At 40.3% G+C, this 57671-nt stretch carries 33 protein-coding genes and 1 tRNA gene (2 of these 34 running past the window's edge); 6 read left to right on the top strand and 28 right to left on the bottom strand.

Features of this window, described 5'->3' with window-relative positions:
* The 22 genes from AC6H0V_RS03590 to AC6H0V_RS03485 form a co-directional block, all read right to left on the bottom strand.
* Positions 1 to 477 carry the 5' end (the start) of a TonB-dependent receptor gene (locus tag AC6H0V_RS03590; protein WP_497562339.1) on the bottom strand. Its footprint begins 2820 nt before the window's first position, so the window shows 477 of its 3297 coding nt (coding positions 1-477); it begins with the start codon at positions 475 to 477; its stop codon lies off the left edge, out of view.
* Positions 478 to 767: 290 nt separating this feature from the next.
* Positions 768 to 1865 (bottom strand): FecR family protein, encoded by a 1098-nt coding sequence (locus tag AC6H0V_RS03585; protein ID WP_497562338.1) that lies wholly within the window; start codon positions 1863 to 1865, stop codon positions 768 to 770.
* A 78-nt stretch (positions 1866 to 1943) separates the two neighbouring features.
* A complete protein-coding gene (locus tag AC6H0V_RS03580; protein WP_497562337.1) occupies positions 1944 to 2534 on the bottom strand; it encodes an RNA polymerase sigma factor in 591 nt (196 codons plus the stop codon).
* 606 nt (positions 2535 to 3140) lie between these two features.
* Positions 3141 to 3214 (bottom strand) — tRNA-Arg (locus AC6H0V_RS03575).
* 197 nt (positions 3215 to 3411) lie between these two features.
* A complete protein-coding gene (uxuA, locus tag AC6H0V_RS03570) occupies positions 3412 to 4575 on the bottom strand; it encodes a mannonate dehydratase (protein ID WP_497562336.1) in 1164 nt (387 codons plus the stop codon).
* 333 nt (positions 4576 to 4908) lie between these two features.
* Positions 4909 to 7134 (bottom strand): beta-glucosidase BglX, encoded by a 2226-nt coding sequence (bglX, locus tag AC6H0V_RS03565; protein WP_497562335.1) that lies wholly within the window; start codon positions 7132 to 7134, stop codon positions 4909 to 4911.
* Between the two features lie 170 nt (positions 7135 to 7304).
* A complete protein-coding gene (locus AC6H0V_RS03560; protein ID WP_497562334.1) occupies positions 7305 to 8768 on the bottom strand; it encodes a hypothetical protein in 1464 nt (487 codons plus the stop codon).
* A 5-nt stretch (positions 8769 to 8773) separates the two neighbouring features.
* Positions 8774 to 9934, bottom strand: coding sequence for a glycoside hydrolase family 88 protein (locus AC6H0V_RS03555; RefSeq protein WP_497562333.1), 1161 nt, complete (start codon positions 9932 to 9934; stop codon positions 8774 to 8776).
* Between the two features lie 393 nt (positions 9935 to 10327).
* Positions 10328 to 11515 carry an alginate lyase family protein gene (locus AC6H0V_RS03550; RefSeq protein WP_497562332.1) on the bottom strand — a complete coding sequence of 396 codons (1188 nt, stop codon included), beginning with the start codon at positions 11513 to 11515 and terminating at the stop codon, positions 10328 to 10330.
* 2 nt (positions 11516 to 11517) lie between these two features.
* Complete coding sequence (locus tag AC6H0V_RS03545; RefSeq protein WP_497563360.1) at positions 11518 to 13995, bottom strand: glycoside hydrolase family 2 TIM barrel-domain containing protein; 2478 nt, start codon at positions 13993 to 13995, stop codon at positions 11518 to 11520.
* 71 nt (positions 13996 to 14066) lie between these two features.
* Complete coding sequence (locus AC6H0V_RS03540) at positions 14067 to 15203, bottom strand: glycoside hydrolase family 18 protein (RefSeq protein WP_497562331.1); 1137 nt, start codon at positions 15201 to 15203, stop codon at positions 14067 to 14069.
* Between the two features lie 382 nt (positions 15204 to 15585).
* The gene (locus AC6H0V_RS03535; RefSeq protein ID WP_497562330.1) at positions 15586 to 16761 is read right to left on the bottom strand and encodes a heparan-alpha-glucosaminide N-acetyltransferase domain-containing protein; all 1176 of its coding nucleotides are present in this window, start codon (positions 16759 to 16761) and stop codon (positions 15586 to 15588) included.
* Between the two features lie 174 nt (positions 16762 to 16935).
* Positions 16936 to 19626: a glycoside hydrolase family 2 TIM barrel-domain containing protein gene (locus AC6H0V_RS03530; protein ID WP_497562329.1), complete on the bottom strand. Its 2691-nt coding sequence runs from the start codon at positions 19624 to 19626 to the stop codon at positions 16936 to 16938.
* Positions 19627 to 19695: 69 nt separating this feature from the next.
* A complete protein-coding gene (locus AC6H0V_RS03525; protein ID WP_497562328.1) occupies positions 19696 to 21525 on the bottom strand; it encodes a glycoside hydrolase family 2 protein in 1830 nt (609 codons plus the stop codon).
* A 78-nt stretch (positions 21526 to 21603) separates the two neighbouring features.
* The gene (locus AC6H0V_RS03520; RefSeq protein WP_497562327.1) at positions 21604 to 23349 is read right to left on the bottom strand and encodes a RagB/SusD family nutrient uptake outer membrane protein; all 1746 of its coding nucleotides are present in this window, start codon (positions 23347 to 23349) and stop codon (positions 21604 to 21606) included.
* A gap of 11 nt (positions 23350 to 23360) precedes the next feature.
* On the bottom strand, positions 23361 to 26429 hold the full coding sequence (locus AC6H0V_RS03515; protein WP_497562326.1) for a SusC/RagA family TonB-linked outer membrane protein: 3069 nt from the start codon (positions 26427 to 26429) through the stop codon (positions 23361 to 23363).
* A 35-nt stretch (positions 26430 to 26464) separates the two neighbouring features.
* A complete protein-coding gene (locus AC6H0V_RS03510; RefSeq protein ID WP_497562325.1) occupies positions 26465 to 28219 on the bottom strand; it encodes a RagB/SusD family nutrient uptake outer membrane protein in 1755 nt (584 codons plus the stop codon).
* Positions 28220 to 28223: 4 nt separating this feature from the next.
* The gene (locus AC6H0V_RS03505) at positions 28224 to 31430 is read right to left on the bottom strand and encodes a SusC/RagA family TonB-linked outer membrane protein (RefSeq protein ID WP_497562324.1); all 3207 of its coding nucleotides are present in this window, start codon (positions 31428 to 31430) and stop codon (positions 28224 to 28226) included.
* A 907-nt stretch (positions 31431 to 32337) separates the two neighbouring features.
* Positions 32338 to 32853, bottom strand: a complete 516-nt coding sequence (locus tag AC6H0V_RS03500) for a hypothetical protein (protein ID WP_497562323.1) — start codon at positions 32851 to 32853, stop codon at positions 32338 to 32340.
* 27 nt (positions 32854 to 32880) lie between these two features.
* Positions 32881 to 34563 carry a RagB/SusD family nutrient uptake outer membrane protein gene (locus AC6H0V_RS03495; RefSeq protein WP_497562322.1) on the bottom strand — a complete coding sequence of 561 codons (1683 nt, stop codon included), beginning with the start codon at positions 34561 to 34563 and terminating at the stop codon, positions 32881 to 32883.
* An 11-nt stretch (positions 34564 to 34574) separates the two neighbouring features.
* Positions 34575 to 37736, bottom strand: coding sequence for a SusC/RagA family TonB-linked outer membrane protein (locus tag AC6H0V_RS03490; RefSeq protein ID WP_497562321.1), 3162 nt, complete (start codon positions 37734 to 37736; stop codon positions 34575 to 34577).
* Positions 37737 to 38177: 441 nt separating this feature from the next.
* Entirely contained in the window at positions 38178 to 40148 is a 1971-nt protein-coding gene (locus AC6H0V_RS03485; protein WP_497562320.1) for a 7TM diverse intracellular signaling domain-containing protein, read from the bottom strand.
* Positions 40149 to 40246: 98 nt separating this feature from the next.
* Here AC6H0V_RS03485 and AC6H0V_RS03480 point away from each other — a divergent pair, with 98 nt between their 5' ends.
* Entirely contained in the window at positions 40247 to 41419 is a 1173-nt protein-coding gene (locus AC6H0V_RS03480; RefSeq protein ID WP_497562319.1) for a chondroitinase-B domain-containing protein, read from the top strand.
* Positions 41420 to 41608: 189 nt separating this feature from the next.
* Here AC6H0V_RS03480 and AC6H0V_RS03475 read toward each other — a convergent pair whose 3' ends face one another.
* The 5 genes from AC6H0V_RS03475 to AC6H0V_RS03455 form a co-directional block, all read right to left on the bottom strand.
* The gene (locus AC6H0V_RS03475) at positions 41609 to 42070 is read right to left on the bottom strand and encodes a MaoC family dehydratase (protein WP_497562318.1); all 462 of its coding nucleotides are present in this window, start codon (positions 42068 to 42070) and stop codon (positions 41609 to 41611) included.
* A 144-nt stretch (positions 42071 to 42214) separates the two neighbouring features.
* Positions 42215 to 42688, bottom strand: coding sequence for a pyrophosphohydrolase domain-containing protein (locus AC6H0V_RS03470; RefSeq protein ID WP_497562317.1), 474 nt, complete (start codon positions 42686 to 42688; stop codon positions 42215 to 42217).
* Between the two features lie 113 nt (positions 42689 to 42801).
* On the bottom strand, positions 42802 to 43194 hold the full coding sequence (locus AC6H0V_RS03465) for an energy transducer TonB (protein WP_497562316.1): 393 nt from the start codon (positions 43192 to 43194) through the stop codon (positions 42802 to 42804).
* Positions 43195 to 43200: 6 nt separating this feature from the next.
* Complete coding sequence (locus tag AC6H0V_RS03460) at positions 43201 to 44100, bottom strand: glycerophosphodiester phosphodiesterase family protein (protein WP_497562315.1); 900 nt, start codon at positions 44098 to 44100, stop codon at positions 43201 to 43203.
* Position 44101: 1 nt separating this feature from the next.
* On the bottom strand, positions 44102 to 45379 hold the full coding sequence (locus tag AC6H0V_RS03455) for an MFS transporter (RefSeq protein ID WP_497562314.1): 1278 nt from the start codon (positions 45377 to 45379) through the stop codon (positions 44102 to 44104).
* Positions 45380 to 46106: 727 nt separating this feature from the next.
* Here AC6H0V_RS03455 and AC6H0V_RS03450 point away from each other — a divergent pair.
* From AC6H0V_RS03450 to AC6H0V_RS03440, 3 genes are read left to right on the top strand one after another with little or no spacing between them, the layout of a single operon-like run.
* Positions 46107 to 49205, top strand: a complete 3099-nt coding sequence (locus tag AC6H0V_RS03450) for a SusC/RagA family TonB-linked outer membrane protein (RefSeq protein ID WP_497562313.1) — start codon at positions 46107 to 46109, stop codon at positions 49203 to 49205.
* 23 nt (positions 49206 to 49228) lie between these two features.
* Positions 49229 to 51037 (top strand): RagB/SusD family nutrient uptake outer membrane protein, encoded by a 1809-nt coding sequence (locus AC6H0V_RS03445; RefSeq protein ID WP_497562312.1) that lies wholly within the window; start codon positions 49229 to 49231, stop codon positions 51035 to 51037.
* Between the two features lie 10 nt (positions 51038 to 51047).
* Positions 51048 to 52736: an endo-1,4-beta-xylanase gene (locus tag AC6H0V_RS03440; protein WP_497562311.1), complete on the top strand. Its 1689-nt coding sequence runs from the start codon at positions 51048 to 51050 to the stop codon at positions 52734 to 52736.
* Between the two features lie 750 nt (positions 52737 to 53486).
* Here the strand turns inward: AC6H0V_RS03440 and AC6H0V_RS03435 are convergent.
* Positions 53487 to 55424: a sialate O-acetylesterase gene (locus AC6H0V_RS03435; protein ID WP_497562310.1), complete on the bottom strand. Its 1938-nt coding sequence runs from the start codon at positions 55422 to 55424 to the stop codon at positions 53487 to 53489.
* Between the two features lie 86 nt (positions 55425 to 55510).
* Between AC6H0V_RS03435 and AC6H0V_RS03430 the strand changes: the two genes are divergently transcribed.
* Together AC6H0V_RS03430 and AC6H0V_RS03425 are read left to right on the top strand one after the other, a co-directional pair.
* Positions 55511 to 56863, top strand: a complete 1353-nt coding sequence (locus AC6H0V_RS03430; protein WP_497562309.1) for a glucuronyl esterase domain-containing protein — start codon at positions 55511 to 55513, stop codon at positions 56861 to 56863.
* Positions 56864 to 56865: 2 nt separating this feature from the next.
* On the top strand, positions 56866 to 57671 hold the beginning of the coding sequence (locus AC6H0V_RS03425) for a glycoside hydrolase family 43 protein (protein WP_497562308.1). The gene runs 856 nt beyond the window's last position; 806 of the gene's 1662 nt are visible here — the first part of the coding sequence; its start codon is at positions 56866 to 56868; its stop codon lies off the right edge, out of view.

Genomic DNA, 57671 nt, shown 5'->3' with positions numbered 1-57671 from the left:
GGTAAAAACCAACGTTTGCCCTTTATTAACGTTAATGGAAAAATCTCCATTACTACTACTAATAACTCCTGTGTTTGTGCCTTTAACTCTAATGGACACACCTGGCAGCCCCCGTTCTTCATCATCTACCACTTTTCCTTTTATTTCTATCCGCTGGATCACTTCGTTCACTATTGGTTTAGCATCCTTTGGTCTGACAATAATGGTTCGATCTTCTATGGCGTATGTAAGCTCTGTATTTAAAAGAATCTGCTTCATTACTTCATCAATCGGGGCACCCTTAAAATTAGCATCGATTAATACATTACTTTTTACATTTGCTGCATACAAAAGCACATCATAACCTGTTTGCTTGCGAATTTCTTTGAACATCCGCCCCAGTTTAATCCCTTTTTCCTGGAAGGTTATTTTTTGCGCAAATGTGGAAGCACTAACCTGTAATAGTGTGGTAATGAGTATAATAGTTGTTAATTTCATAATTAATAACATTTTGCGTATCCGATTCGGAATGGCGCATAAAATTCTAGTATAATTTATATACATTTGATCATCTGTTTAACCGAATGGCGCTTTGTCACAATCGCTATTCGAAGTAAGTCACTAATAATTGATTGTTCCTGTTTAACAGGAAATGGCAGAACAGTAGTTAAGGAGTGTTCCCGCACTCCTTTTCTTATCTGCGCTAGTTCGGGGGGCTCAAATTTCTTTTGTTTTCATCTGTCATACTTGTAATTATTTGGTTCAATTTATTTGGTTGTTCAGTGTAGTTATTTGCGCTTTTTAAGGATACTGATCTGATTTCCTTCAGTTTTAAATTCTAGGTTGGTAGCACTTTCTAATTTTTTCAAAACTTTATCGATGCTTGTATATCGGCTCATGGTTCCATAGAACACCCCATTTTCCAAGGCTGGATCTTCATAGACAACCTCAATATTGTACCAGCGAGCAAGTCTTCTCATTACATCTCCAAGTTTTTCATTGTCGAACATAAAATATCCTTCTTTCCAAGCTACCGCCAAGTCGGCGTCAACACTTTCGATACTTATTTCTGGGCTGTTTACCACATAAGAAGCCTGTTGTCCTGGTTTTAAAAGGATAGGCTTTTTTGTTTCCGAAGTTGATAAACCAATACTACCTTCTAATAAGGTGGTCTTAATTCGGGCCTCGTTGGTGTAAGAATTGATGTTAAAATGAGTTCCATAAACTTCTACCAATTGGTTTCGTGCAATAACCCTAAAAGGAAGGCTCTTGTTATGGGCTACCTCAAAATAACCCTCACCAGAAAGTTCTACCTTACGTTCTTTTAACGAACTAAAGCTTACAGGAAATTTTAAAGACGATGCTGCATTAAGCCACACATTGGTACCGTCGGGCAAATTTATCCGATATTGTCCACCACGTGGCGTTTCGATAGTATTATAGGCAATGGCTGCTCTACTATCATTATTTTGCTGATCAAGTATGGTATAAACCAGTTGTCCGTTGGCAATTTTAGTTACCTTTACTCCAGCTTGTACGGGGAGCTGTGTGTTGGTAGAATCCGTTAGTGCTATTTTTGTACCATCCGCAAGGGTCAGATATGCTTTATTTGTTCCGGGTATAATAGTTGCAACCCGACCTCTTTGCAAAATGGCTTGTGTTTTATCGCGCTGTATATACTGACCTAGCCAAACGAAAACTAAAATAGCTGCCGCAGCACTTAACCATGGCCATATTTGTTTTGTTTTAGCCTTTGTTTTAAGCTGAAACTTAGATTCTTCTTTATTTATTTGGTTGTACCATGATTCTACAATGGCTTTTTCTTCTGTAGTACAGTTACCTTCTAGATATTTATCTAAAAGTGCTTTCGCTTTTTTATTGCTCATAACAGTTCATTTGGTGACGCATTACATTTAAGACGCAGAGCTCCAAACGAAGTGGTACATGAAATGAAAAAAAATATTTTACTTAAGCAGTTCGTAAAAAAAGGATAGGCCCAGCACCAGAAAGATGTCTAATTTTAGCCTTAGTATTTTTAAAGCACGGTAAACCTGCTTCTTTACGGTTTCGTTTGAAATATCAAGTTTACTGGCAATCTGATTATGGGATAGACCTTCATTCCGGCTCAGTTGAAAAATTTCCCGCATCTTTTCTGGAAGGGTGTTTACGGCGCTTTCTATTTGGAGCGATAATTCCTTATACCTCACCTGTTCATCGGTAACCAATTCGCCCTTATCCATGAATTCGGTTAATGAATCCAAATATTTTTCGTGAACCTTGTTATGCCTGAAACTACTGATGATCTTGTTACGAACAGTTGCATAGAAGTATAATTTTACCGAACCGTTTATTGTAAGCACAGCACTTTTAGACCATAGCATAGAAAATACTTCTTGCAAAATATCATGGGCCTCTTCTTCATCACCAAGAATTTTCTTAGCATACGGATATAGTATTACCCAATAACGATTATAGAGTTCAGTAAATGCATCATGATTACCCAACTTGATTGAGTTTACCAGTTCAGAATCAGACAAAAATTTATGCTCCCTCATACTTGTTAACGGTAAGTTAAGAACCTTTTAGCCGGTTACACTTAGCTTCGCCACAAAAAATCAAATTACTACGATAAAGCCAGTGCATAATCCTCATTTCGATAACTCATATATATAGCTAAAGCTATACAATGGAGCATTTGTAATGAAGTATATTTACATTTGGTTAATAAAGTTAGTGATTATAAAGTTAGTAACTATCCTTAACTGTCATGTTAACCATGCATTAGAAAATGTTAAAATGTTTAATGCTATTCGATGGAACTCTTGAAGTTACACCGCCTTATATGCTTTGCCCAATCTTGTACAGGTTGAAACATTAGCCAGGATGATCTCTACCCATATTACATCATCTTAATTTAGAAAATTTGGGCTTAACTTATATAATTGCTTAAAGGAGAGCCCATGCGAGGCTTTGGAAAACAAGGCTTGAGGTTTGTAACTATAGAAGGGATCAAGCTCGAGCCGTCTAATGGGTGATTTTAGCCTAAACGGAATCTAGCAACAAGTTTTACTAGCAGAAAAGTACATGGAGGAAACCCAAAAAAAGGCTATAAGCATTAAAACTAAAAAAACTTCCCGTATGGGAAGTTTTTTTCTGGTTTGTACACCCAATAGGATTCGAACCTATGACCTACGGTTTAGAAAACCGGTGCTCTATCCAGCTGAGCTATGGATGCATGTAAAGCAAAAATGACCATAAATGATCATTTGGGCTAACGCCAGCAAAGATATGATTTCTGAAGGAGAAAATTTAATAATTTTTTTAAAAAAATAAGAGTATCACCCTAGGCGTAGGGCATAGAGCATGGGGTTAGATTAAGCAATAATCCCGCTAAAAACGCCATGCTCCATGCTCAACGCTCCATGCTCGTTGCTAATAATTTCCCGTTATTCCCATCTCCAAACCTCTCAGTTCTGCAAGTCCACGCAATCGCCCTATGGCAGAGTAACCCGGGTTGGTAACCTTGTGCAAATCATCAAGCATTTGGCGCCCGTGATCTGGACGAAAAGGGATTGGGTTTTGGCGTTTAGCATTTTCGGCCGTAACTACCTTCATTACTTCGTACATATTTACATCGCCACCTAAATGATCTGCTTCGTAAAAATTGCCTTCTTCATCTTTGGTTACATTGCGTAGATGTAAAAAGTAAACACGTTCTTTAACTGCTTCGAAAATATCAACTAGATTGTTTTCCATTCCTGCACCTAAAGATCCGGTACAATAACAGATGCCGTTAAAAGGTTGATCTACACTTTTTAGAATGTCTACCAGGTCTTCTTTATTGCTGGCAATTCGCGGGAGGCCTAGAATCGGATAAGGAGGATCATCAGGGTGAATGGTCATGTTGATGCCTGTTGAGGTGCAGGTTTCGGCTATGCCGGATAAGAACCAGGTGAGGTTGGCTTTCAGCCCTGCGGTACCAATTACCTTATATTCGTTGATACTTGCTCTTAATGTCTCGATTTCGATCTCTTTTTCGTTCGGGATGCCCATCAATACATTTATCCGCAGTTCATCCAATTCTGAAGGCGACATACCTTCGAACCTTACCTTTGCTTTTTGGATAATGTTAGCCGGATAATCTGCGGCTGCACCTTCTCTTTTGAAGATATACAAATCAAAAACTGCCAGATCAGTCCAATTAAAGTACAAGGCTTTAGAACCATCGCTCATCGTAAGGTCTAACTTGGTACGGGTCCAATCGAGTACTGGCATAAAATTATAGCACACCGTTTTAATTCCACATTCGGCGAGGTTTCTTAGCGAGGTATTGTAGTTTTCCAGATATCGCTCTGCATCTGCCCTACGGGTTTTAATGGCCTCATGCACAGGTACGCTTTCTACAACCGCCCAATGTAGGCCTGTTGCTTCGATTATTTCTTTTCTTTCTTTGATATCGGCAATTGGCCATACTTCCCCATGGGGGATGTGATGTAAAGCCGTTACGATGCCGGTTGCCCCAGCTTGTTTAACATCTTGAAGGCTTACAGGGTCTGATGGACCGTACCAGCGCCAGGTTTGGAGGAGTTTTTTCATTTTAGTATTGAGTAGTGCGTATTGAGTATTGAGATTGGATGCAGAACCTTTCAAATCCAACCTTTCAATGTTTTATTATCTCGTATTGCGTTTGGCGAAAGGCGTTTGGCGTTTTGAGCAACTATACCTAACGCTTCGCGGATGATTTCACCGATTATTTATGATTTCACAGATTATGTATTTATTACTTCATTATCGGACTATCCGACTCTCCAAACTTGCCGATTCCGACGAAGTTACTTTAAAAATAAAATGGATTGACGGCTATAGGTTAAAAAATTTACGGAAACGTTAGCGTAAGCTAGACTTACGAAGTCTTAAGACTTCGTAAGTCTACTGCTTAAGTTCAAAACTCCCTTCTAGCTTTATCCCATCCGAAGATCCCCCTATCATCACTTTAAAATCGCCGGGTTCAGTTATCCATCCCACTTTCTCTTTGTAAAAAGAGAGTTTTGCAGGTGTGAGCTCAAAGGTGATAACTTTGCTTTCTCCGGGCTTCAGTTTTACCTTTATAAAATCCTTTAGTTCTTTCACCGGTCTAACCACCGACGCAAACCTATCCTGCAGGTATAATTGTGAGACTTCTTCGCCCTCTACCTTACCGCTATTGGAGATAGTGAAACTCACTTTAACAGTTTCGTCTTTTTTCAACGTAGTACGGTCTAATTTAAGATCACTATAAGCAAAAGTAGTATAGCTTAAGCCAAAACCAAAGGCGTAGCGAGGGTCATTAGGCGAATCGATATAGGCAGATTTATAGGTAATATCGGTAGGTTTTGTAACCGGCCTTCCTGTATTATAGTGGTTATAAAAAATAGGCACTTGACCCACATTTCGAGGAAAACTCATGGGTAGTTTCCCAGACGGATTGTAATCGCCCACTAAAACGTCGGCAATGGCGTTACCACCCTGATCGCCTAAAAACCAAGCATACACAATCGCATCCGCTTGGGCAGCTATTTGATTAAAAATTAAAGGCCTACCCGCCATGATTACCACAACAACCGGCTTACCCGTAGCTTTAACGGCTTTAAATAATTCTTCTTGTTTTCCGGGTAAATTAATGTTGGTACGTGATTTTGATTCGCCACTCATATCCCATGTCTCACCTAGCACCATCACCACCATATCCGCGTTATTGGCATTCGTTACCGCAGCATTAAAACCCACCGTACTGCTATCTTTTACCGAGGCGCCTTCTGCAAAGGTGAATTTAGTATCGTTACCATATTTAGCCTTTAGCCCTTCGTAAACACTGGTAATGTTAGCCGTATCCGCGTACACCACCCAACTTCCCGCCTGGTCTCTCTTAGCATGTACCAGCGGACCAATCAACGCTATGTTTTTAATGCTTTTGTGCAATGGTAAAGTATTGTTGCTGTTTTTTAGCAGAACTATAGATTTTTGAGCTGCAGACCTGGCAATTTGCTGATGCTTAGGATCGTTCATCACCCTCGCTTCCCTAGCCGCATCAGAAAAACGGTAAGGATCATCAAAAAGACCGAGTTCAAATTTTTTATATAAAATCCGCCTAACGGCATCGTTTAAATACTTGATATCAACTTTTTTATCTTTTATTAATTTTTCAAGCTCGCGTTTATAGGCTTCGCTTTCCATATCCATATCGCTTCCGGCAGTTATGGCCAATTGTGCCGCTTCGTTGATGTTTTTAGCGAATCCCCAAGGCAACAATTCTCTGATCGAACCCCAATCGCTCACCACAAAACCTTTATAGCCCCATTTTCCTTTTAGGATATCGCGTTGCAAATAGCTATTGGCCGTTGCAGGGATGCCATTTAAGGTGTTAAAAGAGTTCATAAAAGTGGCCACTTTAGCATCAGCAGCTGCTTTAAAAGGGGGCAAATAAATTTCGTGAAGCTGTTGCTCGCTCATATCTACAGGGTTATAATCCCTTCCCGCAATTGCGGCACCATAAGCAGCAAAATGCTTGGCGCAGGCCATAATGGCATCCAAACCTCCTAATTTTTCTCCCTGAAAGCCCAGCACACGTGCGGTAGCAATAGCTGATCCTAAATACGTATCCTCTCCTGCTCCTTCCATTACCCTGCCCCAACGTGGATCGCGGGCAATATCTACCATAGGCGCAAATGTCCAATGTATGCCCGATGCCGCAGCTTCCTCAGCGGCCACATGTGCAGTTTGCCTAATGGCGGCTAAGTCCCACGAAGCAGATTCCGCCAGAGGGATGGGAAATACCGTTTTATACCCATGGATTACATCCAAACTAAAAAGCAATGGTATCTTTAAACGTGATTGTAAAGCAACTGCCTGAATCTCGCGGGTATCCTTTACGCCTTTTACATTGAGCATAGACCCCACCATGCCGGTTTTTATATCATTTAACAGGTAATTTTTACGATCGCTCGTTGGCCCTGTAACTTCTCTTCCCGAGTACTGGTTAAGCTGTCCAACCTTTTCGGTTATGGTCATTAAAGCCATTAACGAATCAACACGCTGGTCTATGGATTTTTTCTGGGCATTAACGCTGGGGGCGAGGCCGATGATGATGGAGAAAACTAGGCAATAAATTTTATTCATGATATAATTGTTCTTTTTTTGTGCTGCAATTTAATGGTATAATTAGGTTTAGTTTGTCGTTGTAGCCCCATCAAAACCACAACATAGCCAACATTTATTGGTTGCACCTGGCTTTAGACCTTGTTTACCTCTACCCTTGCCGGCCAGGCAAGGCATTGAACCAAGGATGGTTATTTTTTACTGTCAAAATAGTCGGCAAGCTTATACATCTGAAAATTCAGCTCTTTCATTTTTTCGACCAATGGCTGATAGTATTGGTAATTATTATCTATGATCCCCTTATTTGCGTTGGTGTTTGAGGGTTCGGCACCTTTTTGTAAGGGATCATTATCCATGTATTTAAACCAGTGCCATCCTACGCAGTTCTTTGATTCGATCAAGCCCAAGGTAAAGTTTTGGTAAAATAAGCCCCTATCCAATTGTGTTTTAACCACCCATCCCGCTCCTGCGGTGTTTTCCATTCCAGAATCGTCTGCTTTTACATACCATTCGGTGATGAGAAAAGGTTTGTTAGACCAGCTGGCCCATTTTGCCATAAGTGCCTGATCTGGCGTCCAGGCATTGTAATAGTTCATGGAGATGGCATCAACATATTGTCCTGCAGATTGCCATAATGGTTCTAGGCTTCCCTGATTGCCATGAAACCTGCATCCTAAGTACATGTGGTTAGGATCATACTTTTTGATTGCTTTGCTAACGATGGAAAAATAACGATCGGCAACAACCCTTAAAAAATCTAACCTATCCTTATCGGTAAGTTGAGCGAGGGTTAATTTCCTATCGTCGATCCACTTTTTGGCAACGAGATATCCAGGGTCATCCTGACTTTTTAGGGTAAGATAGCCATCCAGGTTTTTGATCCCAAGGGGCATTTCATTATCCGAAAAATATCCGAATAGATTGGGATCATTTTTGGTGGCGATTAATTTCTTGGCCTGTTCATCACAAAAAGTTTCAAAAGCGGGGTCGAACACAAAAATGACGTTGTTTGGGTAACCTTTATGACCGGGAACAATGTATGTTCCCCCTCGTTTATCGCCATAGGCACTCATAAAATCAAGATTGATGGTGTATGCCAACGGTTTCTTAGCTTGCAAAGGCGAGTTGGAAATCAATTTAGTGGTAGACCACGCTCCAGTTCCATTAAAGCCATTGGCTACCATAAACTCTTGGGTTGCCGTAATCCATGCGTTGTCACTTCCATATTTAGTTGTAAATGCAGCTTTGTTACGATCAGAAGAGCCCATGCTAACCGCATTCAGTGCATTATGAATAAATAAATAACCGTTAGGATCTATGGCCCACCATCTGTTGCCAATCTTTTTGGTATAGTAAAATCCAGTTGCCTTTTCTTTTTTGTCCATTCTACCCCCATACTTATCGGTGCGAATTGCCTTAATTTTAAAGTTAGACAAGCTTGATAATGTTCTGGTTAAATAGGGTTTATACGCCGTAAATGATGCATTATCTTTCGAATTATTGAGCACTTTTCTCGCTTCGACCAGTTGTTTATAATCGAGACTATCCTGGGCTGAAAGCTGAAGGCTAAAAGCAAAGGGCAGGGCGCAGAGGGCATAGCGCAAAGGAAGGAGAAGGCGAACAGGGGTTATAAGCATAATCGATCTGACTTTCATTTAAATTAGGGTTTACTTCTAAGCAAAGCCTCTATATAATAATAATCGGCATAGTTAATTGGCACATCAATTTCGGAGTTGGCTGGCAAGTGGCCTGTACTATGCTTTAAAATGAAGCCATAATTTGCGCCGTATGGATTGGTATAAAGTGTACTCAAAGACGATAAGATTTTATCAGCGGCCATTTTGTAGGATTTTGATTTAGTGCTATACGTTGCTAATTCGTATAAGGCCGAAGCCGTAATTGCTGCCGCGGATGCATCTCTTGGTGCATTTGGGATCTTAGGATCATTATAGTCCCAGAAAGGAACACCATCTGAAGGGGTAACTTTACTGCTTAATATAAAGTTTGCAATGGCATCGGCCTGAGCTAAATAGGCTTTATTTTTAGTATAACGATAGCAAAGTGTGTATCCATACAATCCCCAGGCCTGGCCTCTTGCCCATGCTGATTCGTTTGCATATCCCTGCGCCGTTAATTTCTGGCGTACATTTCCGGAGAGGGTATCGTAATCTATCACATGATATGAACTAAAATCACTCCTAAAATGATTTTTCATGGTGGTATTGGCATGGGTTACCGCAATTTTATAGAATGATGAATCGCGAGTAAACCTAGTTGCTTCGAACAATAATTCCAGATTCATCATATTGTCGATAATCACTGGATATTTCCATTTATCACCATTGTGGTCCCATGACTTAATTACGCCAGCCGTGGTATTGAAACGGGTGGATAAAGATTTAGCGGCCTGGATAATCACCGACCGGTAGGCAGTGTCTTTTGTAACTTTATACCCATTACCGAAAGGGCAATAGATGATGAAACCCAAATCATGGGTACTCTTGTTAAATTGTTCCTTTTTGATGTCTTCTGTATATTTTTTTGCTAAGGTTAACCATTTTTTATCTTTAGTATATTGATAGATGTACCACAGTTCTGCGGGAAAAAACCCACTGGTCCAATCCTTAGAAATGACCATTTTAAACTGGCCTTTCTCTACTGTTCTGGGAGAAACGAAGGTAGGCTTAACCAACCTAGCCGAATCAACGTTCTTAACCAGCACTTCGGTTTGTTTGGTTACTGATTTCATGGCCCTTTTTACATCTACTTTTTGTGCTAATGCTACTGTGCTGATACATACCAGCGCACACGAGATCTTCATTTTGTTTAACATTACTATATAATTTAGTTATTACTTCTATTTTTTCGCGTTGCGGATGATTACACCGATTATTATCTCATCCAGCCTTTACGCTTCGCGGTTGATTACACCGATTATTGGATTACACTGATTTCCTTGTCTTCCTTACGCTTCGCGGATGATTACACCGATTAAGATGATTACACCCATTTTTGTTAATCTTCCTTCCGTCTTCCATCTTCCATCTTCCATTTTTCAATCTTCCAACCTTTCGCTTCGCGGATGATTTCACCGATTACTTATCCCTCATAGTATTCCAACCCTTCCAACCTCTCAAATTATGGACTTTTTGGACTTTTGGACTTATGGGCTCTTGGACCCCAATCTTCGGACTCCGGACTCCCGGACTCCTCATCACAACCATATCAACGGGTGCCTAACTGGTAAATTCCTAATTACTTCTTCAACGGTAGGTTGATGGTCTAATTGCTTCCAGGTAGCAAACCAAGCCTGATTTTGGTAGGCATTGGCGCCAAAGATCAAAAAGGGTTGGGCCACGGGCCAATTGTTCCAATACATGATATCGGGTTTTAATGTCCACTTATTTTTATCGGCAACAAAGGGATATAAATAGGCAATGCCTTTATAAATTGATTTTCCGTCTGAGGTTTCAAATTTCCATAGGTTATCTTTTGGGGTAGATAGGATTTGGCAGATCATGGTGGCTGCGTCTATGTTAAAAATAGAATAGCCGTAGGGTTTTGTACGGGCCAATTCAAGTGGAAAACTGCCATCAACTGCCATTTGGTTGGGGATGGATACATTTTTAAATCTCCAACGTAACGAATCGAGCATAACTTCATCTTTACACAACTTCGCGAAGGAGGCTACCTGCATTACCCAACACATGCTGTGGTTATTTTTAGCCAACTTTTCGGCAACCCCATTTTTACTGGTATTTAACCAAAGGATATAATCTGCGAACCACTTTTTGATGGTTGCCAATGTTTGTTTGTCTAATGATTTTGATTTTTCGAAAACGATGGTTCCCTGGGCTACTTCCATAAAATGGATGGTATCAATAATGCCCCAGCTTCTTCCGGTGGTTACCCCTTTAACAGCTTGAGCAAAGGCTAAATTCGGGTTCATCAGGGTTTCTCGATTTACGAACCAGGCCTTTAAGTGCACAACTGCCTGTATAACGTATTTTTCATCGCCGGTGAGCTGATAAGCGGAAGCAAGTGCACCAATGATGGTGCTAAACCTGATCATCGCCTTGCGGTGTGCCACAAAATTGTTTGGATTTGACTCTCCGTCGCGGTTAATGTATGGTCCATCCGGATTGGCAGGATTTGGCCAAAAATAATCGGCTTCCGAAAAGAAATCATGTTTGCCGCCTGCGCTTCTTGGTGAAGTTTCGGCAGTAATGGTAATGGGTTGCTGCTTCATCGCCCATGCCGCATCATCTAACACCTGTTTCTTTAGGGTTAAAATTGCTTTTTGCTTGATTGTACCTTGAGCAAAGCAGGAACAAGTAATTAATATGCATAGGGCGGAGAGCATGGAGCGTAGCCCGTTAATTATCTGGTTTTTTAGTTTCATAATTATAGGTTTAAAAATGCAGTTGGAATGTCTTTGGTCTGAACGCTAACCACACTCTTAGCATGATTTGTTTTTACTTTAATGATTGCTCTACCGTTGTATAACTGTACTTTCGCAGAGCCTGTAGAAGTTCCCTGATCTCTAATCAGTTGGCCCTCACCTACTAAACTAAAGGCCACAAGGTTGATGGCATCTAGGCACAATACATTTTTAGAATCGAATAGTTTAACTTCTATTGTTGCTATGCCATTGTTTTCATCAATCTTTTCTAAGGTCATTTTTGCGGGCTTGTCCCATTTATCCTTCTGATAACTTTGTGTAATTTCATCGGTAACTATCTCTTTTCCTTTTTTGGCTACCACCTTAAAAATATACGTTCCTTTAGTTAACGGCACTTGCCAACGCAATCCGGCAGCCGGAAAATCTTGGCTATCCCTTTTTCTAGAACCATAGCTTTTGCCATTCACAAACAGTTCTGCTTCATCACAATTAGAATAGACCTTTACCATTTTTTCTTCGCCCTCGGCACCCCATCTAATGGGCCATGTATGTCCATAAATATGAACCATGGGCTGGGTAGTCCAGTACGATTGAAAAATATAGAAGGCTTCTTTTTTGGTAAAATCCCTTTCGATTACCCCTTTTTGGTTTACATAAGGAACAGGATTTTCTGGTCTAATTGGCGTCGAAAAATCTTTGAAAGGCCAATACGCTGTTCCACTAAGCCATGGCATTGTTTCCTGCTCTTTCAAATGCCAATCGATCAGATTTGCGATATAGCTTTCGCTCCAATCTCCATCTTTACTAACCCTTGCGGCACCGCCATATAAAGAAGCATCGCCTGCCCGTTCGTCTGCACCAGTACCTTTTTTGATTTTACTTAGGGCATTATCCGGGTTTTCCGAATGTCGGCGGGCATGGCTATCCCCTCCCCATTCTACGTGCAAAAACCGATCAGATTTATTAAATTCTGCCAAGGATACGTCCTTATATTCAGTATAATCACCTCTGTACCAACCCGCCCAGATAGAAGGTGAGTACACATCAACAATGTCTCTGCAAAAATCACATCGCCTTATGGCAGTACTTCTTGAAGGATCTAATTGATGTGATAGGGTATTGAGTTCTGTCATAAAAGCGCGGATCTTTTCCTGATCAAATTCGTTAAAATCGCCAGGCCAATCATTTTCATTTCCCAAACCCCATATCATAATTGATGGATGGTTATAATGCTGCTCTATCATATTGGTTAACATCCGTCTGGCTTGTGCCTGATAGGTTGCTCCACCTAAACCCCCTCTGCACCAAGGAATTTCTTCCCACACTAAAATGCCTAGGCTGTCACATAAATTGAGAACGATCCTAGATTGTTGGTAGTGACCCAAACGGATAAAGTTTACACCCATTTCTTTCATCATCAGCATCTCTGTCCTGATCATTTCCTCAGTCATCGCTGCGCCAACACCTGCATGATCTTCGTGGCGATGGGTCCCTCTTAACAAAAGGCGTTTCCCATTGAGCATGAAGGGGCCTTTTTTAAGAAATTCAGTAGTTCTAAAACCGATTTTTTCTGTCGCCACCGAAGTTTCTCCATTAGCGGTAAGTTCAACTTTTACGGTATACAGTTGAGGGATAGCTGTAGACCATAGTTTGGGCGCCCTCAACTCGTAGTCCAATAAAGAAGAGTCACCGTTCTGTACGTGGATATTTTTAGTAAAACCAGCTATTGATAGGCCATTAGGATCAAATATCGAGATTTTAACCGTTGCATCTTTTATGGTATGTGGATTGTTAAATCGTGCTTTTATAGAAATTTTACCACTTTTGATCGTCGTTACACTCGCTTTTACAAACAACTGGCTAATTGAAAGCGGTGGTTGATAAACTAGATTGAGATAGCGGTAAATCCCTCCATACACATTAAAATCCGACAAACTTGAAGGGATCATTTCTAGGTCGCGCGAATTATCGCAGCGAATTATGATAGGAACTTTTCCCTTAAACTGGGTCTTAAAAATTGGGTTTTTCTTAAATTCGGCAACGGCTGATGTAATATCTGCAGTCCACTCATCGTATCCTCCAACGTGCTCGGCTACCTTGTTAGTGTACACGTAAACGCTCGTTTTTTGTCCGGCGCCCTCAAAATGTAAAATCGTTCTCCCGTGGGTATAAGGATTTGCTATTTCGAGATTGGTGCGGTACCACCCCGGACCTTGGTAATAGTTTACATCAGGATCTACGGCATCAGTTGCATTGAAGCAGTGTGGCAAGCTTACTTTTTGCCAAAATGGAAGCTCTTCGGGGTTCCCAGCTTTTACGGGCCTAACCGCTTCCCAAACACCACCTAGATCGGTTTTTACAAACTCCCAATTCGCGTTTAAGCGTACTGATTTTTGAGCGTAGGTGAAGCTTGCAATGAGTACTAAGACTAAACTAACGCCTAAGCGGAGCGCGTGGCGCGTAGAGCGTTCTGGATGCATACCCACCATACGCCAAACGCTTAGCGCCAAACTTCTTCCATCTTCCAACTTCCATTTTACCTCTTCCATATCTATCTAAAGCTCTTCGTTATCTGGTTCAGCAAATACCCCTTATTATCCGAATTGTATTCCCAAAACATTACGCCAGCAAGTTTATTGTTAATTACATATTCGCATTTATTGGCTACAGACCATTCATTATCGTAAGAAATGTATTGTTTTGTATCGGTATTGAATAGGTATGGAGCCTTTGCGTCTTCATCCCTAAATTCTACAAATCCTTTTTTATTGATTAAGCTATCTTTCAAGAAGGAATAACCTTTTCCATAGCTGTTTGCGTTTGAAGCAATCGTATCTCCCAATCCTTTTTGTGAACTTGCACTTAATTTTAGGTTTCTGCCATAAAAGGCGATGCCCATCACAATTTTTGAAGGGGGCACACCAGCATTGATATAGGCTTTAATGGCTTTATCTGCTGAGTTTCCAGTGGGATAAAGCTTAGAATCATACAGGTTGGTGTGGTGACCAGCTAGCTTCCATGAAAAATAATCGTAGGTCATTAGGTTGATGTAGTCTAAATACTGGGATGCCTTACCCATTTCAGTTTTATCTAAGAACGAGGCAAATCCGCCAGTAGCCGTGGTTAACAATTTGGCTTTCCCGGTTTCTTTAGCAAACACATCCAGTTCTTTTCTAAGGGCTTCAAACATTAAGGTAAAGTTCTCTTTATCTTCTGGGCGATACACATTTCCTTCTTCTCCCTGCATCCCTGGATATTCCCAATCGATATCCACACCATCCAGTTTATGCTTTCTGATGATATCTACTGCACTTTTTGCGAAGACTTTTCTTAGCGAATCAGTTAAAACGGCGTTCGAAAAATTTTCGCTCCACGACCAGCCCCCGATAGAAATCAGGATCTGCAAGTTTGGATTTTTGAGTTTAAGCGAATTTAAGCGCACAAAATTTATAGAGTCTGTTTTGTAGTTCTGTAAGTACGCCTGGTTATTTTTTACATTTACAAAAGCGTAGTTGATGTGCGTTAATTGCTCTGCTGCAATCTGATCTTGTTTAATTAAACCGCTATATCCAGTTACATAACCAATTACAACGGGCTTTTTATCTGCTGCTTTCATTGAAGATAAAAACGCAACGAACAGAAGTAAAAAGAATGTTTTATTAATATTATTGTTAATTATTGTTACCATATTGCTTTGTTATTTAGTTATTTAATGTTGTCACCCTGAGCGTAGTCGAAGGGCCCAACAGGTCTTCTATTACGCTCAGACTGACATCTAAAGGTTAAACCCATTAGGTTGTCGCCCTGAGGGTAGTCGAATGGCTCAATATGTCTTCGACTACGCTCAGACTGACATCTTAAGGTTAAACCCATTAGGTTGTCGCCCTGAGGGTAGTCGAATGGCTCAATATGTCTTCGACTACGCTCAGACTGACATCTTAAGGTTAAACCCATTAGTTTGTCACCCTGAGCGTAGTCGAAGGGCCCGATATGTCTTCGACTACGCTCAGACTGACATCTAATGGTCTTTCTCAGCACATTTTCCCTATTACATTTTACATTTTCCATCCCTATATTCTCAATCGTATCCTTCTCATTTCCATAAGCGCTACTATTCTAATAATTAAAAAAGCTATAAAAAACGATCTTAAGATCCCTCCAATGCCATAATTTAAGTAATGGGGATAATCAAAACCGACTAAACTATAAAGTGAATATAAGATATAAGGCAAAAGGTAGCAGGTTAATGTACTTGTTCCCGCAGGTGCGATAATAGTAAACCACTGCTTTTTTCCTTTATAATCAACCGTATAAATTAGGAGTTCGAGCACTAGAATGGTGATCCCCATGCAAATGAACACCCATGCCGGAGTAGAGTAGATTTTTGAAATCCCGCCACTATAAGGCCTGATCACAAATCCAAATACTAAGGCCAACAATCCCGCTTCTGCTAAAATAATCCACAATTGCTGTGTTTTTCCATTTTTGATCAGCAAGGTATACGCGGTCGAAATTACTGCGCCACCTAGGATCAACGTAATTGAAGAAGCATCCCCTATCATCCATAAATCTAGGTTCAATAAATTAGCGTGGCTAGCAACATTAATCGCTGCGAAAATTACAAACGAAAGCAACAGTAGTTTTAATTTCCCTCTGGTTAATAAAAAGGTAATTGCCGAAAACAAATACGCCCAGCCGATAATTCCTAAAATACCCCACCATTGAGGCGATAATCCCTCTGGATGAGCAGCATTACCCCCTTTGTACATCAATGCCAATACCCCAAGAAGTGACACTCCCATTGTTATGCATGCATATCTTATACCTTTGGTTAATTTTTCAGGATAATCCAACCAGATCAAAAAGAAAGCTAGGGTTAAGAGAAGTGTAAACACGGGATAGCTTAAAAGTGCCTGCTCGTGGTTATAATTTTCTAGGTTTACATGAAAGAAACCCATCACAATTAATGCTAAGGCACGTAATGCGATATAAGTACTTATAGCAAGAATAGACTCTTTCTTTTTTATCCTTGCATTGATCGCAAATGGCAAAGATAAACCCACTATGAACAAAAAAGCAGGAAAAATGAGGTCAGAAAAACCCATTCCATCGTAATCCGCAGCCGTATGTTCAATCCATTTTGGGATGTGATCAACACCCGAAACATCATTAACAAAGATCATCAAGAACATGGTAATTGCCCTTAAGACATCTATCGATAGGATCCTTTTTGGTAACTGGTTCATTAAATATTGATTACACCCCTGCCTGCCGGCAGGCAGGGATTATGTTGATTTCACCGATTGTTATTTATTGGTTTGTTTCGAGGTTAATTATCCCAAAGCAATCTCCCATCTTCCATCTTCCATTTTACATCTTCCATCTCCCATCTTCCATCTTCCATCTTCCACTTTACATCTCTACTCAATTCTCTTCACCTGCAAGGCATTTAAAACCGCTTTGCCTTGGCTGCTCTTAAATACTAGTCTTATACCTCTGTCATCAGCTATTAGGCAATCAAACTTCTTTTTCACACCATTTGCTATACCATAAGTTGCGGCCAGGTTTAAATTCTTGATAATCAATTTATCATTTAAGTAAACATCGAAAACACGTTGAGGTGGCACTTCTTTGCTTACCGCGATTAAACTATCCAAGTTATAGGGCAAAATAGACTGGATTCCATTTCCCATAAGCTCAGCAAAGTATAAGCTTACTTCATATTTTCCTTTTGGCACGTCCAATTGGTAGCCTTCTAGACCGATCAGTTGGGTTTGATAAATAGGATCGTTTGCCGTTCCCCTTATGTTTTTATCGGTTCCGTAGCTTTGTCGGCCACTATTTTTTATCTTAAACGCCTCTCCGCCTACACTTCCCCATCCCCCTGGTATATAAGTTTGACTGGGCAGCCAAATTTCTTGGAGCTGATCATCTACAAACTGCCGCTTACTACCTAGGGTTACATTAATTGCTTTAAAGGGTGATTTAGTATTAGCTAAATTTAGGGGTTGGAGAGTAAAACTAAGCGAACAGCTATCTTCCAAGAGCAATCCATTAACCTTTGACACTGCGTTTAATCTATTTTTTCCATTGACAAACGGGACATCCCAATTAGCCACCCGCTCTACAACCTTCTTTTTCCCGAGGCTTTTACCATTTAAAAAAAGTTCAACACTATCCGTGTTACTTAGTACCTGTAAATTTTGGGTTAATAAATTTTCGTTCGAATTGGCTACCCCTCCCCTTAAATGCCAGCTTCCATTTCCTATTTTTAAGAAGGGCCGGTTTAAAAAATTTGCCTGGTACAGGTAGTAGGTGTTTTTAGGTTGTCTGTCTAAAGTTAACAAGCCTTTATTGTTAATGTGGGGCATGGTTTCATCGCGGGTTTCTGAATTAAAATCGGCCAAATTCCAAACCGCAGCACCCGCTATAAAGGGTCTTTTTAAGATCTCTTTGATATAGATCTGGTGGTAAAGCATGGCATATTCTAGGCTTTTATCAAATCTTATCGGAGTGAAAGAGTGGATGCGAGGATCGGCATCGGCACCAAATTCGGTTACCAAAATGGGCTTATCGGGCATTTGCTGATGAATTTTATCCAGAGCCGGCCCAAAATCTTCAGATTTACCTCCATACCATCCTTGATAAAGGTTCCAGCCCACCAACATGGGGATTTTAACCAATCCGGCTTTGATGTAACCGTTTACATCTCCATGGTTGCTCATCATGGTATATCGGCTTGGATCGGTTTTTCTGGTGAGGTCTTCAAGAGATTGCGCCAATTTTGCGATGTTAGCTAGGTATTTTTGCTTCCTTTCTGCGTCATTGTTAAACTTCATTTTCAGCAAAACTTCATTCATATAAGCCCAAATAATAATGCTTGGGTGATTATAATTCTGCTTGATCATTTCAAGCTGCATGGTTTCACAATTGGCGTAAAAAGCTTCAGTTTCGGTAATCTCATTAACGATCGGGATTTCTACCGAAGTTAAAATTCCCAGCCTGTCACAGGCATCCAGTACGGCTTGATCTTGGGGATAATGCGCAACACGAAGGAAATTTCCGCCCATGTTTTTTATTAGTTCAACGTCTTTAACCTGCACATTGGCGGGTACCGCATTTCCTATCCCTGCAAAATCCTGGTGCCTACTCGTTCCAATCAACTTACAGGGCAATCCATTTAAGAAAAAGCCTTTTTCTGCATCGAAGCTAAAATAACGTAAACCTACATTAGTTTTAATTTCGTCAAGCAGCTTACCGCTCTTAATGGCTATTATTCGAGTAGTGGTTTGATAAAGGGTAGGGTTTTCCGGCGACCATAATTGTGGATTGTTTACCGCGATTGCGGGCTGTTTAAATGGTATCGTTTGGTTTGCTCCAACAATCCTATCCGTTTTTACCTCATCAATTTTTGTTCCTCCTGCGTCTGTTAGTACAGAAACCACTCTGAGATTAACTGGATTGCCGCTGCTGTTGGTTAAATTTCCCTCAACACTTACCTCTGCATGGCTTTGTGATACCTTTTCGGCATGTACAAAAACCCCGCTAGATGCATATTCCTTATCGTCGAGGTGAATTGGTTCTACTACTAAAAGTGATACATTACGGTACATGCCGCCGAAAAAAGTAAAATCCGCCGTTAAAGGCGCTATATTTTCATTGAAACTATTGTCTACTTTTACAGCAATTTCATCACTTCCATTAAATTTTAAATGGGTTAGAGGGATACGAAATGCGGTATATCCACCACTATGTCCACCTACTTTTTTGCCGTTCAGATAAACTGTCGTTTCTTGATTGGCACCTTCAAAATAGAGGTAAATTTTCTTGTTCTTCCACTCGGGCCTTAAAGCCAGTTTCTTTTGGTACCAACCAATTCCACGGTAATATCCAGGCACATCATCCATTACATCAATCGCATTCCAGGTGTGGGGGATAGATACCATTTTCGCAATAGCTAAATTTGTTGGAATAGCATTATTCCCCTTCTGAAAACTCCATTTCTGATTGATATTTATGGATTTTCTAACCGCATCTTGGGCATAGGAGCTAAAAGCAAAAAGCTGAAAGGCAAAAGCGAAAAATAGAATTGATTTATTTAGTTTAAACATCTTATTGGTCTGGCGATGAGCGCATGGCGATGAGCGTTCAAGACGCCAAACGCATTACACCCAACTATTTTATTTATACTTTAACTGCATTTGGTCGTAAAAATCTTTGAGTACAAAAAATGCTTTTTTCTTTTTACCGGTTTCGGAGATTAGTCCTTTACGGTTCCAAAAATTTTGATAGATGGGGTGTTGTCTTCTTGGCGATCTAAAATCGGCTAAGATCCATGGTGTCATCCCCCTTAAAGCAGTTATCTTTTGGAGTAAAAGAATTTGGTTTTTGTACAATGCTTCTTGGTATTCTTCGCTCCACCGTGTATTTTCATCCCCATGAAAGCCACCCAGTGCATCCCCACCAAACTCGGTAATCACCACTGGTTTATTGTATTTGATATCGAAACTATAGCGAGTAATTTCGCTGGGCAGTCCGCCCCAATACCAACCTGCATATTCGTTAAAACTAACAAGGTCTATTTTTTCGCCAAGTGGATCATTTAAAATTATCGTATTGGCTTCTCTGTGTACTTCGAGCGCTGCAGCCACTAAGCGCGTATCATCCAACGATCTGGCTACTGTAGCCAAATTGCCCATAAACTGATATCGCGGCTCGCTTAATGGGGTTTCATTACCGATAGACCACACAATTACGCTGGCGCGATTTTTATCACGAACGATAAGGTCTGTTAATTGTTGTTTCGCATTGGCATAGGTTGCCGGATTTGTCCACGAAATTGTCCAATAAACAGGTACTTCTGCCCATACCAGCAAACCCATCTCATCAGCAAGGCGAACCATTTCTTCATTGTGGGGATAATGGGCCAAACGTACATAGTTACAGTTCATATCCTTAGCCCACTGGAGCATCATTCTCATATCAGCTTCAGATCTTAATCTGCCCGCCAATAAGGGATTTTCGTCGTGGATAGAAATACCTCTTAAAAAAATGGATTTCCCGTTCAATAAAATATCCGTTCCCTGAACAGCGATAGTTCTAAACCCGATTTTATCCTGAATGTTTTCAGTAGCAGACTTAATGGTTACAGCATACAGTTTGGGGTTTTCTGGCGACCATAAACTGAGTTTATTCAATACAATTGGTTGGTTGATCTTACCTTCTGCATCGGTTTCAACCGTTTTCTCCATCTTCAATTCTGGAATAGACAGGGTGATTTTTTGTCCCGCTGTTGCATCAGCTAATTTAACCGTGAAATTTACTGTGTTAATGCTGCCTTTCGCTAATTGCAGTTTGTAATCACTAATAAAATGGGGAGGCAGTTCGGCCAGGAACACATCACGTGTGATGCCCCCATAGTTCCACCAATCGGTATTTATTGTGGGGATTTCATCGGGTTTTCTAGTATTATCGGCCTTTACCACTAGAGAATTCTCTCCAGATTTTAATTTTCCCGTAACCTCAAACTGAAAGGGCGTAAATCCACCTTTGTGTATGCCCAATTTCTTACCGTTTAAATACACGTGGGCCTCGTAGTTTACTGCTCCAAAATACACGAAATAGCGCTTATCAGTGGTCGGTTCTATCGTAAACTTTCTTCTCAGCCACACCGTTCCCTCATAAAGTTCAAGCTTTTCTGATTGGGAGTTCCAATCGCCAGGAACGTTCATTTGGGGCGAGTAATCGAAATTGTACTCGATCAGTTCTGATTTATCTTTTTGAACCTTATCATCAAAAAAACCTCCAGAACCAGATTTAGATTGATCAAAGGGTTCGTGCCTATAATCATAATATCCGTTTTCATAGGGATCTATGATGTAGTTCCACTTCCCATTTAAGCTTAAAATTTTGCGGGATTGGATGTTTTGTATAGCGTTTTCTTGTGCATAACAGCTTGTTGAAATAAGGATAAGGCAAATTATAAGTGCGCTATAGTTTAATTTTAGCATTGAATTAGGGATGTAGCTTAATGAAAAATAAAATTCGCCGTGATGGGTTTAACCACCAAGGCGAACTGATGAAGTTGATTAATATCCGGGGTTTTGACCCAATTTTGGAGCCTTATTTAGTTCGTTTTGGGCAATTGGGTATAAGTAATTTTTGGCGGTAAATGATCTGTTTTCTACAGTAAAAGGCGTATAAGTAAACGTTGTTGGAGTTACCATTACGATTTTCATTCCCGTTACCGGTTTATTGAAGGTAATTTCTCCCTCTTTCCAACGGCGAACATCATAAAAACGATGCTCTTCAAAAGCGAGCTCTACCCTACGTTCGTTACGGATCCGTTTACGAATTTCGGCCTGATTAGGCGCAACATAGCCATTTGCTGTAGCATTTGTAGTTTGCAATGCAGGCATAGCCACACCAGATCTTGCTCTTATCAGGTTAACCGCGGCCAACACTTGGGTCATCGCTGATGTTCCTTGCGCTTCATTTAAGGCCTCTGCATAATTTAATAATGTTTCTGCATAGCGATAATAGATCCACGGCCTGCGGATAGTGGTTTGGGTTCCTGCCCAAGAAGCGCTTTCACTCAAGTATTTACGTAAGTAGTATCCAGTTTTGGTTGCATTTACGTTTAGGTTTAATCCATCCTTACCACCAACAAAAGTTTCTACAGGTTTACTCTTAAAACTATTGGCAGCTATAAGAGGTTGTACCGAAGCCGTATTAAACAGCACTGAAAAGCCGAGTCTCGGGTCGCGATTAGCATAAGGGTTGGTAGCACTATATCCAGAAGCACCATCAGCTATTGGTCTGCCGGTGGTTTTCATTTCATAGGCATCAACCAATTCTTGCGTTGGATTGGTTCTTCCGTTTGCCGCATCGTAACTTATTGGTGCATTATTTTGTTCGATAGCTACGGTAGCAGTAGCTGATGTGGCAAAAATTGTTTCCACATTAAATTGCCCAACATTCCATAACCAGATATTTGGATAAGAGGTGTACAAACTGTGTTTACCGGTATCCATTAATCTTTTTGCAGCATCTGCGGCGGCCTGCCATTTGGTTAAATCATTGGTGGTGTTATACTGAGGGCTAGCAGCATACAGCAACAATCTTGATTTAATTGCCATCGCCGCAGTTCCTGTTGCTCTACCGCGGTTGGTGGTATTCCACTCTGTGGGCGATAAGGGCAGCCTCGAAATAGCATCTTCGCAATCTTTTGAAATTTGCGCCACACATTCATCAAAGGTGTTTCTTGGCAGATCCAATTCGTCGTTAACCGTTAATGTTTTGGTTACAATTACAAAACTGCCATAGCGTTTAAGCAGTTCAAATTCGAAAAATGCCCTTAAGAAATAAGCTTGTCCTATTAAACGGTTCATTTGCGATTCGAGCGTGTTGTTAGCCGCAACGTTGGCAGGCAACATTTCATCCAAAACTACAATCGGACTTGTAGGCACATTTTCTATAAACATATTTGCCTTACGGATGCCTGTGTACATAGCTGCATATACATCATCAAAAGGTCTAACTGGGCCCCAAGATCCATTATTCAAGGTATTAATCGATGAGTTAAGGTTAGAATTTACAGCTTCATCTGATCCTGAAGCCAACAAAGCCCCATCCCCATCTAGATTGTACCTTTCTGATAGATTGGAATAAACGTTGTTTAAAAAGTTCCGTGCGTAGTCAGGGTTTGCCCATAGCTGGGCTGAAGTAACATCATTACCACCACTAAATGATCCGTCTTGCAGAAATGTATCTTTTTCGCACCCCGAGGTAATTAACATTACCGCAAGGATTATATAGCAGATATTTTTTTTCATCTTCATTATAATTAAAATTTCAAATTGATACCGAATGAATAAATTTTCATATACGGATATGAGGAGTTAAAACCAGATTCTGGCAACTCCGGGTCAATATCTAGCTTACCCAGTTTATCAAAGGTTAATAAGTTTAATCCGCCAGCGTAAATCCTGAACTGAGAGAGCTTCAGTTTTTTAACAAATGAGGCAGGTAACGAATAACCTAACTCCACATTTCTTAGTCTGATATAATCACCAGAGCGCACCCAGAAATCAGATTGAACGGTATTGTTACCACGATCAGAGATCAATAAACGAGGGAATGGAGCTGATGGATTACTTGGTGTCCATCTGTCTTGGCTAAACTGATTAATGAAACCAGTATTAGAAGTTCCCGAATTTACCAATTGTTGGATGGTGATAGAACGTCCGATCGTTCCTTGGAACAAGAAATTAAGGTCGAAATTTTTAACGCCAACCGCTCCACCGAATCCATATACTGATTTGGGCACAAAGTTGAAATCTGTTTTTACGATATCCAAACCGTTAATCAGTCCGTCGTTATTCTGATCTACATACCTAATATCTCCAGGCTTAACATCTTTAGATAGCAGTTGCTTTGGTGCAGCATCAATTTCAGCTTGCGACTGGAAAAGACCTTGCGAAATGTACATGCTCGAGGTATAGGTTGCAGTTGTTGTCGCTGTTGCCGCAGTAGAAATTACACTGGTAATTGGGTGACCAACAGATTTTTGGTAAGCAGGTAAGTTAGCGGCTTCGTTAATAGCAATAATCTTACTGGTTTGGTGGGTGAAATTACCAAATACCGCTAAATTAACCGACCCTACTTTCTTATTGTAGTTAAGCCCAACTTCATAGCCTTTGTAAGAAGCTTCACCTTCGTTAACATAAACCAATCCTTGACCGAGTATACTTGGCAGTTGAGATCCTGTGGCTAAATCTTTTCTATCTTCGTAGAAATAATCGGCACTAAGAGCCAGTGATTGCTTGAACATTTTGGCATCCAATCCAACGCTGGTTTTGTATGCTTTCTCCCAAGTTAAATCTGGGTTTCCTAAAGCAAGCTGTACTGTACCTGTAGTACCTGTAAAACCTGTTCCGAAGGTATAACCTGTATTACTTCTTGAGAAATAATCGTTAAACGCAAATCTTCTGGCTCCTCCTAAGGCATCATTGCCTACTAGACCATATGATCCTCTAATTTTAAGAAAATCTAGGAATGAGCTTGCTCCTTTCATGAAACTCTCATCAGAAATAATCCATCCGGCAGATAGTGCTGGAAAAAATCCGAAACGTTTGCCCACTGCAAAATTTTCTGAGCCCGAATATCCAGCGGTCAGATCCATAAAATAACGTTGTTTAAATCCATAGGTTAACCGATTGGAGATACCTTCACGTCTTACATCCAGGTTTCCGAACGAAGAATAGTTTTGTCTCGAAACCCGGCTGCTAAATTTAAAGTCGTGATCTCCAAAAGTGCGATCATAATCTAAACCTGCCCAAAACTCGCTTTTTTTAACGTTTCCAGAAAAGACATTTGGGAGGTAATCTACTTTTGCAGCCGTACCATAGGTAGCATAGGTTCCTGATGATAGGAGCTCTTGAGTAGCATAGGTTTGTGTAAATCCTGAGCGATAGGCTCCTGCAATATCATAGGCATAATATACTTCGGCCGATAATCCTTTGATTAATCCATCCATTTTTTGCTTAGCGCTGATGGTGGCAATCATATTACGAACCAAATCAGTACTTGCACCTCTTGCTTCTAGCATCGCCTGTGGATTACTTGCCGTATAGAGGGAAGTACCTCCATACGATCCATTTGGATTTATAACAGGGAAAGCATTGGCCGGTATAGAATACACGGTATTTAAAAAGGTTCCTGTGCCGATGTTGGGAAAACGAAGGTTGGTAATCCTTCCACCAATATCTAAGGCCACATCCAAATTTTTGTTTACGTGAAGGTCTAAGTTGGTTCTTAGGTTATACCTGTTAAAATTGGTGTTTGCATCGTAGGTTTCGTTATGACCACCATCATAAAATCCACCTTGTTGATAGGCACTTAATAACGTAAAATATTTTAGATAGGCATTACCTCCAGATACGGTGGCCACATAACGTTGTGTTGGTGCCAAGCTTTTGGTAAAGTCCCTTACAAAATTATTGTTTGGATATTTGATCGGATCTGAACCAGTTTGATAGGCCTGCAATGCAGTTGAATTGTACAGTGCAGTACCTCCACTGTTTACTGCTGCCTCGTTGTACAAGGTTGCATAGGTGTAAGAATCAAGCGGACTAGTAACGTGCATTGGTGCTTGCAGACCTCCCTGACCATCAAAAGTAACTTTGGTTGAGGTTGCGCTTCCGCGTTTGGTCTTAACATAGATTACGCCATTAGCGGCGTACATTCCATACCAAGCTAATGTTGCGGCATCTTTTAAAACACTGATGCTTTCAATCTCTCCGAGATCCATCGAAGCAAAATCGCGTTCAATTCCATCCACCAAAATCAAAGGTTCTTGATTACTGTTGTACGATGAACGACCACGAACCAAAAAGCTAGACACATCATAACCTGGTTGTTGAGAGCCGCTCGGATAGGTTGCCAATCCGGCTAATCTTCCTGTAAATACATTCGTTAAAGATGAAGAAGGTATTTGTGGAAGATCTTCGGCAGTAATGGTACTAATCGTTGCTGTTACTTCTCTCTTCTTCCTTGTACCAAAGGGGATATATACCACATCATCATCGCCCGCATCAATTAATGTTTTAGTAAGCATCACATCGCTTATCCCAACCTCACTTGCGGGTTTGTAGATGGTTCCGTAACCGATCATTTTAAAAACCAGCACATCGCTTGTTGAGGCATCTAATGAAAAACTTCCATTGGCGTCCGTATTTACAGATCTGTTCTTTTTGTCTTCTTGGATAGAGACCGAAACTCCTGGCAAGGGCTTTTTCTCCTGATCAACAACTTTTCCTTTTACAGTTATTTGTTCATCCGGCGTTTGCCCATAAACGTTAAGTACTGCCATCCACAAGAACAGGAGGCATACTATATATTTTGATAATTTCATATTGATAAAATCTAGCGTTATATTAATTTAACCAACTATTCCCATCCTGGATTTTGTACAAGCACTCCCTGGCTTTTATAAATCTCGGTTCTTGGAATTGGATACAAGTTTTGTTTTTCTGTCCACGTTTTTTGAAAACCTGCTCCAAGTGTGATTACGTTATAGGTGAATGTTCCATTGGTATTTTTAATTACATCCATCCCTTTCATTGGTACTCCAATAGTAGTGGCACCAATTTTCCAACGCATAATATCATACCAGCGGTGATCTTCAAAAGCCAATTCGATTGCACGTTCGTGTCTAATTACGGTGCGCATTTCATCGGTAGTCATGTTATCTTTCAATCCATACCCGTAAATGCCAGCGCCTTTGGTAATTCCGGCTCTCGCACGAAGTGATACAAGGGCATTATAAACTGTAGCGTCTGGAGCGCTCAGAAACTCATTCTGTGCCTCTGCATAGTTCAATAAGATTTCGCCATAGCGGAAATAGATATAATTTAATAGCGTTGTGCTACCTCCTACGGTTCTATATACTTCTGGCCAATATTTTTTGCAATAATAACGCGTTGCCGTATAGGTGATGTTACCGGGGTTCCAATCTACACCGTAAGCAACAGGAGTAGCGGCGGTTGCCCACACTTCGATTTTACGTCCTTGCCAAGCCAGGTCGTTGTAGATAATATTGTTGTAAAAGCGGGGCTCTCTACCTACATAAGGTTTGGTAGGGTCGTAACCTGATGTTGGATCAGTAATGGCTTTACCATTTGCCATTTCGTACATATCCACATGGTTTTGAGTGGGATTCATTTGGCCCTGTGCCCCACCAGATCCTGGAGACATGGAGAAATCCTGCATCATTTCTCCTGCCAAAGGAGTATTTCCTTTAATCCTGATCATGATATACTCAGATGAACTGGCTACATTTAAAATATCACCATAAGTAGCTTGCAAAGCATAGGTTTGACGGGCAAGGCCAGCAGCACCTTTCATTACTTCTGCCGCAGCATCTGCAGCAGCTTTCCATTTAGTTTTGTCGTTTGTTGGATTATTGAGAGGGCTTGCAGCATATAATAAAACACGAGCTTTTAATGCTAAAGCTGCTCCGATTGTTGGGCGACCATAATTACCTGCGCCATATTCTGCATCGGTACCTAATTTTGTAATGGCGAGGTCTAGGTCTTTAAGAATAAATTCGGTTACTTCTGTAAAGCTATTGCGCGGAATATTGATATCAATATTGATTTTATCATAATCTATCCCTTCGTAAACCTTATCAATAATGGGCACACCTCCAAATCTTTTGGTTAATTCGAAGTATGACATGGCGCGCAAGAATCTCATTTCGCCTTCAACTCTCTTCGGATCGAAAATAGGCACGCTTGCCGGTGGAGCTGGTGGAACCGAAGGAAGCTTCTGTAGCATTTTGTTATGGATAGCAATGCCTTTATACATCAGCGTCCATATATTTCCGATGTCATTTAAAGATGCCTGGGTAGAGTGTTCGTGGTATAGCCCCCTATTTAATGAGGTAACCGTACCCTCCGAATTTCCAGAAACGGCTTCATCAGAAGCTTGGGCTACACAACCACGGTGATCGTTAAAACGCACATACTTGGTGATCACATAATTGTAGGCATTATCTGCGAATCTTGCCGCTTGGGCCGGATCTGCAAAGATTTCGTCTTCTGTAAGGGCTACACCTGGGGTTCTTTCCAGAAAGTCCTTACTACAAGAAACAAAACATAGTGTTAATAATAACACTGCTGTATATATTTTATAATTTTTCATAGTTCTAGAATTGAATATTTAAGCCAAAATTGTAAATCTTAGAAGTTGGATAAAGCGCTGTTAACGGGAATGCCTGGTTAACAACGTTTAAGTTTTCTGGATCTACGTACATTTTAAACTTGGTCCATGTGTAGAGATTCTGTCCCTGAAGATAAACCCTGATATTGCTTACTTTTACCGCTGATGACCATGACTTAGGTAAAGAGTAAGAAACTTCAACATTCCTTAATTTTAAATAAGCGGCATTCTGAAGTGTAAAATCGTTTAACGCATAATTCAGGGATGCTGTTCCTCTAGAGTGGATGGTTGGCCATGTTGCGGTAGATGCAGTGGCTGGTGTCCAAGAGTCTAACATAAACGGATACATTTGCTGGCCGTTGTTCTGCTCGCTCAAAATTACATTTGAACTTACGTGTGCTGCACCCTGGAACATAGCCGACATGCTAAATCCTCTGATGGTAATCCGTGGCGTAAAACTGTAGATGTATTCGGGATTTGGGGTATAACCGATAGAGGTTTGATCCAAAGTAGTAATCAATCCATCTCCATCCAGGTCTTTAAACTTCAGATCGCCGGGAACGGGCGAAAACCCTTGTTGTTTAACCGAAGCAGCGATATCTGCGGCAGAAGAATAAAAACCATCGCTCACATAGCCAATAAATTGTTGTACACTTTTACCCTTTCTAGCTTGGTAATCTGGCAATCCTTCAGGCTCATCATTTTCAATAATCTTATTCTTGGCGTAGCCTACTTGGGCATTCAGTCCAAGAATTAACTTTCCAACCTGTTTTTGATAATCCAGCTCGATTTCATAACCATGATTGTAAACTTCTCCTTTGTTTAGTAAAGGATAGGTATGGCCGTAAAGTTGTGAACCACTTAGAGAAGGCGTTAAAATATCCCTACGATTTTCGTTAAATACATCAACATTCAATTTTAATGCATCCTTAAATAAACGGGCTTCGAAACCAATGTTTCTTTTCGTACCTGTTTCCCAGGTTACCACCTCATTTCCTAATGCACTGTCTCCAATAAACAGCGTTGGAAAATTAGTAATCGATAAAGGGTTTCCGAATGGTGCAGTTGTATTGGCAGAATAAGTGGTTAAGTAAAGAAAACGATTATCAGAAATCCTATCGTTACCTACCAAACCATAACTTCCCCTTAACTTAAAGTAGCTTAAGAAATTATTTTTCTTCCAAAAAGATTCGTTGGTTAAGGTCCATGCGGCAGAAACTGAGGGGAAGAAACCATATCTTAATCCAGGAGCAAAGTTTTCTGAACCGTTATAGGTTCCATTTACCTCAACCCTATATTTTTCGTCGTAGGTATAAGAAGCACGGGCTGCAATACCTTGCGCAGCTCTTGGAGGAGCAGTAAAAGAAGTATTACCTGTTGTTTTGATTAGTTGACGGGTACCCAACAAGGTTGCACCAAAATTATGCTTGCTAAAATCACGGGTATACGTAAAACCCGATTGTATGTTCATGTTGGTACTTCCAGAGGTAATACCACCATCTTGTACTGCACCTAAAGGTTCGTCACGGTTACGTGTATCTGTTGAAAGGGTTACTGCGCCAGTTAGAGGGTTATAAACATAAGCTGCCCAGTTTGCGTTCCTTCGCTCAACATTGTTATAATATGAATCATAACCGAAATTAGTTTTAAATGCTAAGCCTTTTGTAACGAAATCCAACCTATAATCTACCACAAACGTACTTTCGATGGTATTAACATCATCATTTCGGGTTCCGAATCTGGTTAAAACTGCATAGGGATTCCAGATGTTTGTACCCACATTTGGGTTAGCGGTAATCCTGCCATCAGGTAATGTTACCGGATAGGCGTATGCTGGAACTTGTAGGATCCTAGAAATCATCCCTTCAATGGTATCATACGAAAATGCCGAACTTGATAGCAGTCCTGATGGTTGATAGCGTGTGGCAAAACGACCGCCCAATTTAACACCAACCGTTAAATCCTTATTTAAGGTTAGATCAACATTGGTACGGAAATTATAGCGGTTATAGTTTGGAACAGTGTTGATCCCATAAGGCGAGTCGAATTTTTTGAAAATACCATCTTGGAAATCATATCCTGCTGATACAAAATACTTCGCGATTTTGGTTCCACCTGTTATATTAATATTGTGGGTTGTTTGAGAATAGTACTTTCTGGTTAAGTAATCGAACCATTGCACATCAGGATAACCGATTGGATCAGAACCATCTGCAAATTTCTGGATCTCCGCCGCACTAAATGGAGCTGCCTTTCCATCATTAATATACGATTGGTTTAAAAGGGATGCGTTTTCAAAGGCTGGCAAACCAATGGCTAACCCCGTATAGGTTTGTGCGGCATAGTTACCCGTGTATCTCACCACAGGTTTCCCTACTTTACCCACCTTAGTCGTAATTACGATTACTCCATTTGCACCTTTCAACCCGTAAATTGCTGTGGCTGCTGCATCCTTTAAAATCGAAACCGTTTCAATTTCACTGGGATCAACATCGGCAAAACTTGGACGCTCAATACCATCTACCACCACAATTGCTGAAGAATTTGCACCATAAGTAGCCACACCACGAATTTTAAGTGTGGCGGCATCCGCTCCTGGCTGACCGCTGGTTTGTACTGCCTGTAAACCCGGTAACCTACCAATCAAACTGTTTGTTGGGTTAGGAGTAGGCGATTTCATGAGCTCTTCTGAACTAATCTGAGAGATCGCCGCAGTTAAGCTCGACTTTTTCTGAGCACCGTAACCCACTACGATTACTTCATCAAGTCCCCTAGTATCTTCTTCTAAAACAACCTGTAATGTTGCTCTACCTTCTAGCGCAACTTCTTTTGTTTTGTAGCCGATACTGGTAAAAACAAGGATCGCATCCTTATCTACATTTTTAAGTGTAAATCTGCCCTCAACATCAGTAGAGTAGGCATTTTGAGTACCCTTAACTTTTACTCCGATACCGGGGATGGGCTCGCCGCTAACATCTTTTACAACACCATTAACATCCAGAAATGAATTAGATAGCTTTTTGGTTCCAGAAGAATGTTTGTGGTCCAATAGCTCATTTTTTGATGTAATTAGATAATTTAGCTTATCACTGTTATTACTAGCATAAGCTGAAGCATTAATTTGCAGAAACAAACACCAGAGCAGTGCCATTGAAGTTTTCTGCAAAATTCTTTTGAATAGAATTTTCCTCATACAGTTTACAATTGGTTGGGTTATTAATTAACCAAAAAATTTGGTGAGGTAAATATAGATGAATAGTTTTTACAATTGCAAATAAAAAAATATCATAAAATGCTGATATTTAATACGTTATAAATAATTTGATACGCTTAATTCACAGTAGATAAAATTACTAATCGTCTGATATTTAATTAATTACATGAATTTACTAAAATCAACTAATACGCTTTAATCACATTCATATTTTTTTGATAAAAAGCGCATAACTTTTCAACATCTTCATTATTGATCTAAAAACTGTGTTTTTAGATAGTAAGAGCCTCAATAAAGCCATTATCAATGCAGAAAAATTTGCTTTTTTAGGGTGTAAATTTTGCAGTTTAACCACAGTTTTTAACTTGTTTCTTTTCCTATTTTGATTGTCATCCTTGTGAAAGTTGGATAATTCGGTAACAGAATTTCAGCAAGGGTTTGGGTAAGATTATGGGTGGGTATGCGTCGTGCTGTCCCCCGCTGTCCCAAAGGGACTCCTTTGGAGGAGGGGGGCGCGTTGGACATTGTGGGGGCAGGGGGAGGATTAGAATACTGTAAACTTATAATAGGACAAGGCAAATTCACATCCACCCCTTTGATTCCCCCGCCAGCGGGGGATACTGGGCGCTTATAGCGATGTCCAAAAAATCTAAATTAATGCTCCTTAAACACCCAAATCTGTTACCTAAATAGTAAACACATACAATCCTGAGCTTGTCGAAGGAAAGATTATTCAAACTACATGTTGCCCTTCGACAGGCTCAGGGTGACAGTACGGTGTTTTTATCATAAGAATAGCTAAGATGATAATCTGCGCATTTGTCGCAACAAAAAAAATCCAGCTGCATTTTGCAACTGGATTAGGGTTAATTTAAGATATAAGTCCTTATTTCACTTCCAAAAAGCGTTTGAATGCTTGAGAAAAGGTACCTACTGTATATTGGCCTGCTTCCTTCTTCACCAGATCGATTTCGATTTTACGGGTACCAGCAATCGAGCTATTCAGTACTTTAACATAGATCGTATCTACCATCGCTTTTGCTTGTGGAATAGTTCGGGTAAATAAGCCATTTATTGCCACTAGTGGGGTACCACTTTTATCAACAAAATTAAAATCTTGGCCCAGTACCGCTGGATTGGAAATTCCAGTGGTAACCAGGGTAAAATTATAATCGGCATTATAATCACGAACGTAAGCGGAGTGGAATTCTACGGGAAACTTTACCAAGGTAGTTTGGGTCCTGAGCACCGATTCTGTTGCTGTATTGTTCCACGGAATAAACCCCGCATAATAATAGTGCTCAAATTCCTCTAGTCCAGCGGGATAATCCCTGTCTTCGCATGAGGTAAATGTAGTTGAAAATAAGGCCAGTAGGCCTAAAAATATGGTTGTCTTTTTCATTTCGTTAATCAGTTTATAGGTATTTAATTAAAACCATCCTGGATTTTGTTTCACATTTCCATCACTTAAAGAAATCTCTTGTAATGGTATTGGGTATAAATAATCTCTTGCTGGATTAAATGTTCGAGTAGATGCAGCTTCAGTAATCAATACCTTATCCGAATTCAGTTTTAAGGCTGATTCGTTAGTACCCACCCATTCGCTTGCCACGAATTTACCACCTAATATATCTTTAGGAAGTACAGTTTCGGCTGTTTTCCAACGAATAAGATCACCATATCTAAAATATTCAAGTGATAGTTCTACTGTTCTTTCCCTACGGATCTCTTCACGCATGCTCAGGTTGTTTGCGGTTACGAACGCATTGGTTAATTTGGGAGCAAATCCTGCCCTCGTTCTCAATGCATTAACCGTTAGATTTAGATCTGCATCAGAAATTGTCCCAGCCAATTCAAATTTCGCTTCTGCCAAGATCAACAACACTTCGGCATACCTGATCATCACTTTCTGCACGGTGGCATTGCTATTGATTGCCCAATCTGCTGCATCAAAACCTTTTTTGCCGGCATAAGCTGTTCTCGAGCCCAAAGAAGTTTGGGGCACCCAAGGACGTTGGTATGAGGCTTCTCCTGATCTGTACACGAGCGTTGAAATACGAGGATCACGGTTGTCAAGTACAGTATTATAACTTGTTTCACTTCCCTCTGGAACAAATAATGCTGATCTTGTAGCAGTTGGCGTTTGATCCGAATTCCAGGCCGGAAGTCCATCTGTATATAAAAACTGCCTAATTAAGTTACGTGTTGGTGCAATTCTGCCATTTTCCAGGTCCCTAGAAGTATTATGGGTAAGCACGGTTAATGCATATAATTTTACAAAGATATTCTCCGAATTTGTGGTAGCATCACCCGCATGGGTAAACTCTCCCAAATAGTTAGGAAACAGCGTGTGGCCCTGTCCAATAACTAAGTTGGCTGCTGCAACAGCAATTGTTAAATGATCTTCCCAACCAGTTTGTCCATGGAATTTTGCCCGGGTACCTTCTTCTAATCCTACTCTCGCTTTTAGGGCCCAAGCGCTACTTTTGGTAACACGACCGTACTGTATGGCAGGTAAGGCTGCCCTCGTAGGTAACCAAGTTGCGGCAAAATCCAAATCATCATAAATTGCTTTTGCTACTGTTGCTCTTGGAGTTCTTCCCATTTTTAAATCAGGATCGCTTACAGAAAGTGTTTTAAGCACTAAGGGCACATCACCGAACTTCTCTATTAGTAAAGAATAGGCATAAGCTCTAAAAAAACGGGCTTCTCCAAAATATCTATTTCTTACGGCATCAGAAACTTTGGCTTTTACCCCTTTTTCTAAAATGTTGTTAGCCGTAAAAATCATTTCGTAAGGGCCGCTCCAATTTGCATCTGTGTTAGGTACACTTCGTGCGCCGGTACTGATGGTATTAATAGCCTGATTGGTATTGTCATCCGCACGGTTATCAGGTGCATATCCTCCAAGCACAATGTTGGTGGTGTTTATAGGGGTAGTCATTACCAATTCCTGATATAAGCGATTTGATGCGTTGACCAGATCAGTTTCTGTGTTCCAAAAATCAACATCAGAAAAATTGGTTTCGGGCACCCTATCCAGTTTTTCGCAACTTGAGGCAAGTATGGATATGGCAATTGCCGAAATCAGTATTATTTTATTTCTTTTCATAATAGTTCTAATTATAAAGTAACATTTAAACCAAATGCATACGCACGATAGAATGGATAGGTTTGAGAGTTTACCCCATTGGCAACCTCAGGATCGAAAACGCTCAATACTTTTGTGCTTTCCCATAAATCCTGCCCTGAGAAATAAACCCTGATGTTTTGTACGAATTTTTTCTTGATCGGAACGGTATAACCCAGTTGTAAGTTCTTTAAGCGGATATAACTTCCGTTTTGTGTCCATCTATCAGAAGGTTTGTAATTATGATCGCTAGTTTGGTACATCCTTGGGAAAAAAGCACCCGGGTTATCCGGTGTCCAACGATCCATATGAATGGTCCATGGCATATTCGCTGTTCCGAAAAACGGCGCTAAGGTTTCTGTTGCAATTAGGAATGATCTTTTTAGTGTTCCTTGAAAAGCAACAGAGAAATCAATTCCTTTCCAGCCCAATCCCATATCAAAACCATAGGAATATCTTGCACTCGTGTTGCCTAGATACACTAAATCTCCGGAATTTTCTGGAGTGCCGCCCCCAGCGCTAATCGTGCCATCACCGTTAAGATCAAGGTATTTGATATCACCTGCGGTATAGCCGGTAAAAAATGGATAGCTTACTTTTGTTTTGTAAGCGGTGGCTTCGGCCACAGACTGGAAAATCCCATCGGTTTTATAACCCCAAACACTGTTCAAAGGATATCCTTGTAAAGCGTTTACCACCCCACCGGTTCCTATAGAATTTTTACCTTCGTACTTGATCAGTTTATTTTGGTTATCAGAGAAATTTAATCCCACATTGTACTTTACACTTCCGATCTTATCTCTCCATTTCACCTCTGTTTCCCATCCCCAACTTTTTAACTCTCCAACATTGCTGCTCGATATACCTACACCGATAATGCTTGGCACATTTAAAGTAGCCAACATATTCTTGTTTCTATTATCATAAACCTCAAATGTGCCACTTAACCGTTCCCTTAAAAACCCGAAATCTAAACCAATATTTGATGATTGTACTGTTTCCCAGGTTTTATTGGCCGACGGAAGTGAGCTCTGATAAAAATAAGAGGTTTTCGCTCCATTAAATACTAGGTTATTTCCATTGTTAAGCAGAGCGATATAATCATATAGCCCTAATACAGATCCATTACCTACTTGGCCCCAAGAAGCACGAAGTTTTAGGTTTGAAATAAATTTAACGTTGTTCTTAAAGAAATCTTCCTCACTAATTCTCCATCCTGCCGAGAATGATGGAAATAATTGCCACCTATTTGATGGCGCCAAACGCGAACTTCCATCATAACGAACCGTGGCCTCAACTAAATATTTCTCGTCAAAATTATAGTTAAACCTACCGAATACCGAACTAAAGGCATAGGTTTCTACCGCGTCGCTATTTGTTCTGTTTAAGGGGTCTGAATAGTTTAAGCTGAAGGAATCATTGCTATACAACACCGTTGCACCTGCGCTAAACTGATCTTTTCTATATTGTTCAAAAGATCCACCGCCCAAAATCTTGAAATTATGTTTATTCAACTGATAATCATAATTGATCGTTCCTTGTAGATTATCATGATAGCCCCGATTCTTAGTTAAACTTATTCCGTTGGGTACATTTACCTGAAAACGTGGAGCTTCTGTATTACTTCTACCATACCAGAATAAGCTTCTACGATCTTGCTCATAGTTATAATTATCCTGGTTTCTCCATGCAACTGCATTAAAAGATAAACCTTTAACCAAATTCTTGATGGTAACATCGAGCTTCCCGGTAAAACTTTCGTAGGTAGATCTTGCCAGACCGGCATTTTTTTCGATATCAATAGGATTAATCTGTAAATCGCCATTAAAAGGCTGTCCGGTCACATCTTCGGCGGGAACATACACCGGTTGACGGGTACGCACCCGATATAATGCATTTACAATATCACCAGTTGAATAAGAGTTCTCATTTACAATCGATCCAATATAGCCCATTACAAGTCCAACACTTACATATTTATTTAATTCAGAATTAAGATTTAACTTGATGTTATATCTTGAATTATCGTCGGGGCCATAACGTAGCACCCCATCCCTCTGGGTAAATCCACCAGAAATTAAATAGTTCAATTCTTTTGAGCCTCCTCCTAGGGAGAGCGAATAATTTTGGGCATTATTTACCTTATCCAATCCTTCTTTAACCCAATTGGCATTATCAAAATATTCCCAACGGTTGGCTGTTAAGTTGGGGCGATAGTCGAAATTCGGGTTTCTGATCCATTGCTCCATTTCCGTATTGTACTCTTTTGCGCCCGTAGCGTTCAAACGGGATTCATCAATCAAGGTTTGCTCGTCCCAAGAATTTAGGCGCTCTGGTTGTCGGGCCGTTACATCCACACTATAATAAGAGTTAAAGCTTACGCGTGTTTTTCCTGATGTACTTCTTTTTGTTGTAACTAAAACCACCCCTCCTGCCGCTCTTGCGCCATAAATTGCTGAGGCCGCTGCATCTTTCAAAAAGGAAATGCTCTCCACATCATCTTGATTGATCAAATTCAAATCCATTTCAATCCCATCAACCAATATTAATGCGTCAGATCCATTGATAGAATTTGTCCCACGTATGCGTATAGCATAATTTTCAGCACCTGGTTTTCCATTGTTACGGGTAATTACTACACCAGATACCTTTCCCTGGAGTGAGGCGGTAACGTTTGGCACAGGCTTGTTCATCAGCTCTTCTCCACTGATCTGGGATACTGCTCCCGTTAAATTTACCTTCTTTTGTGTACCATACCCTACTACAACCACCTCTCCTAAACCCTGCGAATCTTCGGCCATCGTAATTTGTAAAGTTGTACGACCGTTCAAGGCAACTTCTTGTGTTTTATACCCGATACTCGTGAAAACTAAAGTTGCCTCCCTGTCTACATTTTTTAGCAGAAATCTGCCTTCATTATCAGTTACGAAAGTGTTGGTTGTGCCCTTGATTTTGATGCCAACTCCTGGCAGGGGCGCCCCATTTACATCTTTTACAGTGCCTGAAACATCTAAAATGATTGTTGATCTTAAATGATCAGTAATTGTGCTAATGTTACTGGCGTAACACTTTTGCGCACTAAATTGCAGAAAACAGCACCATAACAGTGCAATTAATAATTTCCACAAAATTCGTTTGAATAGAATTTTCCTCATACAGATAAAATTTGGTTAGTTATAATCCAAAATATTTGGTGAGGTAAATATATTAGTATTACTACCTATATATCAAGAGCAAAAAAAGTATAAAATACTGATACATAAATAGTTATAAACATTTTGATACGTTATATTCTCAATTCATCTATTTTATAAGTAACTGATTATCTGATAACTTAACAAATTCAGTAAAAAACTATTTAATACGGTTCAATCGCAGAAAAAAAACAGCGTTTTATTCGAAAAAAAATGCGGAAACGTTTGCGTAAAGCTTTAGAAGAGGGTTTGGACGATATGCCGTTTTAAGGATTCATGTTCATAGTTCATGGATTATAGTTCATCCTAAGCATGAACAGTCAAGAATAAGGATTTTAAGTTGGTGATTAGTGTCTACACATCCAAGCCATGAACCATGAACTATCAACCATTAACAAAAAGCTATTTATCCAGCACTAATTTACTCCATCCTGATTTTCCAACCCCTTTCAGGTCTTTTTTCCGCTCTTCCATTACCTTTTTAATCTTAGTAGCGTAGGTCCAACAGGTACTTTGTCTGATCCCTAATTTTTCTGAAAGTTTATGCGAAGAGATAGCGCCTTTATGGTTGTACATGAGGTAAACCAAATAAAAAGCTTTATTAATGGGGATTCTATTGTTTTCGAAAATCGTATGGTACAATACCGATTCTTCGTAGGCACATTTTGTACAGCGTCTGTTAAATGGAACCTTACCGTTGCAATAACTGGCATTTCCGCATTTAATACAGGCGTAACCCTGCTCCCACTTCATATCCGCTAAAAATTTGTAGCAGGAATCACGATCAGGATACTTTAAGCTAAACTCATCAAAATCTAGCTCTGTGGCATTAACACGCGCATCGGTAACTTTTTCTATGTTTGTTTTTAGGGTAATGTTATCCTTCTCTAAAAGAATATTCATTCGTGAAATTTCTTCGGCCTGTTGTTCTAGTAGAAAGTTTTTAGATAAAAGCTCATCATTTTGGTTCTCGATGGTTATGTTTTTCTGCTGTAATTCTTTCGATTTCTGTTGTACTTCTTGGGTACGTTCTTCCACTTTAATCTCCAGGTCTTTATTGATGCTATCCTTCAGCTCTGCGTTAACCTGCATTTGCTTAATAATCTGTTTTCTGGCATTTTCTTTCTTCCGTTTTAAAATCCTAACCTGATCCCCTATCGCGAATGATAAAAACAACATTTCCAACAAGAAACCAAAGCTTAAGCTGTAATATCCTACCACATTTCCAATAAAATAACGAGACCAGCCTAAAATATGAACGATTTTAATGATGAAGGCTAAATAGAGAAAAAAGTAACCAAGTACAAAGAAACGGGCGGGCCCATATTGCTTTTTCCACCAAATGTAAATGCCGGCAAAAAAACAGACCGAAAGCGGCAAGAACTCTATAAATTTATACTTAAACCAATCTGGGTTGTAAAATAAACACACCAGAAAGAATGCCAATCGTGCTATTAATAAAGCATTGATCACTTTATTAATATTGGGGGCCTTTAATTTAACGTGGAGTAGTTCTTTTGTAAAAATCAATCCGAAACTGCTTAAGAAAAACAGTGCAACGCCATAAGCATATTCATTAAATACAGGGTGATTAGGCCACAAATATTGAAATGCAATACCATCGGTAGACATTTCATACATACCAACGCTCAAGATATAAAGGATATAGAAAAGATATTGCCTTCGCTTTACAGCAATAAACATCAACAGGTTATGAAAACTGAAGATGACAATCATCCCATAAAAGAACCCAAAGGTGATGTACTCTGATAACGCATAGGCGATAAACCGATCAACCGTTCTATAAACGATAATTACATTTACCCTATCTTTAGAGTGCACTCTAAAATAAAAGTCATGATCCCCTTTTTTGGTGCTATTAATTAAAAATTCGAAGTTTTTATGTTGGTATAAGCGATCGGTAAAATTAAGATCCGCCCCGGTCTTACTTTCTATGTAACCTCCTTTCCCATCCGGCATATAAGCTTGGATATGATCCGTGATCTGGTCAAAAAATTCGATTACTGATGATTTACTTAGATCTTCGGTAAACCTCACTCTGAGCCGATACCAATAAGTAGCTGAACGATTGTAATTCTTAGGATAGAAATCTATATTCTGTACAAATTTATGAGCATAGGCCGCACTACTAATCTGTTCAAACGTGAGCTTATTACTGGTATCTTCTAAGCAGATAATTTCCTTATTAACAAATATATGTTCGGCAAGCTTTGGATCAATAACAACAACTTTTTGGGCATAAAGCGAAGTAAAGCCAGATAAAAGAAGTAAAAAAAAGAATAGATAGCTGCTTTTCTTCAGCGCTTTGAACCAATAAGCTGTAGGATTAGTTATATTTAAAAGCGTTATCATTTCAATATACTAGAACAATGTTGATTTAATTATTTGGGAAGCTAATATATCAACAAATTATTAAATTGTAATCACGTTATCAACTGCTATCAACCCTGATGAAAAAATTACTCCTGCCCATCTTATTAGGTTTATCATTTAACGCTTTTGGACACTCTTATTTCGTAAAATCGGAGATGGCATTCAAAGACATTATTCCAAAATTAATTGCTGGTGATGAAGTAAATATCGCAGATGGCAATTACACCAATTGGAACATAGAAATTCCAGCTAGCGGCACAAAAGGAAAGGAGATTTTAATTAAGGCAGAGCATGCTGGAAAAGTTGTTTTCTCTGGGGAAGTGAACAGGCCGATATTTTTATTCTCTGGCAAATACATCACATTGTCTGGTATTTATTTTAAAGAATGTACGCTTATAAAAGCAGATGGGAAAACCGGTGTCTTGGTCGAAATGAGAAATACTGTTTTAGGACGAATTACCAATTGCAAGTTTATCAATAACACCGTTAAAGTACAATTCACTCCTTTAACAATTATTTCAGGAAACGGATTGGGCAACTCTATCGACAGCTGTAGCTTTATTGGGAACAGGGATAATCAGGATATTCAAGTAAAAATCACAAAAGAAAGCTGTCCACAGTTAACGATGATTAGCGATAATTTATTCAGAGACAAAATTAAAGTGAGCTGGAAAAATGGCAATGGTGGCGAATGCGTTCAAATTGGGCAGGATCCTGTCCTTTTAGGAAACAAGGAAGCAGCGACTGTGGTAAATAGAAACCGTTTTATCAATTGCAATGGCGAAAGTGAAGTGATCAGTAATAAAAGCAGTAAAAACACCTATTCTGATAACTATTTTGAAAACAACGATGGAGAATTGGTAATGAGGGGAGGTCATGATTGCCAGATTGATGGCAATGTTTTTAACGGGGGAACGGGCGGCATTAGAATCAACGGTACTGGTCATAAAATCATTAACAATAAGATCAATGGCGTTAAAACCGCGATAAGATTAATGTATGGAATGGCAAAAGGAAAAGATGAGATTGGTTTTTATATAGCCGCAAGCAATTGTATCCTTATGGGAAATGAAATAACCAATGCTACCACCGGAATTCTAATCGGCGATAGCAAAAATATAGATTGGACAGGAAAATTTGATACCGTAAGGTACCCCTCTCCCGTTCTTCAGAATATTGCACCTTTCGATAATAAGATTGAGAATAATAAGATAGTAAATACCAAAAATCCTATTGTTAAGGTAGAATAACTATAATAGCTGTCAGCCTGAGGCTCTCGAAGGCATAGGTAAACAAAGCATTGATCCAAAAAGCCTACCTCGTGCTTCGAGAGCCTCAGCATGACATGCCTGGGGATAGATAATATTTTAATAGCTGTGCTCTAAGAGGATCAGTAATCTTAATCCTACAAATCCTAGTCCCACCTACAAATCCTAGTCCTAGTCGTTAAAGTGATAAAGGAACATCACATCACCCGTATATGCTGGTTTTGGTTGATCTTTTATTACCAATATCGCTTCAATTATAACTTTGGTTATACCTCTCAAATTAACGATAGACTTCAATTTTGCTTTTAATTGAACTGGGCTATCTACTACTACCGCTTGACCAAATTTAAAATTTTCAATCCCGTAATTGATCTCCATTTTTATATTCCGAATATCTGCGATCTGCTTCCATAGATAAGGAATTAGCGATAAGGTAAGGTAACCATGGGCGATGGTGGCTTTAAAAGGGCTATCAGTAGCGGCCCTTTCTGGATCGGTATGGATCCATTGGTGATCTAAGGTAGCATCGGCAAATTTATTGATCTGGTCTTGGCCAATGACATGCCAATTAGAAATACCTATTTCTTTCCCTAAAAAAGCTTCAAATTCTGCGTAGCTGTTTACTATTATCATATTTGGTAGTTAATCTTGTAAATGTATCTTTTTTTTTGTGAATAGCATGGGGCAAGGAGCATGGAGCAAAGATTCATCGATCATAGTTCATAGTTCATGGACATAACGCTTATGCTCCCAAGACTATCGACTATGGACTATCGACTATTGACTATTGACTAACCTCTTCAGATCTGCGGGTGAGTAATTAACAGACTTGAGTGTTTTGTGATCACCATCCCTATAAACTAAAAAGAGGGAATCGATTTCTTTATAATAGGCATCCACATTGCCATTATTTTTGTAGTGTGCGATAGTTGCGTTGGCTTCTTCAACTGTTTTGCAGGCCTTGCTCATATTGGAGCGATGTACCTCATCAAACAGGGTTTTAAACTTGTTTCCAAGTCCGAATTCTAGCACAGCTCCAGCCAAAACATATTGCAAATCGCACAATGCATCCGCTATTTCAACCATATTTCCATCATTTACAGCTTCTTGGAGTTCTTTTAGTTCTTCTGCTAGTAAATCAATCCTTAATTGGCATCGTTCTTTTGAAGGAATAGTGGCCTGTTCTAAGATAGGATGTTTAAATGTTTTGTGAAATTCTGCAACTTGTGTCAGTGCACTAAGATCTTCCATAATTTTGTACTGGTTTGAACCACGAAGGTTGTATTTTTAATAAACACGGTCAAATTTTATTATCAACATATAAATTGATATCAACACAGATCATTAAATGCTTAACATTTTGTTTAGGGCTTAAATATCACAGGAAAGCTATATCCTACACGAACAGCCTTTCCATCTTGATAACCGGGGATCCATTTTGGACTTTTCTTTATCACTCTAATGGCTTCGAGATCGCACGATTCTGAGAGCCTACGCACTACTTTCACCGATTCGGGAATAACCGATCCATCAGTATCAATTGTAAATTGTACCTGAACAGTCCCTTTAATATTGTTATTCCATGCATCTGAAGGATACTTTAGATTCCTTTCGATAAATTGGGCAAATTTTGCAGGACCTCCTGGAAATTGTGGAAGTATTTCTGTATGGGTTACCTTCGTGCTAGATGTGTCGGTTTGTGCAAATGCGGAAATGCTCAATAACATCGCCACACTTAATACGATAAATCTTTTCATTTTATATTAATTTTTAGGGGTTTTCATACCCGAAATTACGGATGAAACTTCTTTGACATTATCTGCTAAGATAATATCTCCCCCTGTATTTATAATATCGGCGTATGCTTTTTTACGAATCGTTTCATCTTTTTCTTTTTCAACTACTGTTGCTGTGTAAACCATGGCCATAATGCCTTTAGCATGTAAGAGGTCATAGAATGATTTTTTCTTTGGCTGACTAACATAGGCAATGACATTTTTCCACGGAATTCCTAATTTCTCAAATTCATCAACCTGAGCTTTATCTTTGAAGTAAACTTCTAGCATCAGGTCTTTATTCTGACTATAATAATATTGTGCTAAATCAAATTCAAATGCCGAAAGGATAACTTGCGATGTTGCGTTCCATTCTTTAATCTTATTTGCCATCATCAATAATGGCACATCTTTGTGATCCAACATTAAAATACATTTCCCTTTGGCCCATTTTATCGTTTCCTCTAGTGTAGGAATCTGGTGATCGGTTAAATTTCCAGCTGAGTCTTTTAACCTGAGCTTTTTAATCTCAGCAAAGGTGTAATCATTTAGATTCCCTTTCCCATTGGTGGTTCTATCTAAAGTTGAATCGTGTAAGATAACAATCACACTATCTTTGGTTAATCGTGGATCGATTTCAAAAAAAGGAGTAACCGAATTTACCGTGTACGCGAACGTAGCGATGCAATTTTCTGGTAACCCCACAGCGGCACCACCACGGTGAGCAAAAATTAATGGTTTTTGGCCCGGAGCATAGCTGAAGAAATCCTGCAATTGCTTTACAGTTTTAATATTGAACCCTTTTTTATTTTGGGCAAAACCTGTACAAGAAAAGGCAGTGAAAACAGCTAATAATAGTAGTTTTAACAAATAATGTTTTGTAGCCATATTATTTCGCTTCAGCGGATGATGAGGAATTTGAAGTTTTTGCATTATTAGGTAGCGAAATAAAATTGGTTAATAGCGCACTTAAGAAGTATAGCCCAGCTAAAATCCATACCACACCTTCACTGCCAATCGAGCCGATAAATAAACCAACTATCAAAGGACCAACAAATACTGCCAACCCAGCGCCTAAATTTAATACAGACATAGCAGCTCCTTTCCCTTCCTTAACCAATGACGGCACCAGAGCAGAAAGCGGTACATATCCGGCCAACAATGCGCCCCATAACATTCCGCAGCCCATTACCGCCCAAAAATTATTGCCAAACAAAACTGGAGAATAGAAAAGTAACAGGGTTGATAACGCACAACCTATACCGCCAAACCACATTACCGTGTTTTTCCACCCTAATCCGTCGCCAACAAACCCAAAAATTAAGTTAAAGCCTATATTTGCCATAAAAATGGCGCCCCATATTTGTAGCCATTCTGTGGTAGAAAAACCATGTTCAGCCATATAAATAGGTAAAAATACTGGAAACGCAAATTGTGCAGTCGTATTTATCGTTCTAACCACCCCACCAATAAATACCTTAGGCTCAGCCCAAACGATGGTTAATCCTTTCATTAATACTTCATATCTGTTTGGGCCATTTTCAACTTTGTCTGCGTTAAACTTATCTTTATTTAATACCAGCGCAAAAAAAGCACCTAAGGAAACCCAGAAAATCGAACTCCATAGTGTACCCATGTAACCCAGATTTTTGATGGCCCAAGTAGCATAATAAGCACCAAACACATTTAATCCGCCTGTAAATACAAACCAGAACCAACCCACTGCAGTTCCAAGTTTTTGTTGTGGACTTCTATACGTTATCCATACCAAAAAAGAATAGGCAAATAGTGGATACCCAAAGCCTCTAATGGCATAGGTTAACAACATAATTGGAAAATTAAGATCGGCCATCCCGAAGCCTACAAAACCAACAGTACCTATTATATATAGTAATATCCCTACTAACATAGTTTTCTTTGGCCCAAATCCCTCAGCCAACACTCCCGAAAACAAAGAAGAAATAGCGATCGTTAACCCATACACAGAAAATAGCGATGCAGATTGTTGGATACTCATTCCCCTTTCTATTAAATAGGGACTTAACCATCCTTGTTCTACACCATCCCCCATCATAAAAATTAAAATACCTAAATATCCCCAGGCCAAATGTTTGGGGATCCCAATCTTCCCAAATAAAGAATTTTCGTTTACTGTACTGTGCTTCATTTTAGTTTTTTTGTGTAAACTAAAAGTAAATAAAAAAATTCGTAAGGTTTCGAAATAGAATAAAAGTTTTTTAAATAGCTTGGGCAACGAGTGGGGAGCATGGGGCATGGCGGCTGGCGCGAAGATCCTGTAGCGTTAACCTGTTACCCTGCCCTACAGGCCGGCAGGCTGAGCCTATTGAAGAACCAATTGGTCGGTCTACAATCTTCGTAAATATCCGGTGGGCGCGGAGGCTGTGTCGAAAATAATACTAAATCGTCTGAGGATTCTTATCTTAAAAAATTCCCAATGCAATCGGTTGCTTCGTTCGACACTGCGTTTACCCACCCCTTAATTCCATTTTATAGGCCTGAGCTATCGTTTCTACATTTAATGATGAAAGTTTTGCTCAAATCCACATTAGATGTCAACTAATATAGATTCTCTTATTTGCCCTCGCCAAGAAACAATCTAAGTATCAACTTGCGCGCCGAAATCATAAAATTCAAAAATTTATATTTACAAAACAATCGGTACAATGGTATAAAACCGCTTATTTTGACCAAATTAGGGCATTGAAAAAATATTTTATAATTTTTTATGCAATCGGTTGCAAATTCAATTTTTAATTTTTACTTTTATCATAACCAAATATAACTTAAGTAAAATTCTCCAATACTATCGGGTGAATAAGCCTTAAGGTTATTTAAACAGCAGTGAAATTATTGCGAATTAAAATAAACCTTGTATGAAAAAACCTAGACAAAAAAAATTCTTCAAGAGTGTGGCCCTGCTAATACTTTTGATTGGCTTAACGCCAACCTTACTTTTTGCCCAAAAAACACTACGGGGAAAGGTAGTCGACGAAAAAAACATTCCCTTGCCCGGGGCAGGTATTAAACTTAAAAAATCTGGCACTTCTACAATCACCAATGCCAATGGAGAGTTTAGTATCAGCGCACCGGCAGATGAGGTAGCATTTATTGTATCTTACATTGGCTATCCATCACAAGAGATAAGAATTGGAGATGGCCAGAGCAGCTATACCATTAGCTTAACGCCCGACTCAAAAATTCTTAACGAAGTAGTTGTTGTAGGGTACGGGCAACAACGACGATCTGATGTAACAGGCGCTGTTGCTGGGATAAAAGGGGAAGCCCTACTCGAAGTACCTGCAGCCAACCCAATTGCTGCCCTCCAAGGTCGAGTATCGGGTGTTGATATATCTAGAAACAGTTCCCGTCCGGGCGCTGGGGGCCAGATCAGGATTAGAGGTAGCCGTTCTTTAAGCGGAACCAGTGATCCATTGATCGTTTTAGATGGTGTACCATTTAACGGTAGCGTAAACGAGATCAATACTGATGATGTTGCAAGTATCGACATTTTAAAAGATGCCTCATCAACTGCTATTTATGGTTTCCGTGGATCAAACGGGGTAGTGCTGATCACTACCAAACGAGGTAAGATTGGTAAGCCACAACTCTCTTATAATGCCTATTATGGCGTAAGTAGGGTTCGCGACCAATACGATCAGTTTACTGGACCAGAGTTTGTAGCCTTCCGTAACGCGGCCTCTCCTGCCTATACTGCAGGTTATTCGCCCTTAGAACAAGCAGGTATAGCAAATGGAACTTCTACCAATTGGCAAGATTACCTTTATCAGACCGGTAAGGTTACTGACCAGCAATTAGGTGTTTCTGGCGGAAGCGAAGGTATCAATTATGGTGTTTCTGCGGGCTACTTTAATGAAACTGGAGTTGTTACCGGGATCAGTTTTGAACGTTACGCCTTAAATACCACCATTGACGCTAACGTAAGTAAAAGGATTAAAATAGGATTAAGTACCAGAAATACACTTACCTATGGTAATGGTGCTGGTGTAAATCCACTCTACGCCACGATGCGTATAACACCCTTAGCTCCGCCATTTTATGCAGATGGTAGCTTATACCTGTATCCACAAGATGGTACGGTTGATCAAACCGCAACCGCAAATCCATTAACCCTATCTGATAGGGACAATATTTTGGACCGTACAAGAAGATTGAGAACAAACAATGTACTTTATGGAGAAGTAGGTATTATAGAAGGGTTGAAATATAAACTTAATCTCGGTTTAGATTTTAGGCAAGAAAACAGGGGAACGTTTTTTGGTCCAAAAACCATTATCAGGCCAGATGCCACTAGTGCAGCCCAAGCTACAGCAAGTTTGGCCAATAGCGAAGCCTACACCCTTTTGGTAGAAAACTTGTTAACTTATAATAAAACTATAGCAACAGATCATAGGATAGACTTCACCGGACTATTCAGTATCCAGCGCGATAGAGGATTTAACAATGCATTTAACGCTGTAGGTTTCCCAAGTGAAGCCGTACAATACTATAATTTCTTCCTGGCGAAAAGCATTACCCAGGTTGATGGTGGGGCTAATGGATTCTCTAGAGGTGGCCTGATGTCATTTATGGGTCGGGTAAATTATGCCTATAAAGACCGTTATCTTGCCACTTTTACGTTTAGAAGGGATGGATCATCTGTATTTCCTACCAATCCCTACCTAAATTACCCAGCAGCAGCGATCGGTTGGAACATCAGTAATGAAGAGTTTATGAAAAACCAGAAGGTGGTTTCCAACTTAAAATTGAGGTTATCTTATGGGGTTACAGGAAATCCATCCATCCCAACAGATGCCACCCGCGGATCATTACTTAACAACAATTATAACTACGGTTCCGAAAACGTTCAGGGATATTATATTGGTAGCCTTGCCAACCTGGATCTAAGATGGGAAAGCACCAAACAATGGAACCTGGGGTTAGACTATGGCTTCTTGAACAACAGGATTACAGGATCTATAGAGGTGTACAAACAAAATACTGATGATTTAATTATCAACAAGCAATTGCCTAGAAGTAATGGCGCAACCAGTTTCTACACCAACGCGGCTTCAACAAGCGGAAAAGGAATGGAATTTAACATCACTTCACAGAACATTGTTTCTTCAAGACCTAATGGTTTTACTTGGTCAACAGACTTCAACTTCTCTCTTAACCGCGAAAAGATTGTAAGATTGGCGGATGCCAGCACCCTTCAAGACGTAGGTAACGGATGGTTTGTAGGTAGGCCGATCAACGTGATCTACGATTATACCAATCTTGGAGTTTGGCAAACATCAGAAGCTTTAGATGCCGCAAAATATGGGGCATTGCCTGGACAGATCAAAATTGCAGATCTAAGCGGCCCGAACGGAATACCTGACGGGGCGATTACCGATGCAGACAGAAGCATTATTGGAACATTCCAACCTAAAGTAATTTTAGGAATGACCCAACGTGTGTCTTACAAAGGTTTTGACCTATCAACTGTGGTATTCTCAAGATTGGGCAATAAGATAGTTGTCCCTTACCTTACCACCGATGGTAGTGGTACCGGATACTTTGCCTTCTTAAACGGAAGGGTTAACCAGGTTAAGGTTGATTATTGGACACCTACCAATCCAACAAATGCATTCCCTAGACCAACTGGAGGTGCCACCAACTTACCGTACTCTACCACATTGGGCTATCGCGATGGATCATTCGTTAAAGTGAGGAGCATTAACCTAGGCTACAGTTTTTCATCTGCAATTGCTTCAAAACTTGGACTTGCCGGATTGAGAATATATGCCACTGCTAACAATCCTTTTATCCTGTACTCGCCATTTGTAAAATCGGGCTTAGGAGTAGATCCTGAAGGCACGGGTGTAGGAGGTTCAATTGGTAACGCCATACCCAATGGTCGCGCAATTACAGTTGGGCTAGACCTTCCATCTACCCGTCAGTTCTTATTTGGTCTTAACGCAAAATTTTAATTACACAGCTTGATATTTAGAAAATGAAAACATATAAAAAAATTAAAATTGGTTGGATAGCATTGGCAGTAGCCGCTATGGTGCCAATAAGTTGTCAGAAACAATTGGATTCTGAATACCGCTCCAATCTCGGTCCAGAATATTTCCAAACGGCAGACGGGCTCCAAGCGGGGCTCAATGCATCTTACGCTACAACCAGGTATTTTTGGGGGAGTGAAGGTTTTACTTCTTCGCAAGTAGCAGGTACCGATGAAGTGGTGAGAGGTGGCGATGGAGGCTTGGACTTTCATAACTACACCAACATCACTCCTCAAAATGGAACAATCCAAGGTACTTGGGATAACAGCTATGTTCCCATTAATAACCTAAATGGTGTGTTAGAATTTGGGCCGAACGCAAATATAGATGGTGTAAAAAAGAACCAACTTTTAGGAGAAGCAAAATTCTTAAGGGCATTTTACTATTTCTTATTGGTTCAAACCTTTGGTGATGTGCCCCTAAAGCTTACTTACAACAATAAACCAAGTACTGAAGATATAAGGGCGCCCAAAAAAGATGTTTACGCTGCCATGATCAAAGATCTTACTGAAGCAGCTGCTCAATTAGGAAATATCCAGGCAGGCGTGTCTAAAGGACGTGCATCTAAAGCCGCAGCCCTGCACTTATTAGCCAAAGTATATCTTACCAAAGGATGGGATCCACAAGCAAGAGAAGGAGATGGTACTCCAGACTTTACCAAAGCGTATGATACAGCGATTGGACTAATCAACTCTAAAGCAACGTATGGCGTTGATTTAGAGGCCAATTTTGCTGATATCTTTAAAGAAGGAAATGAATACGGAAAAGAGTCTTTATTTGTAGCAGATAGAAATACAGATCCTACCTATTCAGAAAGTGGATACAATAACACAACAGCTCCTGCTGGAGGTAACAAAGAAAATAGATTAAACTGCTATTGGACCTGTTTCTATACCTTAACCCGAAACATCAACGAGGGCATTCCTGGAGCGCCTAACGTAACTACCCAAATTGTTGCGCGTGATCAGGTTAATGGCCGACCATACAGGAGGTTTAGACCAACAGATTATACCTATGGCGCTTTCTCAAATAGAGATAATGATGCAAGGTACGATGGAACATTCCAAAAAGAATGGATAATGAACCTACCATCAGTGGGTGATAATAATGTACAAACCACTACGCCTACCTTTACCCCTACCAGAAATGGAGTAACCGTAACCCTTACAAAAGGGGTTGATGTGGCTATTTGGATGCCAGGTCGCGAAGTAACCACCGCAGAAAGACAAGCATTTAAAGGGGTAATTATTGCACCTTCGCAGTACGATACAGAATGGTTCCCTACATTGACAAAGCATTTGGACAAAACAAAGCTTCATTTTAATGATGCTTCTGATAGGCCAATTGTACTTATGCGCTTGGGAGAAACTTATCTTATCGCTGCAGAAGCCGCGTTTAAAGCCGGAAATCCTGCAAACGCTGCTACCATGATCAACGCACTAAAAACCCGTGCAGCATTTCGTACCACAAATACAAGCGCACAAAACGCCACTGCTGCAGCTGCGTTACAAATTACCGGAGGCACCGTAACCTTAAACTATATACTCGAGGAACGCACCCGCGAAATGTACGGCGAAATGACAAGATGGTTTGATCTTACCAGAACAAAAACATTGGTAGATCGTGCAAAATTATTTAATGCTTTGGCAGCTCCAAATATTAAAGATTACCATGTGCTCAGACCAATTCCGTCTGCATCACAATTAGATCTATTAACAAACCGCGACCAGTTTCCTCAAAACCCTGGTTATTAATTATTAGCACATGAAAAACAGGATAAAGATCAATAGCTTATTTTATTTAGCTATACTTACAGCTGCCCTGCTGGGAAGTTGTAAAAAGGACAGCCAAAATCAAGGTTTCGAAAATAATGGCGATTTCACAGATTTTACGGGACCTTTAAAAAGTTTCGCTACTTTTCCAATCGGCATCGCTGCCGAATATCCACTGTCTACAACAAATACAAAGTATTGGGATGCCATTAAAGGCGATGCCAGTGCGATCACCTTTGGAAACGAACTAAAGAACAGTTCGATTGTAAAAGCAGATGGAACTTACGATTTTACAACTGCAGATGCATTTTATAATCTAGCAAAAAACGCTGGCATTGATGTGTTCGGACATACGCTACTTTGGCATTCGCAACAACGGGCAAGTTATTACAATGGCTTGATCGGTGGTGGTAGCGGTGGCGGTGGCGCAGCCAATCTGGGCGTAAATCCAGGGTTTGAGAACACCACGGTTGGTACCCCTGGTGAGCCAGCAGATGGATGGCAAGTATTGAACGGTTCTGGTCAATTTGTAAGTACTACAACCAATACCAATTCGGGCGGCAAAGCCCTACAGGTAAATGTACCCGCCGGTGGTCAAAACTACAACACCCAAATCATCACTAAAGCTAACATCCCGGTAGATGCAGGTAAAACCTATACCATCTCTTATTTTATTAAAGGTGCTGCTGCTCAGAACATTCAATTTGAAATTAGACCATATCTTGGTGCCACCGCAGGATCAGTAAATTATCAGGGAGGAAAAGCGGTAACTACAAGTTATGCAAGGATTACTTATGATTATGCCATCCCTGCGGGAGTAACTGCCATACAGTTAGCATTTGACCTGGGTGGAACGGCGAATACGCTGTACCTTGATGATGTAAGTATTATGGATGCTTCTGTTGTGCCCCCTCCCACTGGTCCGGCCATTATTGCCATAGTAGACAATGCGATGAAAACACATATTCAAACTGTTCTCGGACACTATACAGGAAAAATCAAAGCTTGGGACGTTATAAACGAACCATTTAGCGACGCTGGAGATCTTAGGAACAATACCAATACACCAGCTACCGGCCGCACCGATATTTTTGTTTGGCAGAATTATTTGGGCAGGGATTATGCAGCGAAAGCATTTCAATACGCTAAAGCCGCCGATCCTAATGCAGATCTATACATGAATGATTATAACCTAGAAAGTAGTGCCACCAAACTTAATGCCTTTGTTACCCTAGCAAAAGAGTTGAAAGCCGCAAATACCGGAATTACGGGTGTGGGCACTCAAATGCATATGCTGCTTACCACCCCCTATTCTAACATCATAGATATGATGCAGAAATTGGCGTCAACAGGGTTAAAAGTGAGGATTTCTGAATTTGATATTCGCATTAACCCTGGAGGTGCTAGTCCGGCAATTGGCTATAAAGCATCAGCTTATGATTTGCAATTACAAGCTGCTATGTACAAGTTCGTGATTGCTACCTACTTAAAATACGTTCCAGAAGCGCAACGCGGTGGAATTACAGTTTGGGGAGTTGATGATACCACGAGCTGGTTAAATACTTCCGCGAATGTTACGGCAGATAAACTTGATTATCCTTTGCTTTTCGACAAAAATTTTAGCAAAAAACCAGCTTGGGCAGGATTTAAACAAGGCTTATTAAGCAATGGACAAAATTAAAACGCCTCATCAGTAATACAAATAAGTTTAGTTCTCAAAGCCGCCTTAATTAGGGCGGCTTTTTGATTTAGGGGCATGGGGCGAAGAGCGTGGGGCGTGGGGCGTAGGGCGTTTGGCGTAGGGCGAAGAGCGTAGAGCGGGGAGCGGGGAGCATAGAGCTGGGAGCGTGGGGAGTGGAACTTATTGAAGCTGCTCCCCCTATACTCGTCCTCGTTTGTAACGAGGATGAAAGGGAAAAGCGATTTCATCGTCTTTGCGAGGATTGTTTTCACAACCCGAAGCAATCGCCTTGCCGCATCTAAAGCAATTACAACCAAAACCGAAAGGACATTGTCCAAAGGGATTCATTTGGAACCACCTATACTCGTCCTCGTTTGTAACGAGGATGAAAGGGAAAAGCGATTTTATCGTCTTTGCGAGGGTTGTTTTTCACAACCCGAAGCAATCGCCTTGTCGCATCTAAAGCAGCTACAACCAAAACCTGAAAGGACATTGTCCAAAGGGATTCATTTGGAACCACCTAACACTCGTCCGCGTTTTTAATCAAAATGCGGAAGAAAGGCGGTGGTATTGCCATTTCGTCTTTGCGAGGGTTGTTTTCCCCCTATACTCGTCCTCGTTTGTAACGAGGATGCGGGAGAAAGGCGATTTTATCGCCAATGAGTGATGCTGATTTTATAGTATCTGCCATTTCAGATGGAAATACGCCAATCTTAACCTACTTACTACAATGGTTTGTTCACCAAACACTTAGCGTTCAGCTCTCACACTTGCCTCAAAAGGTGAAGCAGGCAGATCAGCCTTGTTGTACAAATTAGCTCCTATAGGATTATCGGCCCAAGCATAACGCACATACACTGGATCGGCCACCTCATCACTCCAAACCCTTATTTTATCACCAATTATCTTAGCTTTTGCCCATACAAATTTCTTATCGGCACCTGCCACGGCAAAGTAGTTCAATCCACTGCCTCCTTTGGCTACTAATCCTCCTCCTAAAGCCGAAAAAGTAATCTCGAGTTGATTATCAGCAAGTTTAACCGATTTAAACAATGGTCCGGATGCAATCAAACCCTTATCCCCATACACTAGCTTCTGGGCCTGTAGTGCCAATCTCCTCCCCACGTCTTTCTTGTTTAAAGGATGGATATCATTCCATTCGCCCAAATCAATTGCCACGGCCATCGCTGTATTGGGCACATCAGAGAGATTTAACTGTTGCTGACGAAGCTTAGCCCAGTTGCTTTCTGAAGGTAGGGTTTTGGGATCCATAAATCCCGGGAGTTGTACATACAAAAAAGGGAAATCGCCTTGCGCCCAGTGCTGTCGCCAATCGGCAATCAAAGTGGTCATAAGCGCTTTATATTCATCAGGTTTTGAGGTATTCGCTTCTCCCTGGTACCATAAGGCACCTTTAATGGCATAATTCGTTAATGGAGCGATCATCGCATTGTAAAGTCCAACAGGTTTCCATCTTATAAAAGTTTGAGTTGGCGCAGGATCCATCCTCGCCCCAAGGCTGTAGCTCCAAGCGCCCTTTAAATCTACAGTTTGATTTCCCACAATTAATTCATATGGTTTATCGAGCACAAATCCTCCTCTCCCCGAATTGTTGATCACTTTGATCGCAATTACATTCTTGCCTTCTTTTAACACGGTATTTGACAATATGTACCTGCGTGGCGGATATTGATAGCTTGTAGTACCAACCAATTTTCCGTTTATAAAAACAGAGTCTGCATCTACAATTCGCCCCAATAACAATTTAGCTGGCCTTCCAACCATTTCTTTGGCAAGCGTTATTTCTTTTCTAAACCAGATGGCGCCATTAACCTGCCCCAAGCCTGCATTTGCCCAATACCCCGGAATGTTCATCGTCGTCCAGGTGGATACGTCTACATTTTCTGCGCTCCAATTATTCTTAATGCCGATATCGGTAGCATTTAGTAGATTTTGCCATCTGCTCCCTGCGGCATTATCCTTTTTTTCAATCTCGCGGATCAGCACTTTATCCTTAAATTTCTGCGCTTCGTTATAATAGGCCGGAAATAGTTTGATCGCTTCTTCACTTATCCACGATTCAGCAGGCGATCCACCCAAAGCCGTATTAATGATCCCAATAGGAACTTTGTTCTTCGCATACACATCCAATGCAAAGAAGTACGCTACTCCAGAAAAAGCAAGCACATTTTGCGGATCTGCCTTTGCCCAGCCGCCGCTAGAAAAATCTTCACGCACTTGGTTAAAATCATATTCGTCTGGAACCAAAAATTGTCGGATACTGCCATTATTGGCTTCGGCAATTTCTTTAGGATATTGGTCTATCAACCGTTGCATTGGCAGCTCCATGTTGGACTGTCCGCTGCATACCCACACATCCCCAAATAAAATATCGTCGATGGTAATTTCGTTGTTTCCTTTCAAAACTAATTGATATGGGCCCCCAGCCATTTGGGCAGGTAATTTTACCAACCAATTGCCTCCGTTATCGGCTGTGGTTTGATACAGCTTATTTTTAAATTTAATCGAAATCTTTTCATTGGCTGATGCCCATCCCCATACTTTAGTTTCCATACCCCGTTGAAGCACCATCCCATTACTGATCAGTTTTGGTAATCGGATTTGTCCATAACAAACCATTGATACCACCAACATCAAAAAGCTGAGTACTATTTTTTTATCCTTCATAGCTATATTTTGAAGCTCTAATTTAATCAAAAATTATCTTACTGCAATCGGTTGCATTTAAATTAATTTATTTTTATCTTCAAATAATGAACCATTATAAATTTCTTCAATCTGGACTGATCGTTTTATTCTTCCTTTTGGGAGCTAGTGCTTGTTATGCTCAGTTTTCGAGGGCAAGCATAGACAGTTTAAACAAACTCTCTTATCAAGATCATAAAAAATTATTAAAGATTTTAAAAATAGATTCATTAAGACCTGGACCTTCTGGAAACCCTACAGCACCAAATGCGGCTAATATCGACGAAGATAAAGCCAGTCCCTATACGTCTTTGCCCAATGCACTTTTGTTAAACAATGGGAAAGTTGTAAAGAATGCTACCACTTGGTTTAAAAATCGCAGACCTGAAATTGTAGAAGACTTTGATCGTGAAATTTACGGAAGGATGCCCAAAATAACACCAAAAGTGGTTTGGAAAATTACCAATACCACTAATGCAATGCAGGGAAGAATTCCTGTTGTAAAAAAGGAATTGATCGGATATGTAGATAATACCTCTTATCCGAAAATTAAGGTAGAAATTAAGGCCAGCCTCACCGTTCCATTAGGAGCTAATTCAGTTCCGGTAATTATTGAATTTGGTTTTAATTTTCCCGTTAACGCCAATAGGCCACCTCCCACTAGCGATCAACCTGATTGGAAACAACAATTGATTGACCAAGGTTGGGGATATGCCATCTTAGAACCCAATAGCATCCAAGCCGATAATGGTGCCGGACTTACACAAGGGATTATTGGTTTATGCAATAAGGGCGAGATCAGGCAACCTGATGATTGGGGAGCCTTAAGAGCCTGGGCATGGGGAGCAAGCAGGCTATTGGATTATTTAGATACCGATCCTGCCGTAAATTCTAAGAAGGTAGGGATTGAAGGTGTTTCTAGATATGGTAAGGCCGCTCTAGTTACCATGGCCTACGATGAACGCTTTGCGATTGGATTTATAGCCTCATCTGGTCAGGGTGGTGCAAAAATAATGAGAAGAAAATTTGGCGAACAGGTAGAAAATGTAGCTTCATCCGGAGAGTACCACTGGATGGCCGGTAATTATGTAAAGTATGCAGGACCTTTAACACCAAATGATCTGCCAGTTGATGCCCACGAACTTATTGCGCTCTGTGCCCCAAGACCAGTATTCATTAGCGCTGGATCCCCCTTGGTTGAGGGGAGATGGATTGATGCGAAAGGAATGTTTTTGGGCGCTGCCTATGCAGGAGAGGTTTATCGATTATTAGGAAAAAAAGACCTGGGAACGATGGAATTTCCGCCAATGGAAACATTTCTCAAAGGAGATATTGCCTTTAGGCAACATAGCGGAGGGCATACAGCGGGTCCCAATTGGCCTTTTTTTATTCAATTTGCAGCTAATTATTTCAAAAAATGACTATGAACCGATTCCTTTTCCTTGCGCTGATGATGAGCAGCACTTTATGCACAGCCCAAATTAAAATCACCAATCCCATTTTGTCTGGCTTTTATCCAGATCCGAGCGTAACAAAGGTTGGAAAGGATTATTACCTGGTTAATTCAACGTTCTCTTACTTTCCTGGAATACCAATCTTTAAGAGCCAGGATTTAAAAAATTGGAAGCAAATTGGCAATATCATTGATCGGCCTAGCCAAATGGATTTTATGGGTGCGGGAACTTCTCGGGGGCTTTTTGCTCCTTCTATCAACTACTTTAAGGGCACCTACTACTTCACTTGCACTTATATAGACCGAAAAGGAAACTTTGTAATGACCGCTAAAAATCCGGCAGGACCATGGTCTGATCCTACATGGTTGCCAGAGGTTAAGGGAATTGACCCTTCGCTATTTTTCGATTCTAACAAGGCCTATATCGTTTATAACAGCGATGCGCCAGATAATAAGCCCTTATATGATGGGCATCGCACCATTCGGACCTTCGAGTTTGATCCTGTAAATCTAAAAGTTGTTGGCCCAGAGGTCCAATTGGTAAATGGAGGTGTAGATTTGAGTAAAAAACCAGTGTGGATTGAAGGACCACATATTTTCAAAAGGAAAGACTGGTATTACCTATGCGCCGCTGAAGGAGGTACATCGATTAACCATTCACAAGTAATTTTAACGAGCAAAACAGCAACAGGGCCATTTATACCTTATGAAAAAAATCCAATTCTAACCCAACGGCACTTGGATCCCAATCGTAAAAACCCAATAACTTCGGCTGG

The organism is Pedobacter sp. NO84, assembly GCF_059703915.1.
Note: the sequence above shows the minus strand (reverse complement) of the source record. Positions and strands in the feature narration are given on the sequence as shown.

Bases quoted from the DNA above. Each gene is read 5' to 3' on its own strand.
- AC6H0V_RS03520 (WP_497562327.1), bottom strand. From the start codon at position 23,349: ATGAAAAAAAATATCTGCTATATAATCCTTGCGGTAATGTTAATTACC.
- AC6H0V_RS03530 (WP_497562329.1), bottom strand. From the start codon at position 19,626: ATGTTTAAACTAAATAAATCAATTCTATTTTTCGCTTTTGCCTTTCAG.
- bglX (WP_497562335.1), bottom strand. From the start codon at position 7,134: ATGAATAAAATTTATTGCCTAGTTTTCTCCATCATCATCGGCCTCGCC.
- AC6H0V_RS03540 (WP_497562331.1), bottom strand. From the start codon at position 15,203: ATGGTAACAATAATTAACAATAATATTAATAAAACATTCTTTTTACTT.
- AC6H0V_RS03470 (WP_497562317.1), bottom strand. From the start codon at position 42,688: ATGGAAGATCTTAGTGCACTGACACAAGTTGCAGAATTTCACAAAACA.
- AC6H0V_RS03480 (WP_497562319.1), top strand. From the start codon at position 40,247: ATGAAAAAATTACTCCTGCCCATCTTATTAGGTTTATCATTTAACGCT.
- AC6H0V_RS03465 (WP_497562316.1), bottom strand. From the start codon at position 43,194: ATGAAAAGATTTATCGTATTAAGTGTGGCGATGTTATTGAGCATTTCC.
- AC6H0V_RS03500 (WP_497562323.1), bottom strand. From the start codon at position 32,853: ATGAAAAAGACAACCATATTTTTAGGCCTACTGGCCTTATTTTCAACT.
- AC6H0V_RS03490 (WP_497562321.1), bottom strand. From the start codon at position 37,736: ATGAGGAAAATTCTATTCAAACGAATTTTGTGGAAATTATTAATTGCA.
- AC6H0V_RS03535 (WP_497562330.1), bottom strand. From the start codon at position 16,761: ATGAACCAGTTACCAAAAAGGATCCTATCGATAGATGTCTTAAGGGCA.
- AC6H0V_RS03580 (WP_497562337.1), bottom strand. From the start codon at position 2,534: ATGAGGGAGCATAAATTTTTGTCTGATTCTGAACTGGTAAACTCAATC.
- AC6H0V_RS03435 (WP_497562310.1), bottom strand. From the start codon at position 55,424: ATGAAGGATAAAAAAATAGTACTCAGCTTTTTGATGTTGGTGGTATCA.
- AC6H0V_RS03450 (WP_497562313.1), top strand. From the start codon at position 46,107: ATGAAAAAACCTAGACAAAAAAAATTCTTCAAGAGTGTGGCCCTGCTA.
- AC6H0V_RS03440 (WP_497562311.1), top strand. From the start codon at position 51,048: ATGAAAAACAGGATAAAGATCAATAGCTTATTTTATTTAGCTATACTT.
- AC6H0V_RS03560 (WP_497562334.1), bottom strand. From the start codon at position 8,768: ATGAAAGTCAGATCGATTATGCTTATAACCCCTGTTCGCCTTCTCCTT.
- AC6H0V_RS03515 (WP_497562326.1), bottom strand. From the start codon at position 26,429: ATGAAATTATCAAAATATATAGTATGCCTCCTGTTCTTGTGGATGGCA.
- AC6H0V_RS03510 (WP_497562325.1), bottom strand. From the start codon at position 28,219: ATGAAAAATTATAAAATATATACAGCAGTGTTATTATTAACACTATGT.
- AC6H0V_RS03495 (WP_497562322.1), bottom strand. From the start codon at position 34,563: ATGAAAAGAAATAAAATAATACTGATTTCGGCAATTGCCATATCCATA.
- AC6H0V_RS03485 (WP_497562320.1), bottom strand. From the start codon at position 40,148: ATGATAACGCTTTTAAATATAACTAATCCTACAGCTTATTGGTTCAAA.
- AC6H0V_RS03430 (WP_497562309.1), top strand. From the start codon at position 55,511: ATGAACCATTATAAATTTCTTCAATCTGGACTGATCGTTTTATTCTTC.
- AC6H0V_RS03445 (WP_497562312.1), top strand. From the start codon at position 49,229: ATGAAAACATATAAAAAAATTAAAATTGGTTGGATAGCATTGGCAGTA.
- AC6H0V_RS03455 (WP_497562314.1), bottom strand. From the start codon at position 45,379: ATGAAGCACAGTACAGTAAACGAAAATTCTTTATTTGGGAAGATTGGG.
- AC6H0V_RS03505 (WP_497562324.1), bottom strand. From the start codon at position 31,430: ATGAGGAAAATTCTATTCAAAAGAATTTTGCAGAAAACTTCAATGGCA.
- AC6H0V_RS03585 (WP_497562338.1), bottom strand. From the start codon at position 1,865: ATGAGCAATAAAAAAGCGAAAGCACTTTTAGATAAATATCTAGAAGGT.
- uxuA (WP_497562336.1), bottom strand. From the start codon at position 4,575: ATGAAAAAACTCCTCCAAACCTGGCGCTGGTACGGTCCATCAGACCCT.
- AC6H0V_RS03550 (WP_497562332.1), bottom strand. From the start codon at position 11,515: ATGAAACTAAAAAACCAGATAATTAACGGGCTACGCTCCATGCTCTCC.
- AC6H0V_RS03545 (WP_497563360.1), bottom strand. From the start codon at position 13,995: ATGCATCCAGAACGCTCTACGCGCCACGCGCTCCGCTTAGGCGTTAGT.
- AC6H0V_RS03525 (WP_497562328.1), bottom strand. From the start codon at position 21,525: ATGCTAAAATTAAACTATAGCGCACTTATAATTTGCCTTATCCTTATT.
- AC6H0V_RS03475 (WP_497562318.1), bottom strand. From the start codon at position 42,070: ATGATAATAGTAAACAGCTACGCAGAATTTGAAGCTTTTTTAGGGAAA.
- AC6H0V_RS03460 (WP_497562315.1), bottom strand. From the start codon at position 44,100: ATGGCTACAAAACATTATTTGTTAAAACTACTATTATTAGCTGTTTTC.
- AC6H0V_RS03555 (WP_497562333.1), bottom strand. From the start codon at position 9,934: ATGAAGATCTCGTGTGCGCTGGTATGTATCAGCACAGTAGCATTAGCA.